Annotated in this window: 47 protein-coding genes (1 of these 47 running past the window's edge); 9 read left to right on the top strand and 38 right to left on the bottom strand. The window is 53.2% G+C overall.

What is annotated here, in order from left to right:
* From J2Z18_RS27120 to J2Z18_RS27095, 6 genes are all read right to left on the bottom strand, one after another.
* Positions 1-749, bottom strand: the 5' portion of a protein-coding gene (locus tag J2Z18_RS27120) for a sn-glycerol-1-phosphate dehydrogenase (protein WP_210095607.1). Its footprint begins 433 nt before the window's first position; only the first 749 of its 1,182 coding nucleotides appear in the window; it begins with the start codon at positions 747-749; the stop codon falls past the left edge of the window.
* A gap of 318 nt (positions 750-1,067) precedes the next feature.
* Positions 1,068-2,756 (bottom strand): ribulokinase, encoded by a 1,689-nt coding sequence (locus tag J2Z18_RS27115; protein WP_210095606.1) that lies wholly within the window; start codon positions 2,754-2,756, stop codon positions 1,068-1,070.
* Between the two features lie 105 nt (positions 2,757-2,861).
* Positions 2,862-3,551 carry an L-ribulose-5-phosphate 4-epimerase gene (gene araD, locus J2Z18_RS27110; RefSeq protein WP_028405028.1) on the bottom strand — a complete coding sequence of 230 codons (690 nt, stop codon included), beginning with the start codon at positions 3,549-3,551 and terminating at the stop codon, positions 2,862-2,864.
* Between the two features lie 95 nt (positions 3,552-3,646).
* Positions 3,647-4,756: a GntR family transcriptional regulator gene (locus tag J2Z18_RS27105; RefSeq protein ID WP_210095605.1), complete on the bottom strand. Its 1,110-nt coding sequence runs from the start codon at positions 4,754-4,756 to the stop codon at positions 3,647-3,649.
* A 124-nt stretch (positions 4,757-4,880) separates the two neighbouring features.
* A complete protein-coding gene (araA, locus tag J2Z18_RS27100) occupies positions 4,881-6,368 on the bottom strand; it encodes an L-arabinose isomerase (RefSeq protein ID WP_210095604.1) in 1,488 nt (495 codons plus the stop codon).
* Positions 6,369-6,661: 293 nt separating this feature from the next.
* Complete coding sequence (locus J2Z18_RS27095; protein ID WP_210095603.1) at positions 6,662-7,573, bottom strand: glycerophosphodiester phosphodiesterase; 912 nt, start codon at positions 7,571-7,573, stop codon at positions 6,662-6,664.
* 431 nt (positions 7,574-8,004) lie between these two features.
* Here J2Z18_RS27095 and kduI point away from each other — a divergent pair, with 431 nt between their 5' ends.
* From kduI to J2Z18_RS27075, 4 genes are all read left to right on the top strand, one after another.
* On the top strand, positions 8,005-8,838 hold the full coding sequence (gene kduI / locus J2Z18_RS27090; protein ID WP_210095602.1) for a 5-dehydro-4-deoxy-D-glucuronate isomerase: 834 nt from the start codon (positions 8,005-8,007) through the stop codon (positions 8,836-8,838).
* Positions 8,839-8,885: 47 nt separating this feature from the next.
* On the top strand, positions 8,886-9,635 hold the full coding sequence (locus tag J2Z18_RS27085) for a DeoR/GlpR family DNA-binding transcription regulator (RefSeq protein ID WP_007129287.1): 750 nt from the start codon (positions 8,886-8,888) through the stop codon (positions 9,633-9,635).
* A 98-nt stretch (positions 9,636-9,733) separates the two neighbouring features.
* The gene (gene kduD, locus J2Z18_RS27080; RefSeq protein WP_028405022.1) at positions 9,734-10,486 is read left to right on the top strand and encodes a 2-dehydro-3-deoxy-D-gluconate 5-dehydrogenase KduD; all 753 of its coding nucleotides are present in this window, start codon (positions 9,734-9,736) and stop codon (positions 10,484-10,486) included.
* A gap of 287 nt (positions 10,487-10,773) precedes the next feature.
* Positions 10,774-11,658: a transporter substrate-binding domain-containing protein gene (locus J2Z18_RS27075; protein ID WP_007129285.1), complete on the top strand. Its 885-nt coding sequence runs from the start codon at positions 10,774-10,776 to the stop codon at positions 11,656-11,658.
* 127 nt (positions 11,659-11,785) lie between these two features.
* On the opposite strand, the gene J2Z18_RS27070 is transcribed toward J2Z18_RS27075, so the two are convergent.
* The 12 genes from J2Z18_RS27070 to J2Z18_RS27015 all read right to left on the bottom strand — a co-directional run bounded on the left by J2Z18_RS27070 (position 11,786) and on the right by J2Z18_RS27015 (position 28,644).
* Positions 11,786-12,415, bottom strand: a complete 630-nt coding sequence (locus J2Z18_RS27070) for a 50S ribosomal protein L25 (RefSeq protein ID WP_007129284.1) — start codon at positions 12,413-12,415, stop codon at positions 11,786-11,788.
* Positions 12,416-12,619: 204 nt separating this feature from the next.
* Entirely contained in the window at positions 12,620-14,971 is a 2,352-nt protein-coding gene (pulA, locus tag J2Z18_RS27065; protein ID WP_100085206.1) for a type I pullulanase, read from the bottom strand.
* Between the two features lie 451 nt (positions 14,972-15,422).
* A complete protein-coding gene (gene ptsP / locus J2Z18_RS27060) occupies positions 15,423-17,144 on the bottom strand; it encodes a phosphoenolpyruvate--protein phosphotransferase (protein WP_028405018.1) in 1,722 nt (573 codons plus the stop codon).
* Positions 17,137-17,412: an HPr family phosphocarrier protein gene (locus J2Z18_RS27055; RefSeq protein ID WP_007129281.1), complete on the bottom strand. Its 276-nt coding sequence runs from the start codon at positions 17,410-17,412 to the stop codon at positions 17,137-17,139. Before J2Z18_RS27055 ends, ptsP begins: the two co-directional genes overlap by 8 nt.
* 78 nt (positions 17,413-17,490) lie before the next feature.
* Positions 17,491-19,593, bottom strand: a complete 2,103-nt coding sequence (gene ptsG / locus J2Z18_RS27050; protein ID WP_028405017.1) for a glucose-specific PTS transporter subunit IIBC — start codon at positions 19,591-19,593, stop codon at positions 17,491-17,493.
* Positions 19,594-19,881: 288 nt separating this feature from the next.
* Positions 19,882-20,733, bottom strand: a complete 852-nt coding sequence (glcT, locus tag J2Z18_RS27045; RefSeq protein ID WP_007129279.1) for a glucose PTS transporter transcription antiterminator GlcT — start codon at positions 20,731-20,733, stop codon at positions 19,882-19,884.
* A gap of 343 nt (positions 20,734-21,076) precedes the next feature.
* Positions 21,077-22,597 carry a flotillin lipid rafts scaffold protein FloT gene (gene floT / locus J2Z18_RS27040; protein WP_007129278.1) on the bottom strand — a complete coding sequence of 507 codons (1,521 nt, stop codon included), beginning with the start codon at positions 22,595-22,597 and terminating at the stop codon, positions 21,077-21,079.
* A gap of 4 nt (positions 22,598-22,601) precedes the next feature.
* Complete coding sequence (locus J2Z18_RS27035) at positions 22,602-23,135, bottom strand: NfeD family membrane protein (protein ID WP_210095601.1); 534 nt, start codon at positions 23,133-23,135, stop codon at positions 22,602-22,604.
* 233 nt (positions 23,136-23,368) lie between these two features.
* Positions 23,369-24,532: an iron-containing alcohol dehydrogenase gene (locus J2Z18_RS27030; RefSeq protein WP_210095600.1), complete on the bottom strand. Its 1,164-nt coding sequence runs from the start codon at positions 24,530-24,532 to the stop codon at positions 23,369-23,371.
* 335 nt (positions 24,533-24,867) lie between these two features.
* On the bottom strand, positions 24,868-26,457 hold the full coding sequence (locus tag J2Z18_RS27025) for a UDP-glucose--hexose-1-phosphate uridylyltransferase (protein WP_210095599.1): 1,590 nt from the start codon (positions 26,455-26,457) through the stop codon (positions 24,868-24,870).
* Positions 26,458-26,477: 20 nt separating this feature from the next.
* On the bottom strand, positions 26,478-27,467 hold the full coding sequence (galE, locus tag J2Z18_RS27020; protein WP_144870983.1) for a UDP-glucose 4-epimerase GalE: 990 nt from the start codon (positions 27,465-27,467) through the stop codon (positions 26,478-26,480).
* A gap of 1 nt (position 27,468) precedes the next feature.
* Entirely contained in the window at positions 27,469-28,644 is a 1,176-nt protein-coding gene (locus J2Z18_RS27015; RefSeq protein WP_144870985.1) for a galactokinase, read from the bottom strand.
* Positions 28,645-28,829: 185 nt separating this feature from the next.
* Between J2Z18_RS27015 and J2Z18_RS27010 the strand changes: the two genes are divergently transcribed.
* Positions 28,830-29,720: an AraC family transcriptional regulator gene (locus J2Z18_RS27010; protein ID WP_210095598.1), complete on the top strand. Its 891-nt coding sequence runs from the start codon at positions 28,830-28,832 to the stop codon at positions 29,718-29,720.
* Between the two features lie 129 nt (positions 29,721-29,849).
* Here J2Z18_RS27010 and mgrA read toward each other — a convergent pair whose 3' ends face one another.
* The 3 genes from mgrA to J2Z18_RS26995 form a co-directional block, all read right to left on the bottom strand.
* Entirely contained in the window at positions 29,850-30,863 is a 1,014-nt protein-coding gene (mgrA, locus tag J2Z18_RS27005; RefSeq protein ID WP_210095597.1) for an L-glyceraldehyde 3-phosphate reductase, read from the bottom strand.
* Between the two features lie 83 nt (positions 30,864-30,946).
* Positions 30,947-31,705, bottom strand: coding sequence for an NAD-dependent protein deacylase (locus J2Z18_RS27000; protein ID WP_210095596.1), 759 nt, complete (start codon positions 31,703-31,705; stop codon positions 30,947-30,949).
* A 158-nt stretch (positions 31,706-31,863) separates the two neighbouring features.
* Entirely contained in the window at positions 31,864-32,637 is a 774-nt protein-coding gene (locus J2Z18_RS26995; RefSeq protein WP_007129269.1) for an HAD family hydrolase, read from the bottom strand.
* Positions 32,638-32,844: 207 nt separating this feature from the next.
* On the opposite strand from J2Z18_RS26995, the gene J2Z18_RS26990 reads away from it, so the two are divergent.
* Both J2Z18_RS26990 and ilvD read left to right on the top strand, forming a co-directional pair.
* Positions 32,845-33,090 (top strand): KGG domain-containing protein, encoded by a 246-nt coding sequence (locus tag J2Z18_RS26990; RefSeq protein WP_007129268.1) that lies wholly within the window; start codon positions 32,845-32,847, stop codon positions 33,088-33,090.
* A gap of 268 nt (positions 33,091-33,358) precedes the next feature.
* The gene (gene ilvD, locus J2Z18_RS26985; RefSeq protein ID WP_007129267.1) at positions 33,359-35,047 is read left to right on the top strand and encodes a dihydroxy-acid dehydratase; all 1,689 of its coding nucleotides are present in this window, start codon (positions 33,359-33,361) and stop codon (positions 35,045-35,047) included.
* A 129-nt stretch (positions 35,048-35,176) separates the two neighbouring features.
* Here the strand turns inward: ilvD and J2Z18_RS26980 are convergent, their stop codons facing one another.
* Positions 35,177-36,565: a polysaccharide deacetylase family protein gene (locus J2Z18_RS26980; protein ID WP_028405009.1), complete on the bottom strand. Its 1,389-nt coding sequence runs from the start codon at positions 36,563-36,565 to the stop codon at positions 35,177-35,179.
* A gap of 142 nt (positions 36,566-36,707) precedes the next feature.
* Between J2Z18_RS26980 and J2Z18_RS26975 the strand changes: the two genes are divergently transcribed.
* Positions 36,708-37,943 carry an AI-2E family transporter gene (locus J2Z18_RS26975; RefSeq protein ID WP_210095595.1) on the top strand — a complete coding sequence of 412 codons (1,236 nt, stop codon included), beginning with the start codon at positions 36,708-36,710 and terminating at the stop codon, positions 37,941-37,943.
* On the opposite strand, the gene J2Z18_RS26970 is transcribed toward J2Z18_RS26975, so the two are convergent.
* From J2Z18_RS26970 to cymR, 16 genes are all read right to left on the bottom strand, one after another.
* The gene (locus tag J2Z18_RS26970) at positions 37,871-39,682 is read right to left on the bottom strand and encodes a peptidoglycan D,D-transpeptidase FtsI family protein (RefSeq protein WP_210095594.1); all 1,812 of its coding nucleotides are present in this window, start codon (positions 39,680-39,682) and stop codon (positions 37,871-37,873) included. The genes J2Z18_RS26975 and J2Z18_RS26970 overlap by 73 nt on opposite strands.
* A gap of 318 nt (positions 39,683-40,000) precedes the next feature.
* On the bottom strand, positions 40,001-42,187 hold the full coding sequence (locus J2Z18_RS26965) for a methyl-accepting chemotaxis protein (RefSeq protein WP_007129263.1): 2,187 nt from the start codon (positions 42,185-42,187) through the stop codon (positions 40,001-40,003).
* A 226-nt stretch (positions 42,188-42,413) separates the two neighbouring features.
* Positions 42,414-43,757: a peptidase U32 family protein gene (locus J2Z18_RS26960; protein ID WP_007129262.1), complete on the bottom strand. Its 1,344-nt coding sequence runs from the start codon at positions 43,755-43,757 to the stop codon at positions 42,414-42,416.
* 12 nt (positions 43,758-43,769) lie between these two features.
* The gene (locus J2Z18_RS26955) at positions 43,770-44,702 is read right to left on the bottom strand and encodes a peptidase U32 family protein (protein ID WP_210095593.1); all 933 of its coding nucleotides are present in this window, start codon (positions 44,700-44,702) and stop codon (positions 43,770-43,772) included.
* A 13-nt stretch (positions 44,703-44,715) separates the two neighbouring features.
* Positions 44,716-45,762, bottom strand: coding sequence for an endolytic transglycosylase MltG (gene mltG, locus J2Z18_RS26950; protein WP_007129260.1), 1,047 nt, complete (start codon positions 45,760-45,762; stop codon positions 44,716-44,718).
* Between the two features lie 105 nt (positions 45,763-45,867).
* Positions 45,868-46,179 (bottom strand): DUF1292 domain-containing protein, encoded by a 312-nt coding sequence (locus tag J2Z18_RS26945; protein WP_007129259.1) that lies wholly within the window; start codon positions 46,177-46,179, stop codon positions 45,868-45,870.
* A complete protein-coding gene (locus tag J2Z18_RS26940) occupies positions 46,179-46,481 on the bottom strand; it encodes a DUF1292 domain-containing protein (protein WP_007129258.1) in 303 nt (100 codons plus the stop codon). The genes J2Z18_RS26945 and J2Z18_RS26940 overlap by 1 nt, the downstream gene beginning before the upstream one ends.
* A gap of 12 nt (positions 46,482-46,493) precedes the next feature.
* Entirely contained in the window at positions 46,494-46,907 is a 414-nt protein-coding gene (gene ruvX, locus J2Z18_RS26935) for a Holliday junction resolvase RuvX (protein ID WP_007129257.1), read from the bottom strand.
* An 11-nt stretch (positions 46,908-46,918) separates the two neighbouring features.
* Entirely contained in the window at positions 46,919-47,179 is a 261-nt protein-coding gene (locus tag J2Z18_RS26930) for an IreB family regulatory phosphoprotein (RefSeq protein ID WP_007129256.1), read from the bottom strand.
* A gap of 201 nt (positions 47,180-47,380) precedes the next feature.
* On the bottom strand, positions 47,381-50,008 hold the full coding sequence (gene alaS, locus J2Z18_RS26925) for an alanine--tRNA ligase (protein WP_210095613.1): 2,628 nt from the start codon (positions 50,006-50,008) through the stop codon (positions 47,381-47,383).
* Positions 50,009-50,438: 430 nt separating this feature from the next.
* Positions 50,439-51,506 carry an AI-2E family transporter gene (locus J2Z18_RS26920; RefSeq protein ID WP_007129254.1) on the bottom strand — a complete coding sequence of 356 codons (1,068 nt, stop codon included), beginning with the start codon at positions 51,504-51,506 and terminating at the stop codon, positions 50,439-50,441.
* A gap of 167 nt (positions 51,507-51,673) precedes the next feature.
* Positions 51,674-51,883 carry a YrzR-like zinc ribbon domain gene (locus tag J2Z18_RS26915; RefSeq protein WP_007129253.1) on the bottom strand — a complete coding sequence of 70 codons (210 nt, stop codon included), beginning with the start codon at positions 51,881-51,883 and terminating at the stop codon, positions 51,674-51,676.
* Positions 51,884-51,894: 11 nt separating this feature from the next.
* On the bottom strand, positions 51,895-52,416 hold the full coding sequence (locus J2Z18_RS26910) for a PRC-barrel domain-containing protein (protein WP_007129252.1): 522 nt from the start codon (positions 52,414-52,416) through the stop codon (positions 51,895-51,897).
* 140 nt (positions 52,417-52,556) lie between these two features.
* The gene (locus J2Z18_RS26905) at positions 52,557-53,702 is read right to left on the bottom strand and encodes a cysteine desulfurase family protein (RefSeq protein WP_210095592.1); all 1,146 of its coding nucleotides are present in this window, start codon (positions 53,700-53,702) and stop codon (positions 52,557-52,559) included.
* Between the two features lie 440 nt (positions 53,703-54,142).
* Positions 54,143-54,454: a hypothetical protein gene (locus J2Z18_RS26900; RefSeq protein ID WP_007129250.1), complete on the bottom strand. Its 312-nt coding sequence runs from the start codon at positions 54,452-54,454 to the stop codon at positions 54,143-54,145.
* 509 nt (positions 54,455-54,963) lie between these two features.
* Positions 54,964-55,383, bottom strand: coding sequence for a cysteine metabolism transcriptional regulator CymR (gene cymR / locus J2Z18_RS26895; protein WP_007129249.1), 420 nt, complete (start codon positions 55,381-55,383; stop codon positions 54,964-54,966).
* Positions 55,384-55,685: 302 nt separating this feature from the next.
* On the opposite strand from cymR, the gene mnmA reads away from it, so the two are divergent.
* Positions 55,686-56,795, top strand: coding sequence for a tRNA 2-thiouridine(34) synthase MnmA (gene mnmA, locus J2Z18_RS26890; protein WP_210095591.1), 1,110 nt, complete (start codon positions 55,686-55,688; stop codon positions 56,793-56,795).
* The last annotated feature ends 876 nt before the right edge of the window (positions 56,796-57,671 follow it).

Genomic DNA, 57,671 nt, shown 5'->3' with positions numbered 1-57,671 from the left:
GCCGTCATTAAGATCCGGATCCCTTCTTCAGACCGCTCGCCGATCGCCCCCACATGTCTGACACAGGCTTCAAGCGCGCGCTCTGTAATCATGGCCACTTGATCATTATACGGCTCGTCTCCGGCCAGCGCCGAAAATTTCCAATCGAACAGCGACGTATATTTGCCGAGCATATCGCCAAAGCCCGCCGCAACGAGCGGCTGCGGCGCGCTCGAAAGGATGTCCAGATCCGCGAAGATGGCGATCGGAGCCGCAGCCGGGAAGGTTTGTTTTACGCCGCGCACAATGACAGGGGCTCCGAGCGAAGTGAATCCGTCCACGGAAGGGGCCGTAGGTACGGAAACGAACGGCTTGCCGGTCCGGTGGCTCACGAATCGGGTAATGTCATGAATCGTGCCTGAACCGGCTGCGATCAGGCTGCCCGTGCGCGCCGGCTCCGCTTCAATGAACAGCTGCATGATCGACTGCTCGTCCGCGACCACATCCCCCTGTTTATCCGGCTTCAGGAGGCATAGCCTGGCCTCCAGTCCCTCTGCCGCAAACTGCTCCTCCAAAATTTTGCCGCAAGCCTCATACGTATTCGCATCAACGACAATGATGGAGGGTCCGAGGCCGTTTTCCTTAACGTAACGGGACACTTGCAGTACGGCACCCGCCTCAAGCACCATATGCGAAAGTCCGTCAAAGCCGGGATTCCGTTTCTTCATCTCGCTGACCAGGCTCTTGGCATAGCTTAAATGATCCGTCATTGCAGCTTCTCCCCTCTCCATTCCGGTATATCTGCAATATCTCTTTTTGTCTATGATCAGTTGAACAAATGAATGGATGTCAGAGCGAGTACGTAAGATGCTTCAGTCACTGTTGGTTCCAGATTTCTTGAGTGTATAGAACCTATCACAGTAGAAATCTGAAACCAAGTGCGACCTCAAGTGTATGCTTCCGATGTAACTTTCCTTCAGAAAGCTTTCGACTTTTTCGAAAATCTTTTACTCCCTTGCCTGCATCATATTCGCAAATTCAACTTATCTACATCCGTTATGTTACAAGGATTGTAAAGTTATGATGGATTAAGACACTACGACTGGATATTCGGCGGATTGCTTGATCCGCTTCAATCTCTTCATCACGTCATTCTCGCCGCGTCCGAAATAGTCATGCAGCTTGCTGTATTCCTGATACAGAGAGTCGTACACTTCTACATGCTCGGGGATCGGCTTGAAAGTCTCTTCCTTCACGCGCGCCATATATTTAGCGGCATCGATGATCGTGTCATAGCCGCCCTGCTCCTTGCCTGCCGCGACAGCCGCAAACATCGCGGCTCCGAGGGCCGGTGTTTGCTTGGAGTCTGCCACGATGATTTCGCGGTTGGTAACATCCGCATAAATCTGCATCAGCAGACGATTTTTCTGCGGCAAACCTCCGCATGCATACAGTACATCGACATTTACGCCGTTATCATGGAACGCATCTACGATTTTACGGGTACCAAACGCCGTTGCTTCAAGCAGAGCCCGGTAGATTTCCTGCGGCTTCGTCAGCAGGGTCATTCCGAGAATCATCCCGGTCAGATCCGTATCCACGAGCACCGAGCGGTTGCCGTTCCACCAATCGAGTGCCAGCAGCCCGGTCTGGCCCGGCTTGTAGGCCGCGGCTTCCCGCTCCAGCCATTGATGGACACCGATGCCCTCCTGCGCAGCAGCCTCTTTAACGTAAGCAGGCAGTGCTTCTTCCACGTACCATTCGAAAATATCGCCGACCGCTGATTGTCCCGCCTCATAGCCGAACAGTCCCGGAATAATGCCATCCTCCACAACTCCGCACATGCCTTCGACCTGCTTCTCTTCCGTTCCGAGCAGCATATGGCAGATCGAGGTTCCCATCGCCATTACCAGCTTTCCGGGCGTGACCACGCCGACAGCCGGTACGGCCGCATGGGCATCCACGTTGCCTACCGCAACGGCAATACCCGGCTTAAGCCCCATCATTTCAGCCATCGCTTCCGTCAGTCCGCCTGCATTGCTTCCGAGCGGAATAACGTCGCCGCGCAGCTTCGTATCCGTTAAATGCTCGAGCCTTGGATCAAGCGCTTTAAAATACTCCTTGCTCGGATACCCGTCCTGCTTGTGCCAGATCGCTTTATAGCCTGCTGTACAGCTGTTGCGGACGATGTTGCCCGTCATTTGGGAGATGACCCAGTCCGTCGCTTCAAGGAACATATCCGCGCGTTCATAGATGGCTGGTGCTTCATCAAGGATTTGCCATATTTTAGCAATCATCCATTCGGATGAGATTTTGCCCCCATAGCGAGGAAGAAAGGCTTCGCCTCGCTCCGCCGCGATCCGATTAATCTTGTCGGCTTCCGGCTGAGCCGCATGATGCTTCCAAAGCTTCACCCAGCTGTGCGGCTCGTCGGCAAGTCCGGGATCGAAGCAAAGCGGCTCGCCCCGTTCATCCACCGGCAGCATCGTGCACGCCGTAAAATCAATCCCGATCCCGATCACGTCCGCCGGATCGATTCCCGACTGACGAATGACGGCCGGCACCGATTCGCGCAGAACCTCGAGATAATCTCCGGGATGCTGAAGCGCCCAGTCATGCTCCAGCTTCTTCCCCGAGCCAGGCAATACCTCGTCTATGACGTGATGCCGGTAAGGCGTAACATGATCGGCGATTTCATGCCCGTTCGCCAGATCGACCAGAACCGCACGGCCCGATTGGGTACCGTAATCGACACCGATGGTATACTTTTTCCCCACTTGATTTCCTCCTCAAAGCAAGATGATATAGATGTGCTGCTTTTGCTTCCCTGGTCATTTCCTTTAACCCAAGTTCAAGATGTTAAGATAAGGGCCGGTTTCACGCTATTTTTGTCCGTAATAGGCATTGACGCCATGCTTTCGCAAATAATGGCGATCCAGCAGAGCCTGATCCATCGGAGGCGTATCCGGATTGATCTGCTGCATTCTGGCGGCAATTTTGGCACACTCTTCGAGCACGACCGCATTGTGAACCGCGTTATCCGCATCCTTTCCCCAGACGAACGGCGCATGGGAATGAACCAGCACACCCGGTATGCGGTTCGGGTCCAAATCCGCGAAGCGCTCGACGATCACGTTGCCGGTCTCAAGCTCGTAATCACCCTCAATCTCGCTGCGGGTCATCGGGCGGGTTACGGGAATCTCTCCGTAGAAGTAATCGGCATGGGTCGTTCCATAAGCAGGCAATGCGCGTCCAGCCTGAGCCCAGCTCGTTCCCCACGGGGAATGGGTATGCACGATCCCTCCGATCTCCGTAAAATGCCGATAGAGCACCAAATGGGTCGGTGTATCGGAGGATGGCCGCAAATGGCCTTCGACAATTTGGCCTTGCAGGTCCAGCACGACCATATCCTCCGCCTTTAACTCCTCATAAGGAACACCGCTCGGCTTGATGACAACCAGCCCTTGCTCACGGTCAATACCGCTTACGTTACCCCACGTAAATGTGACGAGCCCGTGCTTGGGCAGCGCCAGATTCGCTTCCAGCACCTGCTGTTTTAAATCCTCTAACATGAACAAACCGCTCCTCTCTATATTTGAAAAATATAGTTGTACGTACAAGTTGGCGAGCAACGGTCCGATTTCTCGGACCTTTGTTCATTTTATGCTCAACTATTCAGTATCTGTCCTGCCGGTTTCATTACGGACTCTCTCTCCACCAGCTGCGGCTGAAAGATCGTATCCTCAATGACGGCGGCATCCTCAATCATGCTGATCAGCTGACTGGCTGCCATCACGCCCATCTCGGTCTTCGGATGCGTCAATGTCGTCAATTTCGCTCCCGCTGCCAAGGCGAGCGCCGAATCGTCAAAGCCGATTACCGATACATCGCTTGGGACATGCTGGCCGCATCGTCCCGCAGCTTCGATCAGGGCAACGGCTAACTCGTCGTTGTAGCATACCAGCCCTGTTGGGCGCTGGTCATGCGGCAGACTCAGTAGCTGCACCGCCTGTTCATATGGGAACACATTCCGCTGTTCGGTCGTATAGGTGATCACCCGATCGGGCGATACCGGAATGCCGAATTCCCGGTGGGCACGCAGAAAGCCCTTCAGCCGGTTTACGCCCTGGAGGTCATCCCTTTTAAAAAAGCCTGCAATCCGGGTATGGCCCTTCTCGATCAGGTGGCGGGCAGCCTTATAGCCCCCGGCCTCATCATCCACTTTCAGGCACGGGCATTCGAGCTCCTGATACTTCTCGTTGATCATCAGAAACGGAATTCCCTTCTCCTGCAGTGACAAAAAATAACTGAGGTTCGGGTTGCCCTCCGCACTCTTGGTCGGCTCAATGATGAGCCCGCTGAGCGGCTGGCTCGTCATCAGCTGCAGGCTCTCCATCTCCTTCTCCTTGTTGTTGTCCGTGCTTGCCAGCAGAAGCCGGTAGCCTTTGCTGCGAAGCTCGGCTTCCGCCCCGCGGACAATATGCGGGAAGATATAATCGGAGATGTAGGTTGTGACGATGCCGATCGTCTTCACCTGCTCGCTTCCGTGCCGCTTGGGATTTTTCGCGAACGTCCCCTTGCCTTGAATTCGCTCAAGCCAGCCTTCCTTCTCCAGCTCGCCGAAGGTTTGGCGGACCGTCTGCCGGCTGACGCCGAACTGATCGGCGATTTCATGCTCCGAGGGCACCTGCTTCCCCGGCTCCAGCCTGCCCGATTCGAACCAGGACAGCAGCTCGTTCTTCAATACCATATATTTGGGTATCCGTCTGTTATTCATCGTTCACCTCTAGCCTTACGCACTCATGATACCGGGATCGATCCATTATCCATCGATCATCCCGGAGCTATCTCGTTATTGTAACACAGGCCAGGGCATTACTGACAGATACCCGAACCCCCGATCAGCGAAGACGATAGGCAGCTTCGCTCCAGCGCAGCTCATTTTTGAACCGGGAAAGGCTTGTGTCTTTGTCAATGATAACCGCTTCAATACCGGCCATCTCCGCCCAGTCGCTCAGCTGCTCGGACGTAATCGCGTAAGAAAGGACCGTATGATGCGCACCGCCGGCCAAAATCCAAGCCTCTGCCGATTCCCGAAGCGACGGCTGCGGCTTCCACAATACGCGGGCTACAGGCAGCTTCGGCATCGGCTTCTCTACTTTGACGCCATCCACCACATTGACCAGAAGACGGAAGCGATGGCCGAGGTCAACGAGCGATGCATTCACGGCAGGACCGTCCTGGCCGTTGAATACGAGACGTGCCGGGTCGGCTTTTCCGCCGATGCCGAGCGGATGAACCTCCACCGATGGCTTATCGAGCGCGATCGTTGGACATACCTCCAGCATGTGCGATCCGAGAATCATATGGTTACCCGGCTCGAAATGATAGGTGTAGTCCTCCATAAAGGAAGTGCTCTTGTTGCCGGCAAGGACCTTCAGAACTCGGGTCAACGCCGCCGTCTTCCAGTCGCCTTCGCCGCCGAATCCGTAGCCTGCTTCCATCAGTCTCTGTACGGCTAAGCCGGGAAGCTGCTCCATGCCGTGCAAATCCTCGAATGTCGTCGTGAATGCGCCAAATCCGCCCTCCTCGAGGAAGCGACGCAAACCGATCTCGATGCGGGCTTGATAAGCGATGGAATCGCGGACCGGACCGTCAGATAGTCCTTCCTTCGTGATGGAGTACTGCTCCGCATATTCGTTCAGCAGCGATTTCACTTCATCATCGCCGACTTGATTCATCGCATGAACCAGATCGCCGATGCCATAGCCGTTGACGGACCATCCAAGCTTAATTTGCGCTTCGACCTTATCTCCCTCGGTGACGGCAACCTGGCGCATGTTATCGCCAAAGCGAGCAACCTTCAGTCTGCGGCTCTCGGCATAAGCGGCAGCCGTTCGCATCCAGCCCGCGATCGCGCCGCGAACCTCGCCGTCCTCCCAGTGGCCGACAACGACCTTGCGGGCGATGCCGAGACGTGCTCCGATATGGCCGTATTCACGGTCCCCGTGCGCGGATTGGTTCAGATTCATGAAATCCATGTCGATGGTTTCCCAAGGAATATCGCGGTTGAATTGGGTATGGAAATGAAGAAGCGGCTTCTGCAATTGGGACAAGCCGGCGATCCACATTTTCGCAGGGGAGAACGTGTGCATCCAGGTCATGATCCCTGCACAGGTCTCATCATTGTTAGCTTCGAGAATCAATTGGTATATCTCATCCGGTGTCGTTACGATCGGCTTGAACACGATAGGGAACGGGAATACCGGATCCTTGTCAAAATCGGCGGCCACGATGCGGGAATGCTCTGCAACCTGTTCTAGCGTTTCCGGTCCGTATAAATGCTGGCTGCCGGTAACGAACCAAAAAGTATGCGGTTTCAACTTCATGATTAACGCCTCCTGTTATGAGTGCTGTCTAGCTAACTTGTACATACCTATGATCACAAACGATTCATTAACACAAAATTGTACGTACAAGTTGATTTACTCACATTCTACTCGTGCTAATCATAAATAGCAAGCAGAATTTATACAAAAATAGGCTGAAACAGGCATAGATTTCACTCCGATTGCCTGATTCAGCCTCCAAGATATTCGCTCTAATCTATTTTAGCAGCCAAGGCACTACGATTATTCCTAATAATTATGCGGCGTTCTTGCTAGTTTTCGAAGTATAAACCTTAGCTTCTTGCCCGATGATTCAGATAGGATACCGGCACCCTGTCCGGGTAATCCGTTATAATCCCATCCACCCCGCTCTCCATCAGGAAGGGGATTTGCAGCACATCCCGAATCGTCCAGACGAAGGTCTTCATTCCGGCTTCATGAATTTTCCTAATTAATGACCCGGACACAAGCTTTACAGAAACATTAATGTAGTCGGCATAGCTGCTGAATTCCTGCAGCCGCTCCTTCGACAACTCCTTCGAACTCGTGGCGACGATGCCAAGCGGTATATCCGGCATCAGCTCGTGAAAGCGGCGGAGCGAATCCGTGTCTGCCGATTGGACCATAATCATCCGCGAGGCATCCCGCACACGGTTTACTGACGGTGCCTTCCGCTTCAACACACCGGCAACCTTCTCTTCAATTCCTGGATACCGGGAAGGAAGCTTGAGCTCGATCAACAATCCGATTTCCCCGCCGAAACGCTCCATGACTTCCTCCAGCGTCGGAATCGTCTCTCCCGAAAAATCCGAATGATACCAGGCTCCGACATCCAGCGACTTCAGCTCCTGCAGGGTTAATGCTCCCACTTCGCCTTGGCTGTTGCTGGTCCGCTCCACGTTGCTGTCATGGATGACGACTACATGTCCGTCCCGACTAAGCTGCACGTCCAGCTCCAGCATATCCGCCCCCATATCGAATGCCTTCTGAAAGGATGCCATCGTGTTCTCCGGAGCATATCCCGAAGCCCCACGATGCGCAATGTTGACCCAGTCACCGCTTCGCTCTTCTCTCCATTCGCTCCGAACATCCGCCGATGCCAGAGTTGGCGGCGGCTCCTGCAGCGATGCCGCAGCCGGACGCAAGCTGCTAACGGTCAGCATAACCGTCTGCATAACGGCCAGAATTACCATGCTCTTTTTCATATCGATTGAATCACCTCTGCCCCGATCGGTCCGAAGGCCTTGTACTTATATGTTTAATTAAGAATGTCTTCCTGATAATCAGGATTTTGCACATTCCATTCCCGCGCTTCCGGGTGCTATGGACGAACTAAACCTTTTGGCTCTTTGAATTTGCGGATTGAGAGTTGCTCTTTGGATGCTTGCCATATCCTCGATATTAGTAGTTCCCTGCCGTTTCACGTTTCAATCGGACCGACACGGTTATTTTCCAAATAGACTTCTTCTCCTCTTCCCTATCGTATTTTCGCAAGCCGCTTTTCCGCTAGCTGAATCGCAGATCATGTGATTTTCTATTTTATGTCTTGTAAAATGAACGTAAATGGAGTAAGTTGAACATATATGAACGTCATACTTTTTTTAAAAAAACTATGATCACGAGGAGAGATGAAGTAATGGAAAGACGATATGCCTCACATCCGAATGAAGTAAAACAGTTCGATACCGAACGGCTGCGGAAGGAGTTTCACATTCCGGTATTATTCAAGCAGGATGAATTGGAGCTAGTTCTTACGCATGAGGATCGCTTGATTATCGGCGGCGCCGCCCCGGTTCACAAGCCGGTAAAGCTTGATACAGACATGAAGGAGCTGGGCGTTTCCTTCTTCCTCGAGCGCCGCGAGCTCGGCATTATCAATATCGGAGGAGCCGGAAGCGTTGCCGTTGACGGGACGGAGTATTCCTTGAATAACAAGGAATGCCTGTATGTCGGCATGGGGGCCGAGGAGGTCATTTTTACCAGCGCCGATCCGGGGAACCCTGCTAAGTTCTACTTGAATTCGGCTCCGGCTCACCAGACATTCCCTACTGCCAAAGCGACGCTTGAGGAAGCCGATTCCAGCGCGCTTGGCGATATTAAAAATTCCAACGACCGCGTCATCTACCGTTTTATTCATCAGAAAGGCATTCAAAGCGCCCAGCTCGTCATGGGCATGACTTTGCTGAAGGAAGGCAATATGTGGAACACGATGCCTGCCCATACGCATCCGCGCCGCATGGAGGCTTACTTGTATTTCGATTTGCCGGAGGATGCGGTCGTCATTCATCTCATGGGAGAGCCTTCCGAAACAAGACATATCGTCATGCGCAACGAGCAAGCGGTAATCTCGCCAAGCTGGTCGATTCACAGCGGTGTCGGCACAAGCAACTATACCTTTATTTGGGGAATGGCGGGAGACAATAAGAGATACGATGATATGGACCCTGTGTCCATGAAGGATTTAAAATAGAGAGGATATATTTATATCCATTTTTATGACGGAAGAGTTGAGGCTTTATGAACCCGCTGCGGCGATATGAAAAAATCATGGAATACCTTCTGACCTACAAGGAAGTTACCGTGGCCGATTTGAGCCGCCAGCTTGAGGTCAGCGGAAAAACGATCCGCGAGGATCTGACCAAGCTGGAGGAGCAGGGTCTGATCGTGCGCGTGCACGGTGGAGCCGTGCTGGCACAGAGCGATCAATTCGGCATTTTGCCGTCGAGGGAGCCCCTTGCCAAGCATGCCGATGAGAAATCCGAGATTGCGGACAAGGCCCTGGCTCATATCCAGGCTGGCGACATCATCGCGCTCGATGGAGGCAGCACGACACTGGAAATCGCCCGCAAGCTGGGCGATAAGGACCTGACGGTCATTACCAATGATGTCTATATTATCAGCGAGCTGGCTTCAAAGAGCAGCGTTCGTCTCGTCGTACCGGGCGGGTATCGCGTGCGCAACATGCTTGCCGGCCCCGAAGGCGTAGCGTATGTGAAGCAGCTGAACATACAGAAGGCGTTCATCTCTGCGACCGGTGTCCATATCGATCACGGGTTATCGATTTATACCGGCGATCTGATCGCCTTCAAACGGGCTCTGATCGACACCTCGCTCGAGGTATACGCGGTTGTTGACCATCACAAATTCGGCCAAACGGCGCTCAGAACATTTTCCACGCTGCATGAGCTTTCCGGGATCATTACTGATCAAGGCTTGCCGGAAGAAACGTACAGCCGCTACATCGCCGCAGGCATTAAATTGGAATAGCACACATCGCATCGCTTCGCATTCGCTTTCTTGGCAGATGCCAAGCTGTGAGGGCTAGAGTGGAGAATATTAGACCGGGAAAGGGGATTCAACTGCACATGAACAGGTTTGATTTAACAGGCAAAACCGCGCTGGTCACCGGATCGGCGCGCGGCTTGGGTCAGGGAATCGCCATCGCTCTCGCTGAAGCGGGAGCCGATATCGTTGCGGTATCCATGAATACAAGCGCGGAAACGATTGAAGCCGTAAAGTCCTTCGGCAGGAAGGCCTCGGAAATTCGGGTTGACTTAAGCGATCACAGCAAACTGGAGGATACGTTCAATCAGGCGCTGGAGCTGAATGGACGCGTTGACATCCTCGTTAACAACGCCGGCATCATCCGGCGCACCCCAGCCAAAGATCATCCGGTGCAGGACTGGCTCGACGTGATCGATCTGAATCTGAACACCGTCTTTATGCTGTCCCAGCTTGCGGGAAGGCATATGATCGAGCGCGGAAGCGGCAAAATGATCAATATCTGCTCCATGCTGTCCTATCAAGGCGGGATTAATGTGCCGGGATATACGGCCAGCAAGCATGGCGTTGCCGGCTTGACCAAAGCCTTGGCGAATGAGTGGGCAGCCAGCGGCATTCAGGTAAACGGCATCGCGCCGGGTTATATCGAAACCGATAACACCGAAGCGATTCGCCAAGACAAGGAGCGCCGGGCATCCATTACTGAACGGATTCCGGCAGGACGCTGGGGCAAGCCGGAAGATATCGGCGGTCCTGCCGTATTCCTGGCCTCGTCCGCTTCCGATTATATGAACGGTCATATTCTGTGCGTTGACGGCGGCTGGATGGCCCGTTAATGACCGTTAAGGCAATGGACTTTGAAGCCTTCAGGCAGATCCGCAAAGCGCGGTGAGCCTGAAGGCTTTTTATTATTTCGGATTCCTTCGTAAGCAAGGGAACTCATCGAACGCTTTGCCTTTTTAACCTATCCTCTTTATCCTTTCCGCTTCAGCGATCCCGTTTCAGCGGCTTCTAAACTCCCATTATATCAAAAAGCGCGAATAGCCCGGTCATCCTTTGGGAAAAGATAACGTTACGGTATGGCCGTCATAGGGCCTTGAACATAGAAAGGATGATATCAATCATGCGCGGAACACGTGCGAAACGATCTGTCAGCCTGCTCTTGCTGCTCTCCCTTGCAAGCACGTTGCTGCTTCCCGGTTGTACATTCGACAGCCAGGACCGGGTGCCGACGCCGAATATGGGAGTCAATCCGTACCGGGTCAACACAGGAAACCTGCTTGGCAATGCCGTCGAACGCGGCACTTTGCGGATCGGAACCGAGCGGGACTATCCTCCATTCAGCTATCGCGGTACCGGCGGAAGACTTACGGGGTTTGATGTGGAGATTGCCGAAGAGGTCGCACGCCATATGGATCTCCGGGCTGAATTTACTGAAGAGTCCTGGGATCGTCTTCTCCCCGGATTAACCGAAGGTAAATACGATGCCGTATTTAATCAAATCGAAGACCGGCCCGACCGACGGGAATTGTACGATTTCTCCATCGCCTATCTGTCAACCGTACCTGTGTTACTGGTCCGCACGGGTGAAGAGGGGATTCGGTCTTTTTCAGATATGAAGGGCAAACGGGTCGGCCTGAACCCGACGGGAGCCTATCAAGGCATTGCCCAGAAGCACGGAGCGAAGATCGTGCCTGCCAAGTATATCCGGGAAGCCGCTGACATGCTGGTCAAGGGAAGCATCGATGCGGTGATCACCGATCAGCTGTCCGTCACCAATCTAAAGCAGCAGCTCCCGGACCTGCCGGTGCAAGCGGCCGCTTCATCCAGGGAGGTATTCGAAGTATCCGCCGCATTCGTGAAAGGGAACCCCGATCTGCTCGCTGCGGTTAACAATGCACTGGCTACCATGCAGCAGGATGGAACCTACTTAACGATCTGGAACAAATACTTTGGGGATACCCCGCAAAGCTACAAAGGCATTCATGACCTCAAGGACAAGCCGTAACCGTGCCCGGGGATGAGCTTCCCGGTCACGCCCCTGCAGCCCCTTTCCATGGCCGGCAAGTCTAAAATAAGAGGCGCCTGCATGAGCTGATACCAGTTCATGCAGGCGCCTTTATATAATCCGCTCGTTAGGATTCCTCTGTCTTCTCTTCGGCCGCAGCTTCGTCTGCCTCTGCAGGCTCCTCCGTCTCGGCTGCCTCGACGGCCCGTGGTACGATAACCGTGGCAAGCACTTCCTCGTCCGAGGCATGCAGGGTAATGCCCTTAGGCACTTGAATGTCGGCAACGGTGAGCTTATCGCCGATTTCGAGCGAGGATACATCTGCTTCAAGCGTTGACGGCAGCTCGCCCGGCAGTCCCTCGACTTCAAGCTCTGTTACCTGCGTTTGCAGGATGCCGCCCGTTTTGGTGCCGGGTGCGGTTCCATGGTATTCGACCGGAATGCTGACACGTACAGGCTTATTCATCGATATGCGAAGAAAATCAATATGAGCGACGTTTCCGCGTCTCTTCTGTATATCTTTAATCAATACGGGAATCTGGCCAGAGCCTGGAATGTCCAGATGGAACACTTCCGAGCGTCCGGTATGAAACAGCTTGGCCGTTTCCTTCAAATCAACGGCTACGGGAATGCTTTCGTCGCCCCCGCCGTATACAACACCCGGAACGCCGCCTCTCTCTCGAAGCGCTCGACGTGAACCCCTTGTAAATTCATTTCGTACTTGTGCGGTGAGTTGAACGTTGTTTCCTTTTGCCATGAGTGAAAATCCTCCTTTATCGAAAACAAAGTCTATCTCATTATTACCCTTTTTTTGTGCTAGCTAATCATTTTTTCGTAGAATGTTTCACTTCGAATCGCTCAGGGTAATAAGCATTACCCCTTTTGAAATATAAAACAGGAGCCATCCTTTCGTTGATAAGGATGGCTCCTTCTTTGATGCCACACATAACTCGCAGCTTCCCTAACTGGCAACACCGCTGCGCCGGGTCACGGACCATCCCTCGCTGCCGCTTTGCATCGAGAAACGGACCGTCTTCTGTTCGGGCGGAATGTCGATATAATAATCCTGATCGCCTTCCCGGTTCTCCCACTCGCGCAGCCGAAGGATGCAACCGATTCGCCGAACGCCCGCAGCCGCATAGATTACCGCCCTGGCCTTGGTGTCCACCCCTTGCGATAACGGAACGCTGCCGTCCTGCACGCCGGTTCCCCACACCCAGGCGTTCCAGCCCTCGTACTTGCCGTCCTTGCGTTCGTATTCCAGCTCAATCTTTACTAATCCGTCCTTAAGCGCATTGCGGTCTTCATACAGCACCATCAGGGATACCCCTGGTACCCGGATGGACGCCCGGTCCGTCGTTTTGATCGGCTCGGTGCCAGCTCGTTCTTCGTTGACCACGATGTTCCAGCGGTATGGGGTAGGCGGCAGTTCGACCTTCAAATCCTGCTCATTTGCATTGGCAATGACGACGATTTGCCTCCATTCCCCGCTGCCGGAGCCGCCTTGAATACGACAGGCAACCAATCGGTCGCTGGCGTGCAGCACCTGCATTCGACGCTCAATCTCCTCGCGCTTCGACAACCGAAAGGCCGGCTGCGAACGGCGAAGATGGATCAGGCCTTTATAATAGTCGAACACCGGTTTGAACAGCTTCTTGTTGGACCAGCGGATGGCGTTTATGGCATCACCGCTCCGGTAGCTGTTGTGGTCGCCAAATTTCGTCCGGAGCAGCTCGTCACCAGCGTGGAGCAGCGGAATCCCTTGGGAGAGCAGCACGATCCCGTTGGCAAGCAGGCTGCGGCGGACGGGATCCGATGACATGACCTGATCCGCTTGGACGCCGGCGTAAGGCCGGGAAGCTGCCGTTGCCTCCCAGAGGCTGCCCCCGTTCTGCAGCCTGCCGTCATGCAGCCGAAGCAGACCCGCCTCCTGGTCCATTCCCAATGTTATCAGGATTTTATCCCACAGATTCAAGTTGTCATGAACCGTGACATAATTTATCGTTTCGCTAGCGTCCTGTGCGAAATCGTGGATGGACCCCATCATTCCTTCTGCTATGGCCCCTTCCGTCCACGGCTCGCCGGTAGCAAAACCTCGTCCTTGCCCGTCATTATCGCCCTTGATGGCATAACGGAAATGATCATTGAATACCGCAAAGCCTTGGCCCCTTTGGGTGCCCTTTACGGTCTGCTCCGCCAGCGGGCTAAGCCCTCCGGTCCACGGCTCGCCGTAAAACAGCAGCGACGAATCAACCTCCTCCCGAAGCTCCCGAACCACTTCCTTCATGGTGGTTGTATCGATGAGCCCCATCAGATCGAACCGAAATCCGTCGATATGATATTCCTCTGCCCAATACCTTAGCGAATCCTTGATGAATTTGCGCACCATCGGCTTCTCCGTTGCCAGCTCGTTCCCGACCCCGGAGCCGTTGGATAAAGCTCCGCCGCAGTCCCTGCGGTAAAAATATCCCGGAGCAAACCGCTCGAATGGCCCGTCATCCACCGTAAACGTATGGTTGTATACGACGTCCATGACGACACGGATTCCGCAGGCATGCAGCGCCTGAATCATTTCCTTCAGCTCCCGGATCCGGACGGCAGGGTCCGCCGGGTCGGTTGCGTACGATCCTTCGGGGACATTGTAATGAAGCGGATCATAGCCCCAGTTGTACTGGCTGCTGATCGAGTCGGAGCCGTACCCGTCAAGCTCATTGACCGTGGCAAAATCGAAGATCGGCAGCAGATGCACATGCGTGACGCCAAGCTCAATCAGATGGTCCAACCCGAGCGTATTGCCGTCCTCGTCCCTGAGTCCCCGCTCGGTGAAAGCCTTGAATTTCCCTCTATATTTCATCCCCGAATCGGTATGAATCGAGAAATCGCGTACATGGAGCTCGTACACCACGGCATCGGTCGGCTGAATCAGCGGCGGCCGTACATCATTCGCCCAGCCCTCCGGATTCGTAACGGTCGGATCGATGATCGCTCCGCGGCAGCCGTTGGCCGAGACAGCTCTTGCATATGGATCCACCCCGTAGCATAACTTACCGTCTTCGGATCGGATCTCATACATATAAAATTTCCCGTGCAAATCCCCATGGACATGCACACTCCATGTTCCATCCGGGCTGCGTTCCATAACATATCGTTCTCCGCCCTCATGGTTTGTCACAAGACCATTATCATTGTAATCGCCGGCACTTTCATACAGCGCCAGCCGAACGCTCTTCGCAGCAGGGGCCCAAACCTGAAAGGCAGTTCCCTGTTTGCTGTAGAACGCTCCCAGTCGATCGCTCGTGCAGCTCTTGATCATGTCCATATTCATCCTCACCGTCGCTTTAAAAGTAGATTCGCATCCAGTATGGGCACCTGAATCATGAGACAGACCTCCAGCATTTGAATGTAAAACGCTTTCATATATCAATATATGTCAAAAGCCTTCATTTGGTTTGGGTTCATGCCAAATCCCCATATTTTTTAGGCTATTATACAAGCAAATTTGCCTGGTGTCTTTCTTTTTTCTGCGAGAATGCAGCCGGAACCAAATGAAAATGAAAATTTCGGTCATCAATCGAAGCTGTTAAACTTATTCGGAGAGATCAGCAATAGCATCTTTTAATTCTGCCACAAGATAAAAAATAGCATCTGTCCGGGTGGACAGATGCCGTCAATTCATCATTTACTTGGAAAAAGATGTTCAAGATTCCCTTGGGAATATCAAGTTATGACCCAGTTAATGGCGCAAAACGAATAGCTTTGATGAATTACGCGTTCGCAGCGTCGATCGCACGAACCAGCTCGACCACTTCCTCCGCGGTTCCCATCTCCAGCGCTTTCGCTGCAAGCGTCTGCATCTCGGCGCGGGACAGCTTGCTGATCTGGCTGCGTGCCGGAAGGATCGAGGTTGCGCTCATGCTGAACTCATCCAGCCCCAGTCCGAGCAAAATCGGAATCGCCGTTGAATCGCCGGCCATTTCGCCGCACATACCGACCCAGCGGCCTTCGCGGTGGGCAGCGTCAATGACCATTTTAATCAGGCGAAGAATCGCCGGATTGTACGGCTGATACAGATAGGATACGCGTTCGTTCATACGATCCGCCGCCATCGTATATTGAATCAGATCATTGGTGCCGATGCTGAAGAAATCCACTTCCTTGGCAAATTGGTCAGCCAGAACAGCCGTTGACGGAATTTCGACCATAATCCCCAGCTGGATATTGCTCGCAACCTGGATTCCTTCCGCCTCCAGCTTCGCCTTCTCTTCTTCAAGAACGGCTTTGGCTTCCCGGAATTCGCCGAGCGTAGCAATCATCGGGAACATGATGCGCAGGTTGCCGTGAACGCTGGCGCGAAGCAGCGCCCGCAGCTGCGTTCTGAATATATCCTGGCGGTCAAGGCACAGGCGAACCGCACGGAAACCGAGGAACGGATTCATTTCCTTCGGCAAATCAAGGTAAGGGAGCTCCTTGTCGCCGCCGATATCCAGCGTACGGACGACAACCGGCTTGCCTTCCATTTTCTCCAGGACCGACTTGTACGCGACATATTGAATTTCTTCGGAAGGCAGCTTGTCTCTGCCCATATACAGAAACTCTGTACGGTACAGGCCGACCGCTTCGCCACCGTTATCCAATACGCCGGCCACGTCGTTAGGCGTACCGATGTTGGCTGCCAGCTCAACATGCACGCCGTCCTTCGATACGGTCGGCTCGGTGCGAAGCTTCTTCCACTCCTCTACCTGCTTCGCATAAGCCTCTTGCTTGGCGCGATATTGGGCAACGATCGCTTCGGTTGGATTGATGATGACATCGCCTTCCAGGCCGTCAACGATCATGAGGTCGCCGCTCTGAACCGAGGACAGCACATTCTTCGTTCCGACAACGGCCGGGATTTCAAGCGACCGGGCCATGATGGCCGAATGCGAGGTCCGGCCGCCGATGTTCGTCGTAAAGCCCTTCACGTACTTGCGGTTCAGCTGCGCCGTATCCGAAGGCGTCAAATCCTCGGCAACGACAATCACTTCCTCGCTGATTTCCGAAGGGCTGACATAATTCAGCCCGAGCAAATGCTTCAGGATGCGCTTCGTCACGTCACGCATGTCGGCAGCCCGTTCCTGCAAATAAGCGCTCTTCATGTTCTCGAACATCTGGATGAACTGAGTTGCCGTTTCGTTTAACGCAAATTCTGCATTAACCGATTCGGACTTGATTTTCTCCTTAACCGGATCGATCAGCTCCGGGTCGTTCAGAATGAGAAGGTGAGATTCGAAAATCTCAGCCTTCTTCTCACCAAGCTCCTGAAGCGTCCGGGCCTTGATCGCTTCCAGCTCAGTCTGGGACTGAGCCAAAGCGGCATCGAGCTTCGCAAGCTCGGCATCTACGTCCGTCACCTGCTTTTGGCTGATCGAATAATCAGGATGCTCGAGGATGAAAGCCCGGGCAATCGCAATACCAGCCGATGCCGCGATTCCTTTCAGATTATTCATGAAGTTCCCCTAGCCCTTCGTTGATCATGACTTCTTGGAGCGCTTGAAGCGCTTCGCTCTCGTTGCCGCCTTCAGTAATCAGCGTCAGCGTATCACCTTGCTCAAGACCGAGGGACAGCACGCCAAGAATGGATTTCAACGTCACTTTCTTGCCGTTGGATTCCGCGAAAGAATTCGTGTCCTGGAATTTGTTGGCTGTGTTAACCAGCGCTGTTGCAGGGCGTGCATGGATTCCGTCTTCGTCGATAATTCTGAAAGTTTGTTGCATGTTCATCATCCTACTTTCTTCGGTTTTTATAATTTAGGTTATTTCTAGCATAGCATAAGCCTGCTCATTCAAAGAAGTTTACCCCTTGGTGATCGTGATGATGGCCTCTTCGCCGCTCTTTACATCACCGGTTTTGTTCAGCTTAACCGCTGCGCCTTCCGGCAGATTCGAGAAGATGATCGGAGAAATGATGGATTTCGCATTCTCCTTCACATACTCCAGATCGACCTGCATGATCGGCTGTCCTGCGGTTACAGCATCGCCTTCCTCGACAAGCACGGTAAATCCTTGTCCCTTCAGCTTCACCGTATTTACGCCGATATGGACGAGCACTTCCTTGCCGCCGTCCGACATGATGCCGACCGCATGCTTGCTCGGGAATACGTTAAACACTTTGCCGTTGACCGGCGAAGCGATGGTTCCGTTATGTGGCACAACGGCGAATCCATCGCCTGTCATGCGCTCCGAAAAGACCGGATCCGGCACATGGGATATATCCATCAGCTCGCCGTCTACCGGAGACACGATCTGCTCCGAGACAAGCGTCCCTTCCGCTGCATCCGTATCACCGGCCTGCTCATTCGAGACGACTGGTTGAACCGGTGCGTCCTCCCCAGGCGAACCCGCCGTGGCAGAGGTTGTTTCAGTTGGAGCTGCTTTCCCGGAAATAATATCCTGGATCTGCGATTTAATCGTATCGGAACGGGTTCCGAAGATCGCCTGGATATTGTTGCCGACCTCAAGCACTCCGGATGCTCCGAGCTGCTTCAATCTGGCTTTATCGACATTGCCCTTGTCTTTGACTTCCACCCGAAGCCGGGTAATGCAAGCATCCAGATGAGCGATATTCGTCTGTCCGCCGAGTGCGGTCAGAATATTGGACGGCAGCTCGTCCTTGCTGCTTCCCGAAGCTTTCGAGCCCGAGTCTGTCGCAGCCGCGGCATCTTCGCGGCCAGGCGTCTTCAGATTAAATTTCCGGATCACGAATCGGAAGCCGAAATAGTAGATGACCGCCAGGATCGCGCCGACGATCAGCACATTCCACCACGGTGTCCGGTTCGGGATGACGCCGAAGATCATGTAATCGATAAGCCCCCCGGAGAAGGTCATGCCGATCTTCGTGCCCAGAATATGCATCGTCATGAAGGACAGTCCGGCGAACAGCGCATGGACAGCGAACAGCAGCGGCGCCACGAACAGGAAGGAGAACTCAAGCGGCTCCGTGATTCCTGTCAGGAACGAGGTCAGGGCAGCCGAGCCCATAATGCCGGCGACATATTTCTTGTGCTCCGGTCTTGCCTCGTGATAGATGGCCAGCGCGGCAGCAGGCAAACCGAACATCATGAACGGGAACTTACCGGTCATGAACGTACCGGCCGTAAATTCCACGCCGTCCCGCAGCTGGGCCATGAATATATTTTGATCACCGCGTACCATTTGACCTGCCTGATTAAAGTATTCCCCGAATTCAAACCAGAATGGGGAATAGAAGATGTGGTGCAGACCGAACGGAATCAATCCGCGTTCCACGACGCCGAATACGAATGCGGACAGCGTCAAATTTTGTTCCAGCATGAAATGGGATGCGGTGTTAAGCGCAGACTGGATCGGCGGCCAGATCACGACCATCAATAAACCAAGCAATAGCGAAGTCGCAGCCGTCATAATCGGAACAAACCGTTTCCCGGCGAAGAAGCCCAGATAGGACGGAAGCTCCATATTGAAAAATCTTCGGTACATGCTGGCAGCAAGTATGCCGACGATAATTCCGCCGAACACCCCGGTGGCTAATGTCGGGATGCCTAACACACTGGCATACTCGTAATTGGTGCCGATCATGGAAGGGGTTACGCCGATGACGCTTCCCATCGTTACGTTCATGACCAGATACCCGATAATCGCAGCAAGACCCGCTACACCTTCGCCTCCGGCCAAGCCGACGGCTACGCCTACCGCGAACAGCAGCGGCAGATTCGTAAACACGATCTGTCCTGCGTTCATCATGATGGTCGCAGCTGCTTGTACCCAGGCGGCATCAAGCCAAGGCGCATACTTGAGGAAATCCTCATTGACGAGCATATTGCCCAGTCCGAGCAGCAGACCGGCAGCCGGAAGGATGGCTACGGGCAGCATCAGCGCTTTACCGACTCTTTGCAAAACGCCGAAAAGCCGTTTAAACATGACGATTCTCACCCTCTATCTAGTTGTTGTCACAAATGTGTGAAATGGTGTTGCAAGCATAAAACAACAAAAAAAGGCATGAGCAATTACGGGAACCGGTTGGTCTCTAATCCTATGGATTAGATTACCCGAAAATGGGTAATAACAACCAAATTCCTGCAATCCTCATGCCTGATCGAATCAGTTACACGTCGATTTTGCTGTTTTACTTATGAACTGTTCGTATTGTATCACCGTTCGTACACGGTTGCAACTACCAACTGCCAAGGCTTCATAAAATCTTCACTTTTACTCATCCTGCTGCTTTCGCTGTACCAGACGTTGAAGGTGAATCGTCAAATATCCGGCCTCGGCCGGGTAAACCGGCTTCTTCAGACGCCGCTCCATGATCTTTGTCAGCTTCCAGGCCAAGGAATAAATCTCAGGGTACTCCCGTTTGAGCAGACCGTCAAGCGCACTCGCCTCCTGAACCGCTTCCCCTCTGCGGACCCGTTCCAAAGCGAACCGAAGATGCGTTAACAGCCGGGAATAATCAAGCGAATCCTTCGGAATGACATAATCGAGCTGCTGCTCCACGGTATGTACCAGATCGGCGATCAGCTCCGAATGCTTGCGAACCTCCGATATATGCTGATTGGTAAGCGCCCCGTGAATATGCAGCGCAATGAATCCGATCTCTTCCTCCCCTAAATCGACCCCAAGCTTCTCATGGATCGTCCGAACCGCATACGCCGCCATTTTGTATTCTTCCGGATACATTTCACGGGTTTCATATAAAAAGGGATTATGAATATACAGTCCTTGGGCATGGCGTTTGATTGCAAAAGCAATATGGTCGGTCAATGCAATGTGAATATGCTCGTTCAGGGAAGAACCGCTCGTTTTCTCGGCGTGCGTGACAATCTCATTCATCGCCTCGATCAGCTTCTCATCGATATGCGGGACCAGCTGCTTATACTGCTCCTGTTCCTCCGGCTTGGTCAGAATGAACATTTTCTCCACGGCCGATACCGGAATCCGGTCCTTGTTCTTCTGACCGAAGCCGATTCCCTTGCCGATGACGACAACCTCTCCATGCTGGGGATGTATCGCTATGATTACGTTATTATTTAAAACTTTAGCCACTTGTAAGCTGCTCACATTCGCACCTCTTTTGATCAAACGCGTATACTCGGATATCTTATCAGAAATATGAGGTTGCGGCAAAAAAGAATACGATGGCCTCCATAATCACGGCTCTCCGGTCCTGCTCAAGCGGCATTCAATTCAGGGAAAAGAGAACTGGCTTGCCAGCAGGCTGCCGCTGGATGAACCCATCATCCTTCATATCTCGAACGATTCCAGCGGCAGGCTGCCGGCTCTACGGTCTATGTTCATACGCTCTAACCGGCAAGCTGACTGTCTATGCTGCATTCGCTTCAACCGACAGCTGACAGCTCTACGGTCTATGCTGCATTCGTTTCAAATGGCAAGCCGTCCGGCTCTACTCTTCCTTCGCTGCACTCGCTTCAACCGGTACAAGCTCTGGTTCAATGGCAGCCGGCTTCTGGACCTCGGCCGGCTTCTTCGTAAGCCCTTGGATCAACGCCTCCACATCGATTCCCGATACGCTCTTGAGCATTTCAGGCGCGGTTGACATCAGCTCCGTTACATAATTGCTCACCCGAGCGGCGCCTTCGCCTTTCCCTGTGTCGACAACCGTCAGCTTATCGATCGAAGAGATCGGCTGGGCAATTTTACCTGCAAGCTCAGGCAGCATCTTCACGATAATATCGAGCACCGCAGCCTCGCCGAACTTCTGGAACGCCTCGGCCAGCTTTTCCTTCGCATCCGCCTCGGCAATACCGCGCAGCCGGATAACCTCCGCTTCGGCAGTACCTTTCGCGCGCTCGGCATCGGCGACGGCAAGACCGTCCAGACGCTTTTGCTCGGCCGAAGCCTTTGCCTGTGTTTCGATCGAGTATTGGATTGCATCCGCTTCCCGCATTTTGCGCGCCTTCTCCGCTTCCGCAGCCTGCTCTACCGCATAGCGGTCCGCGTCCGCCTTCTTCTTCACTTCGGCATCGTACTGCTTCTGACGAACCATGATTTCTTTTTCCTGCAGATCGATTTCCCGCTCTTTGCGGACGAGCTCAACCTTCATCTGCTCCTCAACCATCGTCTGCTTCGCCCGAGCTTCCTGGATATGGTAGGCCTGGTCGGCTTCCGCCTTGGCCGTATCCTGCTCCTTCTTAAAGGAGGCGACCTTCAGTTCCTTCTCCTTCTCGGCTTCGGCGATATTGGTGTCGCGCAGAAGCTCGGCCTTCTGTCCTTCTTCTTCGGCGCGGGCCTTCTGAATCCGGGCATCCCGGACGGCTTCCGCTTCGGCGATCTCCGCATCCCGCTTTACGGTTGCGATCCGCGGTTTACCCAGCGCTTCCAGATAGCCGTGCTTATCCCGCACATCCTTGATCGTGAACGAAACAATCTGCAGCCCCATCTTCTTCAAGTCTCTCGCAGCGACCCCTTGAACCTCCTGGGCGAACTTGTCACGATTCCGGTATACTTCCTCAACCGTCATTGAACCGAGGATCGCGCGCAGATGACCTTCCAGCACCTCTTGCGCTTCGCCCTTCAGCGCCTCAATCGGCTTGCCCATGAATTGCTCTGCAGCTGTAGCCACGTCCTCAATGGAGCTGCCGACCTTGATGATCGCAACCCCGTCAGCCATGACAGGAACGCCCTGCTCTGTGTACACTTCCGGCGTCATCACGTCAAGCTTATGGGATAACAGCGAAACGAACTCGGACCGCTGAAATACCGGCAGAATAAACGCTCCGCCGCCTCGAACGATTTTGATCTTGCGGCCGGATTCGTCCTCCGAAATATTTTTGCTGCCGAGGAAAGATCCTGTCACGATCATCGCCTCATCCGGGCTGACCGTCTTGTAGCGAGCCCAGAATGCAAGGCCCAGCACGATCAGGACACCTACAACAATCGACGGAATAACCAAATACTCTGGCATGTTCTCATTCATCTCCTTTTCGTTCTTCCAGTTCGGACACACGGAGGACACCATCAACGACGTCGATGACCACGACCCGGATCCCGGCGGGCAGGACGCTGCGGTCAAAGCTTGAAGCGATATGCGTCGTATTGCCTGCGCCTACCTTGATCATGACTTCACCAAAGCCTTCGGCCGGCAGCGGTACCGTAACGACACCAATTCGCCCTACCAGCTCCTTTATGGAGAAGCCCGTGGAATTCTCGCTGTTCTCCATCGGCTTGACATAGCCGAAGTAGACCATAATCGAGATCCCGATTGCCGCTAATATGGACAGCGTAATATGGGCTCCTGCCGCCAAGTCCGTATATTTCATCAGCATGATCCCGGTTCCGCCGAAGACGGTGATTCCTCCTGCAATCACAACCGGATTAAAAAAATCAACCGACAAAAAGTCCAGGAGACCGTCCAGCGCCGAGCTGAGAATATCTCCGAGCAGCACGGTGACGACGGCGAACAGAATGCCTCCGATCAGACAGCCCCAATATAACGCTTCCATGATGATTGCCCCCTCTCGAATCCCTCACTGTGTATAACAAGTAATACGGCAAAAAGTTTGCTAAAGTTTCAATTATTTGCCGTAATCGTATGGAAATCTCTTCATATCACCCCATTATACATGAAAAAAAGCCGCCCAGCCGTAGAATATTTCCACGTGAAGGACAGCTTCTTGGAAGGCTGCTTGCAGCCCCAATCTAATGTTCTAGCTTCATTGTTCCTAATCCGCTGAGCTTACAGCGACATTTTATAAATTTCGACAACATCCTCGCGCTGCAGCTTGCGGAAGTTACCGAAAGGACCGAAGCGCATTGCCTTGTCGGCCATGGCCTCAATTTCGGAGTCGTCTATGTTGTAGTCTCCCAGCGTACTAGGAGCCCCAATCGAGCTCCAGAAACGGCGGAGCGCCTCAATGCCTTCGAGTCCGGCCTCTTCGTCGGTCTTGCCGGCAGAATCCACCCCGAACACATTGACCGCAAGCGACTTGAAGCGTGCGGGCTGTGCTGGCAGATTATACTTCATCCAGTTCGGGAACAAAATCGCCAGGCCGCCGCCGTGCGGAATGTCGTACACAGCCGATACCGCATGCTCGATATTATGGGTTGCCCAGTCGCCGGCCATCCCCATGTTAATCATGCCGTTGAGCGCCATCGTGCCGCAGTACATCACCGTCTCGCGCAGCTCGTAGTTTTCCAGGTCTTCGACCAGCTTCGGCGCCGTATCGATCATCGTGCGCAAAATCGTCTCGCAGAAGCCGTCCTGAACCGGGGTATTGGTATCCTGATGGAAATAATGCTCGAGAACATGCGACATAATGTCAACGATGCCGTATACCGTCTGATCGCGAGGAAGCGTGAACGTATGTACGGGATCCAAAATCGAGAACGCGGGATACGCCCACGGGCTTCCCCAGCCCATCTTCTCCTTCGTTGCTTCGTTCGTGATGACCGAGCCCCCGTTCATCTCGGAGCCCGTTGCGGCCATGGTCAGTACGGTGCCAAGCGGAAGCGCTCCTTGCGGGGCAGCCTTACGCTCGACGAAATCCCACATATCCCCGTCGTATTTGGCTCCGACGGCAATCGCCTTGGAGCAGTCAATGACGCTCCCCCCGCCTACGGCCAGGATCAGATCGATGCTGTGCTCACGGCAGAGCGAAACGCCTTTGTGGACCGTGCACAGACGCGGATTCGGCTCAACGCCGGCCAGTTCTGTTACGGATGCTCCCGCTTCCTTTAGCAAGGAGAGGACCTGATCATACAGGCCGCTTCGTTTGATGCTCCCGCCGCCGTATACGAGCAGTACGTTCTTGCCGTATTTCGACACTTCCTCCTTCAGGGCGCTCAGCTTGCCTTTCCCGAATATCAGCCGGGTCGGATTATGAAATACAAAAGGTCTCATGTTGCGTACCTCCAATAAGTGTAATGGGATTGTGCTAATGTGTCTTTGCTGCTCTATCATTTTACCCCATTCCCGTAGGACATAACAAACAGACACCTGACCGAGCGCAAGAGAAGCAATTGCATGCAAGGTTTGGCGCCATCCGTACCCTATCGTTTGGCCATGAAAAAAGCCGTCCCTATGCAAAAGGAGGTTCGAAAACCTGCCTGCGATTTGCATAGGAACGGCCGCTATAGGGGCTCATCCTTCAAGGCTGGTGCCAAAACGGAGATGAAGCTCTCTTAAGACGCTGCGCACATGCTTTACTCCGGATGTTTTGCCTTCGGCTCCGGCATTTATCCCTGGTCCGTCACAAAGCCCATGCTGCTCAAGAAGCGCTTGAAGGCTTGCTGCCCTTCCGCTGTTTGTTTATAAACGCCTGCATGCTCCAGAATCGTGGTGAACTTCTGACCTACCTCCCGGCGTATCCACTCCGCGGCTTCCGCTTTGTCCGACGCGGCCGGCAGACGCTCCCGCAGGCTCTGAATCCATTCGCCGTGAACGGCAAGCGGGTGATCCGGCTGCCGACTGGCGGCGTAAAGCTCTTCGTTGCCGGCTAATATATCGGCGATCAAGTCAAGCTCCACCTTAAGCCGGCCCGGGAGGATGGCAAGTCCCATCACCTCGATCAAACCGATATTTTCCTTTTTGATATGGTGCATCTCGCGGTGCGGATGAAAAATCCCCTCCGGATGCGCTGCACTCGTCCGGTTGTTGCGCAGCACCAAATCCATTTCATACCCGCCGTCCGCATGTCTTCTCGCGATCGGAGTCACCGTGTTATGTCGGACACGCGCTCCATCCGTCTCGCTAAAAGCCAGAATATCCGCTTCCGGGTCACTGTAGGATTTCCAGGCTTCGTAAATTTGGGACGCGCAATCCAGCAGCCGCTGCCGGTCCTTCGAGGCGAGCCGGATTACGGACATTGGCCATTTCACGATGTCGACCGATACACCCGGGAACTGCGAGTGGACGAACCCGAGTACGCGGGGGGCATTCTGGATCGGGAAGTTGTGCCGTCCCCCCTGGAAATGGTCATGCGTCAGAATGGAGCCGCCGACAATCGGCAAATCCGCATTCGAGCCAAGGAAATAGTGCGGGTATATATCCACGAAGCTCAAGAGGCGGGACAGCGTCTCCGTCGTCAGCTTCATCGGAACATGCTCCCGATGAAACACGATGCAGTGTTCGTTGTAATAAACGTATGGCGAGTATTGGAAGAACCACGGCTCCCCGTTCAGCTCAAGCGGCAGGATGCGCAAGTTTTGGCGGGCCGGGTGGTTTACCCTGCCAGCATACCCGACATTTTCGCGGCATAGCTGGCATTTGGGATAGACCGGCGGAGGAAGGAGCTTTGCCATCGCGATTTCCTTCGGGCTTTTTTCCGGCTTGGACAGATTGATCGTGATCTCGATATCCCCGTATTCGCTCGGATGCTTCCAATACTCGTTCTTGGCCACGCGGTCCATGCGGATGTAATTGGAGTCGATGCTGAAGTTATAAAACCAGCTTGTAGCCGCCTCAATCCCCTGCTCCTCCTTCAAGATTTGAAAGGCATGCTCCACTTCCGAAGGCCTTGCCATCAGCCGACCCATAATTTTGGCATCCAGCAAATCCCGGTACGTATCCGTATTTTCCGGGATGAGGTCATGAGCGGCCCCGTAATCGATCAGCGTATCGAGCAGGGACTGGGGTCCTTCAGGGACTTCATCCTTGACCTCTTCAAGGTACGACTCGCTGAACCCGAAATCCTCCAGCAGGAGATTCCGGCTGTAGTCGACATCCGCCTCGCGGATCAGGCCTTTCTGCAAGGCATATTTCACCAGCATTTCGATCGCGTACAGGGCCTGCTTTGCTTCGGGAGTGCTTGCAGTTGTCATATCCATCGTTGATCTCCCCCTTGGATTTATCGATTCCCGTAACCATCCGGATGGCTGCTGTGCCATCTCCAGGCGCTTTCAATGATTTCCTCAAGCGTCGTACGCGCCGGCTTCCATCCGAGCACAGCGCGTGCCTTATCGGAAGAGGCCACCAGCACCGCCGGATCCCCGGCCCGTCTGGCTTCCATCACAACCGGAATGTCGGCTCCGGTCACCTTTCTCGACGTTTCGATCACTTCGTTCACCGAGAAGCCCAGCCCGTTGCCAAGGTTGAACACATTGCTGGGCTCCCCGCGCCGCAAATATTCAACCGCCCGCAGATGAGCATCCGCCAGGTCGCTAACATGGATATAATCCCGGACGCAGGTGCCGTCCGGTGTAGCATAATCGCTGCCGAACACCGAAATATGCGGGCGCTGCTTCAGCGCCGTCTGCAGCACAAGCGGAATCAGATGGCTCTCCGGCCGGTGATCCTCGCCGATCTTCCCGCTTTCATGCGAGCCGGCGGCATTGAAATAGCGAAGGGAGACATATTTGATGCCAAGCACCGTATCGAACCAGGCCATCATCCGCTCCATCATCAGCTTGGTTTCGCCGTACACATTCGTCGGCTGCGTCCGATCCGCTTCCTCAATCGGCACCTTTTCAGGCTCGCCATATGTCGCTGCTGTTGAAGAGAAGACGATCTTCCGGACATTCGCTTCATTCATCGCTTCCAGCAGACACAGTGTTCCATAGACGTTGTTGTCATAGTACTTGACAGGGTCCTTCATACTCTCGCCAACGAGCGAGTTTGCTGCGAAGTGGATGACGGCATCGATTTCATTTTCCGAAAACAGCTGCTTCAGCAGCGCCTTATCGCGCAGATCCCCCTCATACAGCTTTCCGCCAAGCAGCGCCTCGCGGTGTCCCGTCTCCAGGCTGTCGATGACAACCACATCTTCACCCTTCTCAAGCAGCTCTGCCACGGTATGCGAGCCAATATACCCTGCTCCGCCGGTTACCAATATAGCCATTTTAGTTGCCCTCCTTTATTTCATGAACGCCGTGACCAACGCCGCATACGTAGAAATCGGCTTTCAGTCCGGTTCTTGCCTCATACTTTCGGCCAACCTCTTCGATAAAGCGCTCCACCGCATCCTCATGAACAAGCGATACCGTACATCCTCCGAATCCGGCGCCGGTCATTCTGGAGCCAAGCGTGCCCGGTATCCGCTGCGCTTCCTCAACCAGGGCATCGAGCTCATCCCCGGTCACTTCATATAGATAGCGAAGCGAGTCATGCGATTGGTTCATGTATTGTCCGAATGCTTCCAGATCGTTATCCTTCAAAGCCTTCACCGAGTCGAGCACGCGCTGGTTCTCTTCAACAACATGCTGGGCCCGTCTGGATACCGTTTCATCCTTGATGGAGTCCCGAACATCCTTGAATTGCTGCGGGTTAAGCTGAGCCAGGTACGACAGCGCCGGAATTTCCTTCTGTAAAATTTCAAGTGCCTTGTCGCATTCGCTGCGGCGTTCATTGTACTTGGAATCAACGAGGCCGCGGCGCTTATTGGTATTGGCAATGACCAGCTTGTAAGCCCCCGTCTGGAAAGGAACGAGCTCATACTCCAGCGTATCGCACATGAGCAGAATCGCATGGTCCTTTCTTCCGTTGGCTACGGCAAATTGGTCCATGATGCCGGAGTTGACGCCGACGAACTGGTTCTCGGCACGCTGGGACAGCTTCGCGATCTCCACTGTATCCGTCTCCTTGCCTTCCATCGACAGGAGGGCATAGGCGGTCACAACCTCCAGCGACGCTGAGGAGGAAAGACCCGCACCATTCGGAATATCGCCATGGTAGAGCAGATCGTAGCCGCTGGAGAGCGTAACGCCAAGCTTGTTCAGCTCCACGATGACACCCGCCGGATAATCCGTCCATTCCTCCGTCTTGGTGCCGATATGCTGCAAGCGGATATCCGCTGTGTGAGCCAGATTCGTTGAAGCCAGCGACAGCTTGTCATCGTCGCGCGGACGGATGATCAAGGTGGTGCCGAATTCCAGCGCCGCCGGAAGAACGTATCCGCCGTTATAATCCAAGTGCTCGCCGATCAGATTGACGCGCCCCGGCGCGTTGAATATCCGGGCCTGATGCTTGCTTTCACCGTGCTTATTCTTAAATGCTTCCATAAGTTGATTTGTGTCCACTGCCAATCACTCCATCCTGTACATATGGTAGATTTACTGATTCAAGTATAGCGAAATTGACGTCTGGCGGTAATGAAGTCTTGTGAGTTACATATGGATTTATGTGACCTTGCAGGATACAATAAGGTTGGATTGCGGACAGCATGACATCAGCTCCACCCCTTGTAGCAAGCAAGCTCGACTCTATGTTAAGGAAGGTCATTTTATTGAAACCGACAACCTATTCTGTTGCATCGAACCCGGCCCAGCCGGAAGCCTCCAGGCTGAGAGTGCGGTTTGCCGGCGAAAGCCAGACGCTCCCCAGGCATGCGCTCGGGCCCAAAATATACGATCATTTCCTGCTTCATGTTATTGAATCAGGCCGCGGAACCTTTCGTACCGAGGCTGATACATACCCGCTCGGGCCCGGAGACTGCTTTCTCATTCACCCGGGGCAGCTTGTCAGCTACGTCTCCGACCACAACGATCCGTGGCGGTACCGCTGGGTTGCCTTTGACGGAGACGCCGCCGCCGTAGAGGTGGAAGCCACCGGCCTGCTGCCTGAGCGTCCGGTCCTCCACATGCCTAGCGAGAGCCGTATTCCCGGGTACATCTCGCGCATACAGGCCGGCTTCCAGACGAAGGAGGAAAGCTCCCACGTGGCCGCCGTCGGCTACCTCTACCTCATTTGGGCCGAAATCATGCGGCTCGGCGGGCGCCCGGCACAGGTTCTGCTGGGCGAACCGCAGGTTCAGCGCACGGTAAAGCAAATGATCAATTATATGACTGCCCAGTATGCGCACCCCGTCTCGATCGAGCAGATGTGTGCGAGTCTCGGTTATAATCGCGCATATCTATCGCGCATCTTCAAGAAAGAAACCGGGATGACCCCCATCACCTATTTGCTCCGCCTGCGAATCGATCAGTCCAAGCGGCTGCTGCGCGAGCGTCCTGATCTGTCCATTGAACAGGTCGCCGCTTCGGTGGGCCTGACGGATCCGCTCTATTTCTCGCGCCAGTTCAAGCGCTGGGTCGGGAAATCCCCGTCCCGCTACCGCAAGGATATCGAGGATACCTCGGCTCAATATCAACCATAGTCCCTGCCGCTTTAGCAAAAAAGCATCCCGAAAGGTCAACCATCTTGACCCGGGACGCTCTTCTTCCAAAGCAATCGATTATACCGTTGTTCTTAAAAAGCATCTCTATTAAAAGCTGCTGCCTGATGTCTAGGACGACTTATCCTCGGTCTCCGTCTTCAGGATCGCTTCGATCCGGTCGAGCTCCTCCTTGGAGAATTCCAGATGATTCAGGGCAGCTACATTATCCTCGATCTGACTCACCTTGCTCGCACCGATCAAGGCCGAGGTTACTCTTCCGCCCCGCAGCACCCAGGCCAGCGCGAATTGAGCCAGGCTCTGTCCGCGTGCCGCCGCCATCTGGTTCAGCGCCCGGATTTTGCGGAGAACATCCGGCGTGATGTTGCTTTCGTTCAAGAAGACCGACGCGCTGGCGGCGCGCGAATCGACAGGAACGCCATTCAAATATTTGTTGGTCAGAAGCCCCTGGGCGAGCGGCGTAAAGGCAATGCTGCCCACACCGTTCTCCTCGAGCACATCCAGCAGGCCGTTCTCTATCCACCGGTCCAGCATGGAATAGCTCGGCTGATGAATCAGCAGCGGCGTGCCGAGATCCTTGAGAATCGCGATTGCTTCCCTCGTCTTCTCAGGGGAATAGTTGGATATTCCGATAAACAAGGCCTTCCCGGACCGGACAATGTGATCGAGCGCCATCATCGTCTCTTCGAGCGGCGTCTCCGGATCCATCCGGTGATGATAGAAAATATCAACATAATCCAATCCCATCCGCTTGAGGCTCTGATCGAGACTGGATACCAGATACTTGCGCGAGCCCCAATCGCCATAAGGTCCCGGCCACATATAATAGCCTGCCTTTGAAGAGATGACGATCTCGTCGCGGTACGCCTTCAGATCCCTGGATAGAATCTTTCCGAACGTTTCTTCCGCTGAGCCTGGAGGCGGTCCGTAATTGTTCGCCAGGTCAAAGTGCGTGATACCAAGGTCAAATGCGCGCGTAATCATATTCCGTCCGTTCTCATACGTATCGATGCCGCCGAAATTATGCCACAAGCCGAGCGAGATAGCCGGAAGCTTCAATCCGGATCGCCCGCAGCGGTTATAGATCATGCCTTCATAGCGGTCTTCGCTAGCCACATAGGTCACTTATATCCCTGCCTCTCGATTAAGGTTACGTCCGTTGCAAGAAATATCTTATCCTGTTTTGCCGCCCGTTGACAAGAAAACGATTACAGCTTGGTATGGATCAGCTTGTCAACCTCCGTCATGACCTCGCCGATGCGATCCGCGATCAGGAGTCCCGCCCGATGATCATACGGCGTAGGATCCGCATTCAGAAGGGCTACTTTGCTTCCCTGAAAGTAGGAAACCAGGCCGGCTGCAGGATGTACGGTCAATGAAGTGCCACCGATGATCAACAGATCCGCCGTCGAGATTTCCTGAATCGAGCGCATGAGGATCTTCTGGTCAAGCTCTTCCTCATATAATACAACGTCCGGTCTGATCACCCCGCCGCAGTCCGGACAGCGCGGAACGGTCTCCTTGATGTCCAGAATGTCCTGAAGGCTGAAAAACCGGGAGCATTCCATGCAATAATTGCGATGCACCGAGCCATGGAGCTCCAGCACGTCGGTGCAGCCGGCGCTCTGATGGAGACCATCGATATTTTGCGTAATAACTGCTTTCAGCTTGCCCTCGCGCGCAAGTCTCGACAGCAGGCGATGACAGCCGTTCGGCTGAGCATGGGGATGCAGCATTTTGCTCCGGTAGAAATCATAAAACACCTCAGGGTGCTTCATGAAAAATGAGTGGCTGAGCATAACCTCCGGCGGATACGGAGACTGATGCTCGCTCTGATACAGACCGGCTGCCGAACGGAAATCAGGTATTCCGCTCTCGGTAGACGTGCCGGCCCCTCCGAAAAAAACAATATAATCGCTTGCCTCAATCCATGTTGCCAACTGCTCGATCTTTTTCCTGTTCTCCACTCTTCACACCTCCACACAGCCATAATCGCTGTCGTTTCAGGATTTTGCTAAATTCGATTAAAGCCGCTCCCGGTACAATTTAGAGACGAACCAAACCCATTCGCTCTATAAATTGCTGATTGAAAGCCGCTCTTTGGATTTTATCAAAATCCTCACGTCTATCTATACACCTCTAGTTCATTATAATCGGAGATGACAACATCGGCATCTATCAAATGAGCCGCATCTTCGATATTGTCGCACAAGCCTACCGCCAGGGCTGCCCCCGCCTGCTTGCCCATCTGCATATCCGCGTTGCTGTCTCCGACGACCACCGCCTCCTCCGGCTTGATGCCGAGCAGCCTGCACGCCATCTCCGCCATGTCCGGATGAGGTTTGCCGTTTCGGACCTGATCCCGGCCGATGATAGCCGTAAAGAATGAGCTAAGGCCGAGCCACTCGATATGCTCCATCGCGGCCGCGGTGTCGTCCGACGTAACGACGGCCAGCTTCACGGATGCCTGCGTGCATTTCGTCAAAAATTGCTCGAGACCCGTCATCGGAAAGGCCGGCTTGCGGCGGCGGATTTCATACATGGCATTCTTCGTCATTTGCTTGACTTGAGTAATCGCCTCGTTCCACGGCATGCCTGCGGCATATAGCTGCCAGGCGAGCATGCCCGTCGTTTCCTCCACGGTCCCCATGGCCAGCGGGCCGGTAACATCATAACCGCAGATCTGCCCTTTCGCATCATGCTTCGTCCCGAGCACCTGCTCCCGGGGGCTAGTAAAACCGGCCCCCATCATCGCAAGCTGCTTCTCCATGGAGTCCAGCACATATTCCGCCCATCCTCCCCATAATGTCAAGAAATGGAGCAGCGTACCGTCTTTGTCAAACAGAATTCCTTCACAAGGCACCGATTGTCCCTTTCCTGATATTTGCAGTTTCGGCAATGGATGACCCTCCCCGGTCGTCAAGTTCTACTATTATTAAACCATGAATCGGACGCGGATATAAGCTAAAATCCATCCGAATTTTCCAGTGTGCCGTTCAAACGAAAAACTTCCAATCTTTAGTCAAATATTGTGATTCATGACAATTGAGGCGTGGTAAGTAACAGATACAGCAAAGCAATGATGTCAAAATAAGGAGGATTGGTGATGGCTCAGAACAATAACCGCAAGATGACTAGAGAAGAAGCCGGCCGTTTAGGCGGCGAAGCTACGGCTAAAAATCACAGCCGGGAATTTTACCAGGAGATCGGTAAAAAAGGCGGGCGGGCGACGTCACGCAACCACAGCCGCGAGTTTTACCAGGAAATCGGGCAAAAGGGCGGCGAAGCTACTTCCCGGAATCATTCCCGAGAGTTTTATCAGGAAATCGGCCGCAAAGGCGGACGAAAATAATATAAGTACGAAACGACCTATTTGAACAACCTCTATAAATAAGCAATCCGGGAGGCCTGTTCCCCAATTTGGGGAGCAGGCTCTTTTTTGCCGCGCAGACCCTCGCTCCCCCCATCGCTTCCTATTAATATCATGTAGAAAAACCTACCTTTTTGTGATAGACTCATTTAAAACCTATTTTCGGTGTTAAGAGGTATCCGGCTGCTTTGCCGGAAGACCGCGCTAAAGCGCAACAATTCATAATAGATCTGGGGGGAAACAAGACATCATGACAACCAAAAAAATGCGTTCAGACATGATCAAAAAAGGCTTTGACCGCGCGCCGCACCGCAGCCTTCTGCGTGCCGCAGGCGTTAAAGAGGAAGACTTCGGCAAACCGTTTATCGCGGTGTGCAACTCTTATATCGACATCGTTCCAGGCCACGTGCATCTCCAGGAATTCGGCAAAATCGTTAAGGAAGCCATCCGCGAAGCCGGCGGTGTTCCATTCGAATTCAACACGATCGGCGTGGATGACGGCATTGCAATGGGCCATATCGGAATGCGCTATTCCCTGCCAAGCCGCGAAATTATTGCGGACTCCCTGGAAACGGTCGTATCCGCACACTGGTTTGACGGTATGGTCTGCATCCCGAACTGCGACAAGATTACGCCTGGAATGCTCATGGGCGCCCTGCGCGTCAATATCCCGACGGTATTCGTCAGCGGCGGTCCGATGAAGGCTGGCGTGGACAGCAAGGGACGCAGATTGTCGCTGACCTCCGTCTTTGAAGGCGTCGGCGCTCACCAAGTCGGCAAAATCGACGATAAAGAGCTGCTCGAGCTCGAACAGTACGGCTGTCCTACCTGCGGCTCCTGCTCCGGCATGTTCACCGCCAACTCGATGAACTGTCTGGCCGAGGCTCTCGGTCTGGCGCTCCCGGGGAACGGTACGATTCTGGCCATTGCCGAGGAACGCAAGGAGTTCGTAAGACAATCGGCGAAGCAGCTGATGGAGCTCGTGAAGATGGATTTGAAGCCGCGCGACATCGTAACGATCGAAGCGATCGACAATGCGTTTGCGCTCGATATGGCTATGGGCGGTTCGACCAATACCGTTCTGCATACACTCGCCCTTGCGCATGAAGCTGGGCTGGATTACCCGCTGGAGCGGATTAACGAGGTGGCTGACCGCGTGCCGCATATCTCCAAGCTGGCTCCGGCTTCGGACTATTTCATCGAGGACGTGCACACGGCCGGCGGCGTCAGCGCCGTGCTGAATGAGCTGCTGAAGAAGCCGGGCGCGCTTCACGGGGACTGCATTACGGTAACCGGCAAGACGCTTGCCGAGAACGTGGCCGGATGCGAAATTCAGGACACCGACGTCATCCATCCGATCGACCGTCCTTATTCCGAACGCGGCGGCCTGGCCGTGCTGTACGGCAACCTTGCTCCGGAAGGCTCGATCATTAAAGTAGGCGCAGTCGACCCGTCGGTTGGCGGCTACCACAAGGGTCCTGCCATCTGCTTTAACTCGCAGGAAGAGGCACTTGAAGGCATTGCGAACGGGAAGGTCAAGGAAGGCCACGTCGTCGTGATTCGCTACGAGGGTCCGAAGGGCGGACCGGGCATGCCGGAAATGCTTGCGCCTACCTCCCAAATCGCCGGTATGGGCCTTGGAGCGAAGGTCGGCCTGATTACGGACGGACGCTTCTCCGGCGCATCCCGCGGCATCAGCATCGGCCATATTTCACCGGAAGCGGCTGAGGGCGGCCCGATCGCATTCGTCGAGGACGGGGATATCATCGAGCTTGATCTGAACAACCGGACGATTCAGCTGCTCGGCGTAAGCGAAGAAGAAATGGCTGAGCGCCGCAGCAAATGGGTCGAGTTCCAGCCTAAAGTGAAAACAGGTTATCTGGCCCGCTACTCCAAGCTGGTTACGAACGCAAGCTCCGGCGGCGTCATGAAAATCTAATACAACAAAAGGGTTACTCCCTCAGATCATAGCGGTCTGTAGGAGTAACCCTTTATTTTTTCGAAAATAATTCTGAAATGAATCTGTCATTATTGCATAGGTTCGTACCCTGATATGAATCTGTTACCATTACATTCTCGATGCAGTGGCACCCGCTATCGTTAAGTCCACAACCTGCTCTTGCGCCAGCTCATGAGGCTCTTCGGTCGGCGGCTTAACCGAAGGCGTCCGCTTTTCCGCGTAGCGCTCAATCAGTACCTCCACAGGCATCATCAGCATTTTCGGCTCCATGACCTGGCTTCCTTCCTTCAGTCTTGCTTGGCCCTTCGGATGAATCACGCTTAGCAGAAGCTTTAGGTACAGACGTGTCGAGCTTGCAAACAGTCCGGACGGAAGATCGAGCACATGGAATCCGAACTGCTCGGGTCCGCGGGATATCATGCTGACCCCGTACAGACCGCGAACTTCCTTAAATTCGGGCCGTTCCAGCACCATATTCGCCAGAGTCGGCAAATCCTTCTGCACCGCACGGATCATCTGAATGGCCAGCTGCATCTCCGAACGGGAGCGGCTGCCGATCTGGTATAGCTTGCGATTATCAAAATGAAGCTCCAGCACCTGATCTCCTTTATCCAACCGGGTGCCGTCCTCCATCACGACCGGCTTGCCTGTATAGGCACGCTTGCGGAAATGAAGCATCGGATCGTCAGGCGTGACGGTTTCCAGCGAGAACAGGGCGTGAAATCCCTTTTCCCACAAGAGCCAGACAGAGACGAGCATACGCTTCAGGAGGGACACCTTCTTCACCTTCGACTTGCTTTCCTTGGCCATCATTTCGTCCACGCGGATACTTCTCATTCCTTTCTGCTGTGCGACCTCCAGCACCCGCTCCAGCGCGATGAGCATCTGCTCCGGCGCATCCGGATTGGCACCCATGGTTGTGCCGCAATCGTGCAGCAGCATGACCTCCCCGCCGCGAAGCTTGGCCAGGATTCGCTCCGTCAATCGGTCGGCACCGATTTTGCTGCGCCAGTCACTGAACATGGAGGACCACAATATGATCCGACATCCCGTATTCTTGGCAAAATCGAACAGATTCACAATTCCCCAAGGCGGCCGATAATAGGTCGAACGTTCACCGGTTATCTCGTAAATGATATCATCCGTCCGCTTCACCTGCTTGCGGACCGTGACCGGTCTCATCAGCCAGTTGCTCTTATGGACATAATTGTGGATCCCGATCAGATGGCCTTCTCGGTGAATCCGTCTGACAACCTCCGGATGCTTCTCGGCATGGGAACCGACAACAAAGAAGGTTGCCTTCATATCATACCGCTTCAATAAATCAAGCAGTCTTGGCGTATATAACGGATCTGGACCGTCGTCAAAGGTCAAGGCAAATTCATTCGTGCCTGAGCCTCTGCGGAATACGCGGAAACCGAATATCCGGGTCAGGATGCCGGGAATAAATGCATAAAACGATGAAAGATAAAACAACCATAGCAGTAGTGTCTGCATGCTAACTCCCCGCTTTTTATTTCTATTTCTAAGTAACTCCCCTATATTATTTTAGCATAGCACATTGAGAAATAGGCTTTTTTTTCTTAAATCGTGTACAATGGTATCAATTATTATAGTTTAAAGGAGCCGATACTCTACTATGCTTCCCTTGTACAAAAAATATTGGAGAACCGCATTCGATATTGGTTTAATCGTACTCACCGTGTACCTGATTATGTTCATATTCAGTAAGCTTTACCAGATCGCCGCCCCTGTGTTCCTGTCCTTTCTGGTATTTCTGATTATTGAACCGTTCTCCAGATTTCTTCACCGAAGGGGCCTTCCAAAGCCCTTTGCCGCAGCGATATCGGTTCTGCTCTTCCTGCTGATTATCCTCGGGATCTTGTTCGGAGCGGGAGCAATCATTGTATCCCAATTCCTGCACCTTCAAGATAATCTGCCGGACTACACGAGGACCCTTCAGCGCCATTTCTCGGAAACGGTATTGTTCCTGCAGAATAAGCTGGAGGCGCTGCCGCCGGATCTTACGCTTCGTTTGAACGGATATTTTGAGGACATCACCAACATCGCGACCGAGGCGGCCCAATCGTTCCTACATTATATCGTCGGCTTCATGGGTTCGTTCTCCGCTTTTATCGCTAATTTCGGGGTCGCGATTATTCTCGCCTTCTTCTTGAGCACGGAAATCGGGAGCTGGCGCAAAATTGCCAAAGATAAAACCCCGAAAACCTTCAAAACCGCATTCCTGTTCCTGAAGAATAACGTCTTCAAAGCGATCGGTTCCTATTTGAAGGCACAATTGAAGCTGGTGAGCATCACGTTTGTGATCGTATATATCGGGTTGCTCATTCTGGGAACGGGGAATTCCTTGTCCATCGCATTGATTTGCGCCGTGTTTGACGTGTTGCCGCTGCTTGGCGTTCCCGTCATTCTTATTCCATGGATTATCTATTTGTTCATCGTCGGCAACACGGGGCTTGCGGTCGGCTTGATCGTTCTTCTTTCCGTGGTCGTCATCTCCCGCCAGCTGCTGGAGCCGAAGATCACGGGCAATTCCATCGGCGTGTCGTCGGCATTTCTCATGCTGTCCTTCATGATGATCTCCCTGTCGATATTCGGGGTCGCAGGACTGATCCTGGCGCCGATTCTGCTCATTCTTATTAAAGAGCTGATTGCGCAAGGTTATCTGCAGCAATGGATTCATCTGCCAAGCGAAGAATTCGATGTCTCCCCATGGGAATTTACTCCATCGCCGGACAAGCCCGAAACGGATCCCGCTTCCGATTCGGATCCCGATTCAGTTCACGATTCCGATGACGATCCAGATCCCGATTTGGATCCGGACTCCAACGAAGCGAGCAAGTCTGCAACCTGACCGAAGATGTCGGTTGCCTGATTGCGGCTGTTCGGACTCCGATTCTCGACCAGCACAGCGATCGCATAACGAGGTTGCTCCACAGGGCCGTACCCGATAAACCACTGGTTATTTCGGGGACGGCCCTTTATCGTTACCTGGGCGGTTCCCGATTTGCCTGCCAGTTTCCATTTCCGGTCTTTTAAGGAGGAGCCTGTCCCATCCTGAACAACATCCTCCATCCACTCCAGCAAAATGGATGAGGTTCTTCGGGAAATCCCTCCCTTGGCCGGCCGTTCTGCCAGCAGGTTTGCCTCCTTAAGCAGCTGTCCGTTGGCATAATGGATCTGCTTCAGAATGCGGGGCCTCGTCTTCACCCCGCCGTGAAGCAGCGTCACAACCGCATTCGCAGCCTGGAGCGGCGTAACCGCCGCATCCCGCTGTCCGATCCCCGTTTGTACCCGCACACCGGCATCACCCGCATCGGCCTTGTCTGAGAAGACGGTCCCTTTCTGTTCAAGATCCAGCGGCCGCAAGGTGGGGAGCCCCAGAAAATCTCTGGCCTCCCAGCCGACGGTTTGACCAAAGCCAAGGGCCGCTGCCGCCGACTGCATTTGGGACGCCGTCAACCGCTCTGAAAGTGCAGCAAAGACGACATTGCACGATTCCGCGAAGCCTTCGCGCAGTCCGATCGTCCCATGTCCCCCTTCCTTCCAGCAGGACAGCCCGAACTTCCCGTACTCCCCATCACAGTGAAACACCTCGTCCTCTGTGCTCAAGCCGTGCTCGAGAACCGCCGCAGCCGTGACCAGCTTGAAGATGGATCCGGGTGCCTTCGCCTTGATCCCGCGATTTTCCCAGGCCCCGTCTTCAGGCTGAATCGACTCCGGATTGTAAAAAGGCCTCGAAACCATCGCTACGATATCCGCGTTACGGGTGTCCAAAACAACGACGGCCCCCTCCTTCATGCCTGCGGTCTCGGTCAATTGCTCGATCCCTTGCTGGATCTTAGCGTCCACGGTGGTGACGACGCGCAGCGGATAATAGGGATTGCTGGGCGCCTTGACCATCGGTTTCAGATCCTGTATGACTTCATTGCCGCTATTAACGGGATAATACACAATCGTTGAACCATCGCCCCGGATCAGCGCATCCAAGGTTTTTTCCAATCCGCTGGTCCCCGTAATCTCCGGTTCATCTTGATAAAACAGGCTTTCTTTTCGCTGGCCCGACACGAATCCCAGCCACTGCATGCCCGACTGCCGGTTTCCATATCGCTGCTCGTAAGGAAGAATTTTGACCTTGGGCAGATGGAGCTCCTGAATTTGCAGGATCTGATCCTTGGACAAGGTAAGCGGAATGGCAGCATTTTTTCCATGCCACAGCTGGGGCTCCCTCTGTTTCCCCCACACTTGCTTCAAATGCTTCGCATCCGTTCGCAGGATCTTGGCAAGGCGATCGATCTGGGTTTTTGAATCGTTTAGCTCCTTCTCCGTTACAGGGAACAAGACGGCTGCCCATGTGAGTCCGCCTGTCAGGGCTTGTCCATGCCTGTCGGTAAAATGGCCTCGCCCGGAATCGAGCACGATCCCTCGCTCGCGCTGAATAAGCGATGCTTCCACCATCGTATGCCGGCTCCCCGGCACCCGCTGATGCTTCATCACCAACTGGACCCATGCCAGGCGAACCGTCACGATCATCAGGAGCACGGTCAATATGATCCATCCGTATTTTATTCTTCGGTTACGGACCAGCCTCATCAATTCTCTACCTCCACGCGAATCGTTGATGTCCATTATTTCCATTTGCATCGGGAAACAATCCCACCATGCTTACAGACTTAGGATTCGCGTGAGCCCTTAGTATTGACCAAAATGCCTAAATTAATGGCTTTCTTCTTAAAGCCCGTCCTATCGCTTCATAACCTTGGTTGCTGCCGGAAGAAGGGAATAGGTTGCTTTCGGCTCGGAGCGAATCAGAGCGAGATACGGATCGAAAACGCGAGATACCGAGCGGGATACGGAGCGAAAAAACAGGAGCCCCGGTCGCTTCGACCTGCGGGCCCCTGTTTTTTCGGATTACAGCCTAAAACGCGATAGCGTCTCTTTAAGCTCATTGGATACATTTTCAAGCTTGGTGGATAGATTCACCAGCTGATTGCTGACGCTCTGCTGCTCCGTAGAGAGGGAAGCAACCTCCTCCGATGTTGCAGAGGATTCCTCGGCCACGGCGCTCACATTCGTCATCGCTTCCGACAGCACGCTTTGGGATTGATTCAGCTCGTCAATGGAATACGTGACTGAATCCAGCCGTTCGATAAACTCGACCATTTGCTGCTGGACCGATACGAAGATATCGTTCGTTTCCTTGACGGCATCGATCTGGCCCTTGAACAGCGGATTGGCATCAAGCAGCACCTGGACCGTCTCGTTCATTTCAGCCATGATGCGGTCCGTGATCTGACTTACCATGTCGATCGATTGTCTGGACTGGTCCGCAAGCTGCCTGATTTCATCGGCTACGACCATGAATCCGCGTCCGGCGGCACCGGCTCTGGCAGCTTCAATCGTAGCATTCAACGACAGGATATTAGTCTGCTTCGTAATATTCTGCAATACATCCAACACTTTAGCTACCGAAGAAGTCGTCTCCTTGAGCCCATCCACCTTATGCATCATGGAGCGTGTCATATTCTCGGTCTGATGAGTCTTATCAAGCAAGTCGCTTAAATGCTTCGTGCCGAGCTCACTCGCGCTTTCAACATGACGGGCCGACTTGCCCATCTCCTCATTGGCATTCACGACGATTTCCATCTGCTTCGAAATATTGTTCGTCAGATCGCTGCCCCGTTCCGCTTCCACAGCCAAGCTGCTGGCTCCGTTCGCAATTTCTTCCGTGGCGATGGCGATCTCCTTCGCGGAAAGAGCCGTCTTCTTGGAAGCATCGCTAAGCTCCGCAGCGGTCTTCAATACATCCTGAGCCGTGTTGTTCGTCTGCTGTACGAGCGAAGTAATCTGCTCCATCATATCGTTGAAGCTCGCGGACAGCTGACCGATCTCATCCTGGCTCTTATGATCGGTGCGGACGTTCAAGTTGCCCTTCGCCCCTTCCTTCATCAGAAGGTTGAGCTTGCCCAGCGGACGGGCGATCATCCGCACCATCCATAATCCGATCAGGATCGCTACGATCACGTCAACAACAGCGACAATCAGCGTAATCATCAAGATGCTGTTGGCATCCTTCGTCAATTCGCCGGTCTGTACGGCGCCAATCAATCTCCAATCATTGATGCCCAGCGTATTGTAAACCGCAAGAACTTCTCTTCCGTTCGCATCCTGAGTTCTCAGACTGTCCGTCTTCGACTCCTCAGAAAGCTCCTTCGTAAAGGTCCACTCGGTCGGAGCGGCAACCTGATCAGGCTTCGCGGACGATACAACCGTCCCGTCCGGGCTTACGAGCTGAAGCTCCCCGTTGTCTCCGAGATCGATGCCCTCCAATTGCTGATCGAGGATGGACGAATTCAGCTCGAACATCACGACATATTTGGAGTTCAGGTTGTTCATGGAGCTTAATGCCCGTGCCACCGTAAAGTACGGCGCTCCGCTGTCCTCCGCCGACGGCAGCCATACGACCTTCTTGGTCCCCTCGATAAGCTCCTTGTACCATGCCTGCTCAAAGACGGTCTGCGATGCCTTCGAGGATTGTCCTGCCGAGAAAATCCGCTCCCCTTGGGCTGGAATCAAATACATCGCCCGGATTGAAGAATCCGAATTGATCTGATTGGAAAGCTTGTCCCGGATTTCCCGCTCCATCGTAAATCGATCATAATCGCTCAGATTCGTGCCCGATACTTCATCAAGCAGCTTCTGCAGTTCAACATCGTAGAATATCGACCGGCCTGCGCTCTCATACTTCTCCAGGATGATGTCGATCTTCTCCGAGGTCTGAATGATGGTCTGCTGGTTGGCATTCGCCGCATTCTTCTCAATCGTGCTTCTCGCCTTGTCATAGGACAACCAGCCTAATACGATAACGAAGAAGACGATGGCCGCAAAAAAGATCAAAAACAGCCGGATCCCGACGGATTTCGATGGATTGACCGGCATCCGCGCTACGGCTGCCCCCATGGAAGAAAACATGGACTTGGCATTATGTATTCCTTGTGAAACCGAAGGGCTCTTCTTGGTCTTATCCCCGTTCTTCTGCTTCCCTCCGGGTTTCTTATCTTTCTTCGGCTTCTGTTCATGCTGTTCTACTCCTGACATTTTGCTGTTCACCTACCACAATCATAGTATTAAATCTTGGATACGTTATCAAAAGGATCCGCGTAACGTATTCGTTACTTTATATTTCGTCAATTGGGGGTGTTTTCCTTTGGCTTTTCGCAAAAAAATAATCTGTTTTTCCTAATTATTTTTAATAAAAAAGAATCCAAGGTCCGTCTAACGACCTTGGATTCTTTTTTGTGTAGTTCCATAGAACCATAAAATTCTAATTTTTGCGTTTTCGCATCATGTCAAAGAAGCGCACCGGCTGATCCACTTTCATCCGCACCAGCTGCAGCGGATGGCGGGCTGCATCCAGTTCTTGACCGTGCTGGTCTTCGATCCGGCCAACAGCCTGTTTAAAGAACGTTCCGTCCGGACCGAAAAACTCGATTTCGTCGCCCGGCTTGAAATGATTCCGCTGCTGGATCACGGCAATTCCGGTCTCCTCGTCATACTCCATGACCAATCCGGCGAAATCGTAAGGGACGGCCTTTTCTTCCGGCTCGTAGATATGATCCTCATGATCCGGCGTGTCGTAGAAAAATCCGGTATTGAGCGGGCGGTTGGCCGCCTTATTAATCTCCTCGATCCATTCCGGCTTCAATACATAATTCTCCGGATCGGCCATGTAGGAGTCGATTGCCTGCCGATAGACGTTCACGACCGTGGCTACATAGTGAATGGACTTCATCCGGCCCTCGATCTTAAAGCTGTCGATCCCCACTTCAATGAGATCCGGAATATGCTCCAGCATGCACAGATCCTTCGATCCCATCGTAAACGGATTGTCCTGCGGCTGAAACAGCGGAATCTGGGTCACTCCCGGCTTGAACGGGGCAGGCGCAGGAGCGGCCTGCTGCATGAGCTGGTCTTCTTCGGATACCCAGCCTGCCGCATCCTCTCTTCCGTCTTCGAACAGATCGTATTTCCAGCGGCAGGACTGGCAGCAGCCTCCGCGATTCGAATCCCGATCGGTGAAATGGTTCGAGAGCACGCAGCGGCCGGAGAACGAGGAACACATCGCGCCATGGATAAAGGCCTCGATTTCGATATCGACATGCTCCTTGATCGTCGCGATCTCTTCAAGGCTCGTCTCCCGGCCCAGAACGACGCGGGGGAGCCCTTCATCCTTCCAGAATTTCACTGCCTGCCAGTTGAGCGTTGATTGCTGGGTGCTCAGATGAACCTCCAGCTTCGGTGCAGCTCGCTTAGCCACCTCTATGATCGCAGGATCGGCGGCGATAATGGCGGCAATACCCGCATCCTGCAAGCTCCGCAAGTATTCCTCGATTCCTTCAATATCTTCATTATGGGCATAGATGTTCGTTGCAACGAACACTTTTGCACCATACTTGGCCGCAAACTCTACGCCTTCCTTCATTTCCTCAAAGCTGAAATTATCCGCATTGGAACGAAGGCCGTATTTCTGTCCGCCAATATATACAGCGTCTGCACCGTAGTGCACCGCAAATTTCAGTTTCTCCAAATTTCCGGCCGGGGCGAGCAGCTCCGGCTTGTCCAGGCGATAGCGTTTGCCTTTGTATTTTGGCTGTGCCATAGCTTCCATGCTGTCCACTCCTTAATAAACTTGTTCCTTATAGAAGAATCCAAACGACAATTCCCGCTCCGGATCCTGCACCTCACGAATCGCATCAAGCCATTCCTCCTGAAACGCATAGCTTGACGGATCGGCTGCGTACGTATCGATTGCCTTGCGATACGTACGGAGGACAATCTCATTGTAGTGTCGGGGTTTCAGCAAAGTCTCTACCTTGAAGCTGTCCACCCCTGCTGCCATCAGCAGATGCAGGTCCTCAAGAATACATATATCTTCGGAACTCATAATATGCGTGCCGTTCATATCCTCATAGATCGGATACTTCTCGTCCTGCCGCTCCGCTTCAATGAGGAACAGCCCCCGCTCTTTGCCGAGGTTCCCTTCCTCCACCGGTCTTCCCTGATGAGCCATGTAGCTCTTGACCAGACGGCGTTTGGAGTGGTAAATATTCGTCATGCCATGAATCTGCACCTGGGCCTCAAGCTCGAGGCGGGGCTTCATTTCGGTTACCTCATCCATATTCAGTTCACGCGCAAGGATGACGCGTGAAGCGCCTTTGTTTCCCCAATAGTTGGCTGTGGAGTAATTGGTCGCCGTCATTTCGGCGTTCCAATGAAGCTTGACCTTCGGAGCATGCTCCTTGACTGCGGTCAACACCGATGGGTCGTTAAATTCAACAGCATCGATCCCGATCTCTCCCAGCGACCGGATATAATCCGGCAGATCATTCGACAGCTCATTGGTCATTAGATTGTTCACGCACACATAAATGCTGCTGCCGCGGCTGTGCGTCAGCTCGGCAGCCTCACGGATTTCCTCTAAGGTCATGCTCCCCGGCAGCCTCATGCCGAAGCGATCCTCGCCTACGACGACAGCGTTCGCCCCTGCATCCAGGTAAGCTCGCACTTCAGCCGTCGAACCGGCTGCAGCCAGTAATTCGGGTTTGTTACTCATTTTAGGATTCCTCCTATTCCTGTTGTCCCATCTTCTTGCTCGTCTCGATGTTCTTCAAATGCTCCTTATACGTCTTCGCAAACAAATGCTCCTGGGTCCCGTCCTTCTTCGTGACATAGAACAGGTAATCGGACTTCTCCGGGTTCAGCGCCGCCTTGATCGATTCCAGACTCGGGCTTGCGATCGGCCCTGGAGGGAGACCTTTCTGGCGATACGTATTATAAGGGCTCTTGACCTCCAGATCGGCATAAAGCAGCCGCTCCTTCGGTTTATCCAGCAAGTACTGCACCGTAGCGTCAATCTCCAGCTTCATGTCCTGCTCCAGGCGGTTATAGATCACGCCGGCCACAAGCGGACGCTCATGATCGACGACCACCTCGCGCTCGACCAGCGAAGCGATCGTCATCAGTTCATGGAACGTCACGCCGCGAGCCTTCAGCTGCTCCTCCCAATTCGGGATTTCTTCAAGACGCTTTTCGGTCTCCTTCAGCATGGTCTCCACGATTCCTTTGGCCGATAATTCCTTCTTCGGGAGCTCGTACGTTGCCGGGAACAGATAGCCCTCCAAATGATGCTTCAGCTCCGGATCCTCAGGAATTTCGGCCGCCACCGGAATGTCCCATCCGGAGGATTGGTCAGCGAGGTCCAGAATTTCTTTCTCATCGATCCCGCTTTCCTCGGATATCTTCTCCGCCATTTGGGCGACCGTGAAGCCTTCCGGTATTGTAAAGCGGACCATCTCCTCCGGCTTGACTTCGCCGTTATTCATCATCGTCAGCAGCTCCTGAAAGGGAGTGCCGGGCGTTGCCTCGTAGGTGCCGGCCATTAACCGGCTCCCTTCATTCGTAAGCTTCAAATAACCTTTAAGTAGTAGGGCGTTCTTAATTAATCCCTTGTCCTCCAGCAGATCGGCAATGGATGATGTGCTCATGCCCGGCTCCACCGTAAATTCTACCGGGGCATCCGAGCTCTGAACAGGCTGAAGGCCGTTCCACACATAGAATGCAGCCCCGCCGGCAATGAGGATCAACGCCAGTGCTGCTATAGCCAGTTTCTTCAATCTACTCATCCCTTCACACCAAAAGGGGCGGACAGGTCCGCCCCTTCCATAAACTCATTTGAAATCAAATCGAGAGAATCCGCGTAAGTAACGATTCAGCTGCCCTTAATCCTCGTCTTCCTCCGGAAACGTCAGCTCATCATACAGCTCCGACACATTTTCCCACTCTTCATCGTCGTCAATGGTCGCCAGCTGCAAGCTGCCGTCTGCGTCCGTCACGATCCGGAGCACCTCGTACTCCTCGTCCATCCGGTCCGGCTGCACCAGAATGGCATAGCCTTGGCCATCTACTTCAAATTCGGCGGCAATATCATAGACCTCGACTTGACCCTTCTCGTCCTCAAGCTCGATGCTTTCACCGAATGCTTCCTTGAGCACCTGGGTCCACACGATATTCTCAACCGAAAAATCCGCCATTACTCGTCGCTCCCATTCAGCTCATCCACGAGCGTATTGAAGGTTTCTTCGACGATCGCCCATTCCTCGTCATCCTCGATCATGAACAGCTTGAGATCATCTCCGTCTTCCTCATAGCGGAAGGCGTACACTTCATCGGTCTCCTCATCGGCTGCTTCACGCGGCACGACCATCATGTATCTGGCGTCGGAGCCGTCCACCTCGAATTTCATGATGACTTCAAACTCTTCCTCATTGCCCTCGTCATCGGGAATATAAATAATTTCCGGTTCTTCTTCCATGCCAATATGCTCATTCGCCATTCGTAATCACCCTCACCTTTTAGAATCCAAGTAGTTTTGTAATATCAAACTTGCGGCCATTTTGTCCACGACCTGTTTTCGCTTTTTTCGGCTGACATCGGCTTCCAGCAATGTCCTCTCAGCGGATACTGTTGATAGCCGTTCATCCCAAAGGTGAACGGGTAAGTCTAGGGAATCCCGCAGCGTGCCTGCGAATTCCATGCAGATTTCACCCCGGGGACCAATCGTGCCGTTCATATTTTTCGGAAGGCCGACCACGATCTCACCAACCTCATGCTCTTTTACAAGCTCGGCGATTCGGTTCAGCTCGCTCCCGTCCCGGCGGCGTTCGACGACCTCGAGCCCTTGGGCCGTCCATCCGAATACGTCGCTTAGGGCTATCCCGATTCTGCGGTCCCCGTAATCTAATCCCATGATTCTATGCATTCCCTATACTCCTAACGGTGACTGGCTAAGTAGAACCGGACCAGTTCTTCAATCAATTCATCTCGCTCTTTCTTCCGGATCAAACTTCTGGCATTGTTGTGCCGAGGTATATAAGCAGGGTCCCCGGACAAAAGATATCCCACGATCTGGTTAATCGGATTGTACTCCTTCTCGACCAACGAGTCGTATACCGAAAGTAAAATGTCCTGAGCGGAAACCTCCTTCTCATCACCTTTTACATTGAACTTGACTGTCTTATCCATGGAGTCCATGTGTGACACACCTCGCTTCTTCAAAGAACATGTAAACCATGCCTCGTCGAAAATTTACCAGCTTGATCTTGTTATATCATACCATACTCCGTCGTCTCTACGGAAATCCAAAGCGAAATATTTAGAGGGTACTCCAAAAAATTCAGGATAGTGTACAGCGAATGCGTCCCCGCCCGCTGTACACCACCGAAGGACAAAGCATTAAACGCCTTGGGCGACAAGCTCCTCTGCCCGCTGGAGAGCCTGGGCCATCTTGGATGCATCCTTGCCGCCAGCCTGGGCCATATCCGGACGGCCACCGCCTCCGCCTCCGCAGACCGAAGCGACTTCCTTCACCAGCTTGCCTGAATGATAGCCCTTCTTCACCAGATCCTGCGGCACGGCTACGACGAAGTTCACTTTCTCGCCCGCTTTGGAGCCGAGTACGATGATCGCATTCGGCAGCTTGCCCTTCAGCTCATCCGCAATGCTGCGGAGTCCGTCCATGCCGCCTGCCTGAACTTCAGCCGCCAGCAGCTGGACTTCACCCACTTGCTTCACTTTATCCGTCAGCTGACTGGCCTCAATCGCTCCCAGCTTGCCTTGCAGCGATTCATTCTCGCGGGCCAGCTCCTTAAGCTGTTGGTTCAATCCCTCGATTCGCTTCGGCACGTCAGAGATGTTGCTCTTCAAGAGGCTTGATGCCTGCTTGAGAAGATCAAGCTGTCCTTCCAGGTACTCATAGGCATGGCGCCCGGTCACAGCTTCGATCCGCCGCACGCCGGAGCCGATGCCGCTCTCTCCGAGCAGCTTGAAGATGCCGATTCGGGACGTATTGTCCACATGACATCCTCCGCACAGCTCGATGCTGTAATCGCCGACTTGGACGACGCGGACGATATCCCCGTATTTTTCCCCGAACAGCGCCATCGCTCCCATAGCCTTCGCTTCATCAATCGGCTTGAGGTCGATGACCACCGGGATGCTCTTCCACACTTGCTCATTGACGCGGCGCTCGATTTCGGCCAGCTCCTCCTGGGTAATGCTGCCGAAATGTGAGAAGTCAAAGCGCAGCCGCTGCGGCTCGACAAGGGAGCCCGCCTGGTTGACATGCTCGCCAAGCACTTCTTTCAGCGCTTTATGCAGCAAGTGGGTTGCCGTATGGTTCTTCACGATATCATTTCGAAGGCTGGCATCCACCTTGGCGGCTACGACGTCGCCTACCTTCAGTTCGCCTGCCTCCACGGTTACAAAATGCACATGCTGTCCGTGAGGGGCTTTGAACAGGCCTTCTACTTTTGCGCGTACCGTATCGCCCTCAAGCACGCCTTGGTCGCTGACCTGGCCGCCGCTTTCGGCGTAGAACGGCGTTGCATCCAGAATGACCTGGGCGGACTGTCCTTCGCCGATTCCATCGGCAAATTGATCATCCGTAATGATGGCCAGCACCTTCGCATCGCGAACGGTGTCATTATATCCAACAAATTCGCTTTTAACCGTATAATCGGACAGAACCCCGCCTTGAACCTTCATGCTTTCCGTTTCGTGGCGGGCTTTGCGCGCACGCTCGCGCTGCTCCTTCATCGCCTCGTCGAAGCCTTCGCGATCGACGCTCAGGCCGTGCTCAGCCGCATAATCCTCCGTCAAATCGAACGGGAAACCATAGGTATCGTACAGTTTGAACGCATCGGCGCCGCTAATGACCGATTGGCCTTGCTTCTTCGCTTCCGCGCTCATCTCTGCCAGAATCGCCAGCCCGTCGGAGAGCGTCTTGTGGAACTGCTCTTCTTCCGTTGCGATTACCTTCTCGATGAACGCCTGTTTCTCCACAACCTCCGGATAGTAGGCGCCCATAATGTCGCCGACCGTGCCGGTCAACGTGAACATGAACGGCTTGTCAAGACCGAGCACCTTCCCGTATCGAACCGCACGGCGGAGCAAACGGCGGATGACATAGCCCCGTCCTTCATTAGAAGGCAGCACGCCGTCGGCAACGGCAAAGGCGACGGTGCGGATATGATCCGCAATGACCTTGAGAGCCACGTCGTATTCCGCCTTCTCCTTGTATTTCACACCGGCAAGCTCAGCGGTCTTTTGAATGATCGGCTGGAACAGGTCGGTATCGAAGTTGGAATCGACATTTTGCAAAATGGAGGCAAAACGCTCAAGTCCTGCACCCGTATCGATGTTCTTGTTCGGAAGCGGCGTGTAGCTGCCGTCCTTGTTATGGTTGAACTGCGAGAATACGAGGTTCCATACCTCAAGCCAGCGCTCGTTCTCGCCGCCCGGGAACAGCTCTTCTTCCGGCGCTCCGTGCCCATACTCTTCCCCGCGGTCGTAGAAAATCTCGGTACATGGTCCGCATGGCCCTTCCCCGATATCCCAGAAGTTGTCCTGCAGCTTGATAATCCGGCTCTCGGGCAGGCCGATCTTCTCGTTCCACAGCTTGAACGCTTCCTCATCCTCCGGGTATACCGTGACGGACAGGCGCTCCGGATCGAACCCGATCCACTTCTTGTCGGTCAGAAACTCCCATGCCCAGGTAATGACTTCTTCCTTGAAGTAGTCTCCGATAGAAAAGTTTCCGAGCATTTCGAAGAACGTGTGGTGACGGCGAGTCTTGCCGACATTCTCGATATCATTGGTGCGAATGCATTTCTGCGAGTTGGCGATTCTCGGATTGTCCGGGATCACCCGGCCGTCAAAGTACGGCTTCAGCGGCGCCATGCCTGCATTAATCCACAGCAGCGACGGGTCGTTGTGCGGGACAAGCGAAGCGCTTGGCTCAATGTGATGGCCTTTCTCGGCGAAAAACGCCAGCCATTTGGATCGAATTTCACTTGCTTTCATCATTAGCATCCTCCAGTCATAATATAACGCCCGGGCCAAATTAACCCGAACACAAAAACGCCCCTGAAATAGTTCAGGGACGATGTTCTCGCGGTACCACCCTGGTTATCGTGCAAGAATCCGTCCGGTTGGTTAACCGAAAAGACATGCGACGATCGCCTCGTTGCAGCTGGATAACGGCAGCCACCCGGTGAATTTTGTTCACACTCAAAAATTAGCATTTCAGCTTGGACGCTTCCAGGTTCTCGCAGCCATTCGTATTGGATCGCATCGATCCGCCGAAAGGAACCTGTTCTCTGGGCAAGGTGCACGAAGCTTACTGGGATTTTCTCATCGATTTGGACGAATATTCGTTTAATATTTCAAGTATATCCACGGAAACGGCATATTGTCAATCCGTCGCCACCGATCGTCAACGTCTGCTCGGATCTCAGCCCGATTTCCGCCTTACATAATAAGCGAACACATGCTGCAAGAGGACCTTCAGCACTGCAAAGACAGGTACGGCGAGAATAAGGCCGACAGTTCCCGCGATCTGGCCTCCGACAAGCAGGGCGAATATGATAAGAAGCGGATGCATATGCAGCTTCTTCCCAACCACCTGCGGAGAGATCACATTGCTTTCGAGCGTCTGGCACACCATATTGACGAGCGCGACCATCAGCACCATTTTCCATGAAAGGGTCGAAGCCATAACAAGCGCCGGAGCGGCGCCCAGAAAAGGCCCCAAATACGGAATGATGTTGAACACGGCCACGATGCTGGCAAGCAGCAGCGCATACGGCATGCCTACGATCATATAACCGATGTATGCGAGAATACCGATAATGAGGCAAACGAGAAACTGCCCCCGGACATAATTGCCAAGGGCATTATCAATGTCCTTAAGCAGGATAACGATCGACTTGCGGTGGCTTCGGGGCAGATAGGAAACGGTCGTCCGCTGAAACACCTCGAAATCTTTTAATATGTAAAAAATGAGGAACGGCACGATCATGACATTGAACAATATGTTAATCGCATTGCCGATATTGTCCATAAAGTCCGAGATGCCTCCGGCCAGCCTCGATTCGATGGTCAGAAACCAGCTGTTCACCCCGGTTCGTACGCCCGGCGGCAGCAGACGGCTATCCAGACTGGTCATCAGCGACTGCGCGTTCATCGTCAGCTCAGGCAGATGCTCGTTTAATTCCTCCAGCTGCCGTATCAGCATCGGAATCAAATTGATGAGAATGACGGCAAGTGCGGCCAAGAACACCGCATAGATCAGGAGCACCGCAGCGCTTCGCGGGACCTTACGGTCGGACAGCATGCATACAATCGGATTCAGGACATAGGATATGATCATGGCTATCAGAAACGGAGCAAGCACCGCTTTGACAAAACGATAGACATCGAGAAATAAAGGCCTAAGAAGCCATACAAAATAAAGGGTAATCAGTCCAAGCAGCAGCCATATTAAAAAGCGAAACCACTTGCTCTCGGTCAGCTGTTCCACAGGGCACTCTCCTTTACGGCAAAAGCTTACCCTGTAGTATATGTCCAAGCTTCCGGATTTAATCTAACATTCAGTTCCTCTGGTTCATAGAAAAAGGACCTCCCTCGCGGAAGATCTCCATGGATCCGGCGGGAAGGCCCTATTCTCTGAGAATATGTACGCGCTCTTTAGGAAGAGGCGTGCAAATGCGGGAACTCCGGCTGCATCTCATCGCCGAAGAATAAATCATCCAGCGAGCTGAGCGTGCCGTCCTCTTCAACCTGGTATACGGACATCTTCTCCCCGTTCACCGTCAATTCAATAAAGCATCCCCAGCAGTAAAACTGGTGGGAGCCGATTTTTCCGATATCTTTGGAACTACAGTTTGGACATTTCATCCTACTTCACCCTATCCGTTCACAGAATTAATGGCTTTTTCCAGACGCTGTTCGCTCATCGGGGGGACCATTACGGCATGTTCACCGACAGCCATTTCCGCTGTGCAAGGCAGCCATTTGCGGCCTTCGATCAAATCCGATACAAAACCGTCGGATATTTCCAATCCTAATATTGTATTGCCCTGTTCCTGCTCAAAATAAACATCCGAAACACGTCCGAGCAGAACTCCGTCCTCCGTCAGGACCTGCATTTCTTTCAATTTACGCTTGCCTGTAAGGTAAGTTAAGCCAATTTCGCCCGTTCCTACCTTCCGTACGGCCTCTTGGCTCCGGATCATGACGGCATCTTCTCCATAGGCTACGATGTCTTCCCATGCAACGCTTTTCACATGTGTGGAGAACAAAGCCCGGCCTTCAAGTTCCAATCCGGTTATCAGCCAGTTATCATCTAGTATAAAATCGTGGATTTTTCCGATTTCTTTACCGTTTTCCACGTCGAATACAGCCAGTCCGATCATTTCCTGAAGCTTCATTGCTAGATGGATACCTCCTCATCCTCCGCTTGTTTGAAACCGGCAATCCAGCATGGCATGCAGCCAGCCCCTCGGCTTCTAAGGATGAAATGGATGAACGCATACCCCCTTTATTAGCGAAAAGAGAAATCCCTCAACATTTATTTACGCAGCCGTTTAAGGATGGTTTCAATTTTTTGGGCCGTGAACTCCATTTCTTGAGTAGTATTACCCAAACCGAAACTAAATCGAATCGCCGATCGCAAAATCGGGTCGGGAAGCTTCATGGCCTGAAGCACATGAGAGATTTCCAGCGAGCCCGAGGTGCAGGCCGAGCCGCTTGCAGCCGCTATGCCTTCCATATCCAGATTCATCAGCATCGTCTCGGTGCTCACATCAGGAAAGCTGAGATTCAGCACATGCGGGAGATAGTACTCCTGGTTTCCGTTGATCGCAAAAGCCTCCTCGCCGATCAATCGGCGAAGCTCCTCGAGCAGCGTGTTCCGCAGCAGCCGATAATGCGCAAGCCGCTGCTCAATCCCGTTAACGGCGAGCTCCGCTGCCGCCGCAAATCCGGCAATTCCCGCCATATTCTCGGTTCCGGCACGGCGCTTCTTCTCCTGCAGCCCGCCAAATAGACGCGGTGACAAGCTCAATCCCCGTTTGACCACCAAAGCGCCGACACCTTGCGGGCCGTTAATTTTGTGAGCGGAGAAGCTCCACATATCGACGGGGAGGTCACGGCAGGATATTCGAGCAGATCCCAGCGCCTGGACGGCGTCCGTATGAAATACGACGCCACGGCGTGCGCACAGCTCGCCGATCTCGGCTATCGGCTGGATGGTGCCTACTTCATTATTTCCATACATAATCGTAACAAGCACGGTGTTCTCCTTGATGGCGCCGGCGATATCCTCTACCGAGACGCGACCGGTATGATCGACCGGAATGTAGGTAACCTCGCAGCCTCTCTTCTCCAGCTCTTGGCAGGCATGAAGCACCGCATGATGCTCCACCGCGGAGGTAATGACATGCTTGCCGCTTACCCCAGCCGCCTCAACGATGCCGAAGATAGCCAGGTTATCGCTCTCGGTGCCGCCGGAGGTAAATACCAGCTCATCCGATTGGCATCCCAAAAGGGACGCGATTCGATCCCGCGCCCCGTTCACAATCTTCTTCGCTTCCCGTCCATATGCATGGACGCTCGAAGCATTGCCGTGCCAGTTCGTCATGATGTCCATCATTGCTTCCGCGACGGCCGGATGCATCGGTGTCGAGGCCGCATGATCCAAATACACGGTTTTCATGTTTATTCACGCACCTTGATATTAGTCGAGTATTCACATTTCCGGCGATTAAGGAGATTAGGCGGTTAGGCGATTCGTCATTTCATCGTGATCGCGCCCAAATGCCGGAATGTGATTTTTATGCTAAAACATTTAAGGAAGCTTTACAGCAAAAATGTGGTCTCTCCGCAGCTTATCGATGAAAACCTCATTGGCTTCTGTCATGGATTCTAAATAAGCTCAGGAGGGCTGTTCATCCCTTTGGCTCGTGGAAGTTCTTTTTATCACAACCCGATAATAGCATATACGATGAGCCCCAGCTCTGCAACTTCTCATGAAAAATTTCTGAAACAAAACAACAACAAAAAGGTTGTAATTATACCCCCCTTCCAGGCATACAAAAACAGAAGTCAACGGATCAAGAATAACGACCAAGGAGCCTATTCTCTATAAACTGTTTTCTATAAACTTTCTTTCTTAAAACTCGTTTCTCCAAAGCTCCAGCTGCCCATAGTATTCAAGCTTCCCTTATTCAATGGAAGAGACACGACTAATTGCAATTTAATCAACGCTTGCTCAAGAATCTCCAGGGGGTCATCGGACTCCGTCATGCTTTCGCAAATGTCGATGGCTTCTTTTACTGCGTTATTGAGCGTATCCGCCCTTTGTTTCTCTGCTGCTGCTTGCTCAAGCCAGTATTTTAACGCGGCAGATTTACTTTCCTCATCAACCGAATGGCAAAGATTCATATCCTCTTGCCAGCTTCTACTCATAATTTCTCCCCTTTTAGTCTAAGTTCACTTGCCTACATCATTAGACACCGACCACCCCATATTGTTACCCCTTCTATTTCATTTAAAGCCTTTTTGTTCAGCAACGAGCTGTCAAGCTTATGTTCTTGGGATTTCGTTCCGCTTGTCCCGATGTTCCCTTATGCTAACTCATCTTTTTTCTTCACCGAGTTTTGGTGATTTCGATTTCTCCGGCACATCGCATGCCATATAAAGCATGTCCGGGGAAGGCGGGTTCTAATCATGGAGCGAAAAAGCAATGAAACGGTGAAGATGTCGGATACAGCTACAGATGGAATGAGATTACCCCATTCGGAAGGCATATGGAGCGATCGATCAGATCAGATAACAAAGGAGTTCAAACTTCCAAGTTGACGCGGAGGCGATCTGTAGAAAACGTGGGATCATGTTATAGATCAAGGGATACCACAGAGAGACGCAATACCCCTTGATTATATGTGGCTTAGCCGGCTAATGCTTCAGCCTTTGAATTAAATATAGAACATATAATTGTCCGCAGCGGACTGTTCCTGGAAATTGATGAGGTTATCAAGCGTCGTGGAATCCAGTACCTCGGCGATGCTGTCGCGGATACGAAGCCACAAATCCCGTTTCGCCGGATCGTCTTCCTCCGTAAAATCCACCGGTGAGATCGGCCCCTCGAGCACGCGGATGACGTCCCCCGCCGTAATCGAAGCCGGCTCGCGGGACAGGATGTAGCCGCCGTATGCGCCGCGAATGCTCTTGACCAGACCTGCGTTCCGAAGCGGCGCGATCAGCTGCTCCAGGTAATGCTCCGAGAGCTGATTCTTCTCCGCTATGCTTTTGAGCGAGGTCGGGCCTTCGCCGAATTTGGCGGCCAGCTCCATCATAATCGTCAATCCGTACCTTCCTTTAGTTGATATCTTCAAAGGTGACACCTCTTTCGAATATTTGTATATGATGTCCATACTTGAACATGCTGTTAGGGGAATCGGATAACACGATAAATACGGTACACGTATGCTCGATTCCTGCTAATTCTGAGTTTTCTCCGTATTCCGATCATTACCCTCAGCTTATGGTACCATATCCTGAATGCCAATGGCTAATAATCCGGATCAAATCGTAAAAATTTGTTCACCCTGAGTGGACATATCCAAGCATGGGAACCTTGGCGAAAGTATGTTAAAATACGTCATGGGCACAATTTAAGATGAAAATGGTGATAACGATGTCTACAGATAATAAGAACACTCGGATCGTTGTCGGCATGTCAGGGGGAGTCGATTCCTCCGTAACGGCGCTGCTGCTCAAGCAGCAGGGCTATGAAGTAATCGGCATCTTTATGAAAAACTGGGACGATACCGACGAATTCGGCTACTGCACCGCCGAAGCGGATGCGGAAGACGTGCGCCGGGTATGCGAACAGCTGGACATTCCCTACTACACCGTCAATTTCGAGAAGGAGTACTTCGATAAAGTATTCTCCTATTTTCTTGATGAATATAAAGCCGGAAGAACGCCGAACCCTGATGTCATGTGCAACCGTGAAATCAAATTCGGCGAGTTCCTGAACAAAGCCCTCGATCTCGGAGCCGATTATGTGGCAACCGGCCATTACGCGCGCGTCACCGAGGAGAACGGGCAATTCCATCTTCTCCGTGGTGTCGATGGCAACAAGGACCAAACCTATTTCCTGAATGCACTCAACCAGGAGCAGCTGTCTAAAGCCCTGTTCCCGATCGGGCATTTGCCTAAACCGGAAGTGCGCCGCCTCGCGGAGGAAGCCGGTCTGTACACCGCGAAGAAAAAAGACAGCACCGGCGTTTGCTTTATCGGCGAACGGAATTTCAAGGAATTCCTGAGCCAGTACTTGCCGGCCCAATCCGGCGACATGGTGGATATCGTCACCGGAGAGGTGAAAGGCCGTCATGACGGTCTCATGTACTATACGCTCGGCCAGCGCCAAGGTCTCGGCATTGGCGGATCCGGCTCGGGCGAACCTTGGTTCGTGGCTGACAAAGATCTGAACAACAATATTCTGTACGTTGTGCAAGGAGATCATCCAAGCTTGTATTCAACAGGATTGATCGCCTCGGGAGTCAACTGGATTGCAGGCGAGGACGCTATGCCCAAAGCCGCCTTCACCTGCACCGCCAAATTCCGTTACCGTCAGCCAGACCAGGAAGTGACGCTTACGCCGCGTGAAGACGGCACGGTGCATGTGGCGTTTGCAAAGCCGCAAAAAGCCATTACGCCGGGACAAGCCGTCGTGTTCTATCAAGGCGAAGAGTGCCTTGGCGGCGGAACGATCGAATCCGCGGATAAAATCCCGTATTAATCTGGAGGCTAAATTAGGAAGCATTTGATTGTCGGCTAATTCGACCTCAATGCAACATAAAAATGCACCTCTGTCATACCTCACTGGAAAGTGGTGTGGTGACAACGGAGGTGCATTTTTTCTGCCGGAACGAGACTGAAATGCCCAGCTGTCTCTAAGGTGAGTAGGAAGATTCTATGGTAGGCAGGCATTTTTCTATGTGGGCAGGATGATTCTATGGCATGTTCTTTAGTAAGTAATTCTTTGGGCGGCAGCCACGTTTCTTTAGTCGGCAGCTAAATTTCTAAGGGCCTGCGACCATATTTCTATGTGCGGTAGCCATATCAAACATCCCCGGACCCGAACCGTGCACAAGAGAAATGTGCTTACGGGAAGCATGTGCTTACAGAGAGTATGTGCTTTATAAAGAGTATGTACTTAGAGGAACCATGTTCGTACGGGAAGCAGTGCATCGAGGGGAGAATGTGCGTACGTTGAAACCTAGCAGGTGAAGGGGATCCGCCGATGGACGTCCGTAAACCCCAAAGGCAATGACGTTGGACATACCACCCCAACCGACTTGGGGGGCGCCGGGGTAAGCAAGTCCCTAAAAGGGTCTTGTGACGACGGTTCGGGCCCCTCAGGCGCGAACAAGTCCCCGAAAGGGTCTTGTGACGACGGTTCGGGCCCCTTGGGAGCAAACAAGTCCCTAAAAGGGTCTTATGACGACGGTTTGAGCCCCCTGGGAGCGAACAAGTCCCTAAAAGGGTCTTGTGATGCCGGTTCGAGCCCCTCAGGAGCAAACAAGTCCCTTTTTGCAGCTAGAATAAAAAGTGGACACCCCTTAGTGATAAAACGATAATGAAACAAAGCAGACGAGAGGGTGTCAAAAAAAAT

It is taken from the genome of Paenibacillus lactis (assembly GCF_017873605.1).
GTDB lineage: Bacteria > Bacillota > Bacilli > Paenibacillales > Paenibacillaceae > Paenibacillus_AQ > Paenibacillus_AQ lactis.
This window is presented reverse-complemented; position numbering and strand designations above follow the sequence as displayed.

What these genes read in the sequence shown, in the direction of transcription:
- araA (WP_210095604.1), bottom strand. Translation starts at nt 6,368, where the DNA reads ATGAAGTTGAAACCGCATACTTTTTGGTTCGTTACCGGCAGCCAGCAT.
- J2Z18_RS26990 (WP_007129268.1), top strand. Translation starts at nt 32,845, where the DNA reads ATGGCTCAGAACAATAACCGCAAGATGACTAGAGAAGAAGCCGGCCGT.
- J2Z18_RS27030 (WP_210095600.1), bottom strand. Translation starts at nt 24,532, where the DNA reads ATGAGACCTTTTGTATTTCATAATCCGACCCGGCTGATATTCGGGAAA.
- mnmA (WP_210095591.1), top strand. Translation starts at nt 55,686, where the DNA reads ATGTCTACAGATAATAAGAACACTCGGATCGTTGTCGGCATGTCAGGG.
- J2Z18_RS27095 (WP_210095603.1), bottom strand. Translation starts at nt 7,573, where the DNA reads ATGAAAAAGAGCATGGTAATTCTGGCCGTTATGCAGACGGTTATGCTG.
- J2Z18_RS26975 (WP_210095595.1), top strand. Translation starts at nt 36,708, where the DNA reads ATGCTTCCCTTGTACAAAAAATATTGGAGAACCGCATTCGATATTGGT.
- floT (WP_007129278.1), bottom strand. Translation starts at nt 22,597, where the DNA reads ATGCCAGAGTATTTGGTTATTCCGTCGATTGTTGTAGGTGTCCTGATC.
- ilvD (WP_007129267.1), top strand. Translation starts at nt 33,359, where the DNA reads ATGACAACCAAAAAAATGCGTTCAGACATGATCAAAAAAGGCTTTGAC.
- J2Z18_RS27085 (WP_007129287.1), top strand. Translation starts at nt 8,886, where the DNA reads ATGAACCCGCTGCGGCGATATGAAAAAATCATGGAATACCTTCTGACC.
- J2Z18_RS27055 (WP_007129281.1), bottom strand. Translation starts at nt 17,412, where the DNA reads ATGCAACAAACTTTCAGAATTATCGACGAAGACGGAATCCATGCACGC.
- J2Z18_RS27075 (WP_007129285.1), top strand. Translation starts at nt 10,774, where the DNA reads ATGCGCGGAACACGTGCGAAACGATCTGTCAGCCTGCTCTTGCTGCTC.
- kduI (WP_210095602.1), top strand. Translation starts at nt 8,005, where the DNA reads ATGGAAAGACGATATGCCTCACATCCGAATGAAGTAAAACAGTTCGAT.
- ptsP (WP_028405018.1), bottom strand. Translation starts at nt 17,144, where the DNA reads ATGAATAATCTGAAAGGAATCGCGGCATCGGCTGGTATTGCGATTGCC.
- galE (WP_144870983.1), bottom strand. Translation starts at nt 27,467, where the DNA reads ATGGCTATATTGGTAACCGGCGGAGCAGGGTATATTGGCTCGCATACC.
- kduD (WP_028405022.1), top strand. Translation starts at nt 9,734, where the DNA reads ATGAACAGGTTTGATTTAACAGGCAAAACCGCGCTGGTCACCGGATCG.
- alaS (WP_210095613.1), bottom strand. Translation starts at nt 50,008, where the DNA reads ATGAAAGCAAGTGAAATTCGATCCAAATGGCTGGCGTTTTTCGCCGAG.
- J2Z18_RS26910 (WP_007129252.1), bottom strand. Translation starts at nt 52,416, where the DNA reads ATGAAGCTTCAGGAAATGATCGGACTGGCTGTATTCGACGTGGAAAAC.
- J2Z18_RS26960 (WP_007129262.1), bottom strand. Translation starts at nt 43,757, where the DNA reads ATGGAAGCTATGGCACAGCCAAAATACAAAGGCAAACGCTATCGCCTG.
- J2Z18_RS26955 (WP_210095593.1), bottom strand. Translation starts at nt 44,702, where the DNA reads ATGAGTAACAAACCCGAATTACTGGCTGCAGCCGGTTCGACGGCTGAA.
- J2Z18_RS27035 (WP_210095601.1), bottom strand. Translation starts at nt 23,135, where the DNA reads ATGGAAGCGTTATATTGGGGCTGTCTGATCGGAGGCATTCTGTTCGCC.
- ruvX (WP_007129257.1), bottom strand. Translation starts at nt 46,907, where the DNA reads ATGCATAGAATCATGGGATTAGATTACGGGGACCGCAGAATCGGGATA.
- J2Z18_RS26945 (WP_007129259.1), bottom strand. Translation starts at nt 46,179, where the DNA reads ATGGCGGATTTTTCGGTTGAGAATATCGTGTGGACCCAGGTGCTCAAG.
- J2Z18_RS26900 (WP_007129250.1), bottom strand. Translation starts at nt 54,454, where the DNA reads ATGAGTAGAAGCTGGCAAGAGGATATGAATCTTTGCCATTCGGTTGAT.
- J2Z18_RS27010 (WP_210095598.1), top strand. Translation starts at nt 28,830, where the DNA reads ATGTTAAGGAAGGTCATTTTATTGAAACCGACAACCTATTCTGTTGCA.
- J2Z18_RS27070 (WP_007129284.1), bottom strand. Translation starts at nt 12,415, where the DNA reads ATGGCAAAAGGAAACAACGTTCAACTCACCGCACAAGTACGAAATGAA.
- J2Z18_RS27025 (WP_210095599.1), bottom strand. Translation starts at nt 26,457, where the DNA reads ATGGATATGACAACTGCAAGCACTCCCGAAGCAAAGCAGGCCCTGTAC.
- J2Z18_RS26940 (WP_007129258.1), bottom strand. Translation starts at nt 46,481, where the DNA reads ATGGCGAATGAGCATATTGGCATGGAAGAAGAACCGGAAATTATTTAT.
- J2Z18_RS27105 (WP_210095605.1), bottom strand. Translation starts at nt 4,756, where the DNA reads ATGAATAACAGACGGATACCCAAATATATGGTATTGAAGAACGAGCTG.
- araD (WP_028405028.1), bottom strand. Translation starts at nt 3,551, where the DNA reads ATGTTAGAGGATTTAAAACAGCAGGTGCTGGAAGCGAATCTGGCGCTG.
- J2Z18_RS26905 (WP_210095592.1), bottom strand. Translation starts at nt 53,702, where the DNA reads ATGAAAACCGTGTATTTGGATCATGCGGCCTCGACACCGATGCATCCG.
- J2Z18_RS26915 (WP_007129253.1), bottom strand. Translation starts at nt 51,883, where the DNA reads ATGAAATGTCCAAACTGTAGTTCCAAAGATATCGGAAAAATCGGCTCC.
- J2Z18_RS26980 (WP_028405009.1), bottom strand. Translation starts at nt 36,565, where the DNA reads ATGCAGACACTACTGCTATGGTTGTTTTATCTTTCATCGTTTTATGCA.
- J2Z18_RS26965 (WP_007129263.1), bottom strand. Translation starts at nt 42,187, where the DNA reads ATGTCAGGAGTAGAACAGCATGAACAGAAGCCGAAGAAAGATAAGAAA.
- ptsG (WP_028405017.1), bottom strand. Translation starts at nt 19,593, where the DNA reads ATGTTTAAACGGCTTTTCGGCGTTTTGCAAAGAGTCGGTAAAGCGCTG.
- J2Z18_RS26930 (WP_007129256.1), bottom strand. Translation starts at nt 47,179, where the DNA reads ATGGACTCCATGGATAAGACAGTCAAGTTCAATGTAAAAGGTGATGAG.
- pulA (WP_100085206.1), bottom strand. Translation starts at nt 14,971, where the DNA reads ATGATCAAGAGCTGCACGAGCGATCGACTGGGAGCGTTCTACAGCAAA.
- J2Z18_RS26970 (WP_210095594.1), bottom strand. Translation starts at nt 39,682, where the DNA reads ATGAGGCTGGTCCGTAACCGAAGAATAAAATACGGATGGATCATATTG.